The sequence below is a fragment of the Streptomyces sp. NPDC018000 genome, assembly GCF_044328025.1.
GTDB lineage: Bacteria > Actinomycetota > Actinomycetes > Streptomycetales > Streptomycetaceae > Streptomyces.
Map to the genome: position 1 here is coordinate 1 of NZ_JBIRGM010000023.1, position 57,671 is coordinate 57,671.

A 57,671-nucleotide genomic window follows, 5' to 3' on the forward strand; every position below is an offset into this window, starting at 1 on the left:
ACATTCCTGTCGGCCCTCCCACCCACGATCCCGGCAATCGTGAGGGACCAACGACCCCACCCCTACTCGAATCACGCCTTTCTCAGCAGAATCCTGAAGGCCAGGATTCCCTGCGAAGATCAAGGGATGGATGTGGAACTCGTTGCTGTCACCGTCGGCCACAAGCAGGTGATGACAAACCTCCTGCAGTTGTACTTGCACGATTTCTCCGGGATTCGACCGGCGGAGCTGTCCGCGCAGGGCACGTTCGACTATCCCTGGCTGAGTAGTGTCTCGTGATTCCGTTTGTGTCACTTCGAGTTGTTGCTGACCAGCTTCTTCATGGTGGTCTGGACGAGGCGGACCTTTGCGAGGACCTCGCCGGCGGTCGCGGTCCAGGTGAAGGGTTTCGCGTTCTCGTTCCAGGAGTCGATGTAGTCGCGGATCTGCTTGATCAGGACGTTGACGCTGGAGAAAGTGCCACGGCGAATCGATTGCCGGGTCAGGATCCCGAACCAGATCTCGACCTGGTTCAGCCAGGATGAGCCGACCGGGGTGAAGTGGAAATGGATGTGCGGGTTCTTCGACAGCCACGCCTTCACCTCCGGTGTGGTGTGCGTGGAGAGGTTGTCCAGGACGACATGGATGTCCTTCCCGGCGTGCGGTTTGACGGCCTTCTTCAGGAAGGCCAGGAAGTTCGCGGCGTTCCGGTTTGGCCTGCACTCGCCGAGCACTTCGCCGGTGGTGACGTTCAGGGCGGCGAACAGGTTCGTGGTGCCGTGCCGGACGTAGTCGTGGGTGCGTTTCTCGGTGGCCGCGAAGGCGACCGGCAGGAGGGGCTGGGTCCGGTCCAGCGCCTGGATCTGCGTCTTCTCGTCGATGGACAGCACCACCGCACCGCCCGGCGGGGCCAGGTAGAGACCGATCACGTCGGCGACCTTTTCCGCGAACGCCGGGTCCTTCGAAATCTTGAAGGTGCCACCGCGGTGTGGCTTGAGATTCTCCTCGCGCCAGATCCTCGCGATGTAGTGCCAGGACACCGAGATGCCCTCGCGCCGCTTCAGGTGATCGGCCAGGGTTCGCGTGGACCAGTGCGAAAGACCCGAATCGGCCGGAGGTGACATCTTTGTCAGCGCGATCACCCTTCCCCGCGTCCGCGGCGGCACCTGATCGCGCGGTCCTCCACGGCGCTTCTCCTCCAGGCCGGCCAGCCCGCGCGTGGCATAGCGGGCCTTGCAGCGGTCCACCGTCACCGGCACCACTCCGGCGAGTTCGGCAACATCCTTGCGACGCCGCCCCTCGGCGGACCACAACACAATCCGGGCCCGCAAGGCCACATCAGCAGACACATGACGCGAGCTCGCCAACTCCCGCAAATCATTCATCTGTTCAGAGGAGAGATCCATGCCGTGAACAACGAACCCATCGGCGCCAAGTAACTCAAACGGAATCACGAGACAGTAGCTACTTCAACGCCCCTGAGCGTGAGGCGTATCTGATTACCTCGGACGGCCGGCTTGCGGGCTTCGCCGTGATCCGGTGCGATGTCGAGGGCGATGAGGGGACCTGGAACGTCAGTGAGTTCTTCGTCGTTCGTGGCCATCGCCGCAGCGGTGTGGCGAGGGAAGCCGCAGGGCGGTTGTTCAGTCGGCATCCGGGAGTGTGGACGCTTTCCTACCTGCATTACAACAGCCCCGCCGCCCGATTGTGGCCAGCAGTGGTCGAAGGCGTCGCGGAGGGCCCTGTGATTCGCGTCGATCAGTATCCGCCCGCGGTTTCGGCTGCGACAGTCGGCCTGCGCTTTCACGTTCCGGGGGGAGGCGGGGCAGCGGACTCTACTTCAGGTCGTACGCGTAGGCCGTCAAGGTGTTCGGTGAGAAGCCCTGATCTGCCAAGTGGTCCAGGAACCGGCAGGCCGACCACACCGGCTCATCTTCGTCATCGACGAGTTGTACTCGGCGAACGATCCCGTCCTGATGCTCCTGAAGTACCCGCACCACAGCCTCCCCGGCCGCCACTCGGACGGCTCAACGAGGACGGCAAGCTCACCGCAACGCAGTCGGAACGACCCTCACCCGAAAGGTGTCCGGATAAGGAAATCCTCGGCCGCTACGCCTTCGCCCGGCCGGCCGGCCGGCCGGGCCTGCGGCAGCTGCGCGACCCAATCGCCCCGGACGAGGACGACGGCGAATAGCCTCGGGGCGAAGGCAGTCCGCCTTGGTCACCTTCTATGACTGCGACGGACCGTCTTGTCCTCGGGACTTGAGCCACTCTCGCGCGAGGAGTCCGTAGACGACGTCGTCGTCGCGTGATCCGTTGGGGAAGATCACGGCTTCGCGCAGCAAGCCCTCCTCGGTGAATCCCAGGCGGCGGGCTACGCTGCGACTGCGCGCGTTGTCGGTGCCGGTCCGCAGTTCGACACGGTCCAGGCCGATGTGGCCGAACGCCTGGTCCAGGACCGCCGTGGCGGCTCTGGTGACCAGCCCTCGGCCTTCGAACGCAGCGTCGATCCAATAGCCGATCTCGCCAGCCTTCATGGCCATGTCGTAGTTCAAGCTGACCGCCCCGACCAGTCGCCAGTCTCGGCCCGCCCGCACTGCGATATCAAGGGGCAACTGCGTTCCCTCAAGCCATGCGTGGCCTTGGCGCTCCAGGCGTGAGCGGGTCTCGTCGAGCGTTGTCGGGTTCTCCGCATCAAAGTCCGGGTCCCACTGCGCGAGGCGCTCGTAGTTGGCCATCAGCAGGGCGTGGTGAGCCTCCGCGATCGCGACCGTACGCGGTATCAGCGCCGCGTCGTCGCCGAGCGGCCACGTGAACATGGCAGGGGTAACCGTCGGCACTCGTTCTCCCGGGCTGGTGGCGGTGGTGCACAAGCCTCGATGGCCGACGCGGGGCGGTCAACTGGTTTTCGAAGCAGCGTGGTTACTCGCTCTCCTCTCCTCAAACGAACGAATGACGACAGGCGCAGCGGGCATCCAATGAACCCGGACTTTTCGGGGCCTGTTGGCGGTGCGGATCCAATCAGGTCCGATGGCGGCTGATGACAGGGTTTGCTGACAGCTAAGGGCTGTCCCGTAATCCCTGGTGGGCGCGCGACGACAGCTGCGGCACCTCGCCGTGTTGTCGGAACGCCCGAATACATCCAGTAGGCGAGGGGGACCCCCTGGACGGCGAGGAGGGTGAACAGGTCTGCGAGCCGACGCGGTTCGGTGCCCCGCAGCTGATGGCCGGCCGCGAGGCCGAGGACACCGACGAGCGGCCCACGGCCGGTAACGGGGGTCGTGGATGCTCCTATAGCTGTCAAGCAGCTGGAGCGACGTCGTTTTGGGTGATGTGTGCGGTCGGTGTGCTGGTCAGAGCGCGGTAGACCTCGCGGGCGACGAATCGCTTGAGGCAGCGCATGATGTCCCTCTTCGACAGTCCTTCCTTGGTGCGGCGCTCGACGTAGGCGCGTGTGCGTTCGTCGTAGCGCATGCGGACCAGCACGATGGTGTGCAGAGCGTTGTTCGCGGCCCGGTCACCGCACCGGTTGAGGCGGTGGCGGTGGGTGCGGCCGGAGGACGCGGGGATCGGCGCGACCCCGGCCAGATGCGCGAACGCGCCCTCCGAGCACATCCGTTCAGGGTTGTCCCCGGCCGAGGCCAGGAGCTGGCCGGCGGTCTCCGGACCGACGCCGAACAGCTCCAGCAATGCCGGGGCCGCCTGGGAGACGAGCGGGCCGATCTCAGCGTCGAGCTCGGCGATCTCGGTGTCCATCGCCTGGTGGCGGCGAGCCAGACGCCGCAGGGCCACACAGGTCGCGGCCAGCGGGCGGGACAGATCGTCACCGGGCCGCAGCCGGGCCAGGGTACGTATCAGCGCGGCCCGGTCCAGGCCCGCGACCTGCTCGCGCAGCATCGCGGGGGCCGAGACCAGCAGGCCGGTGGTGATCGAGAAGTGGGCGCCGGCCCGGCGGCAGGCGGCGATCACCCCGGCGTTGTAGAACTGCGAGTCGGCCCGCAGAATGCGCATGCCGGTGCAGCCGGCCTCTCTGGCGGTGCCCAGGGCCTTGCTCGCGCCGGCGTGCCGTTGACCGGCTGGGCCGTGCACGCCATCGCGTTGCACAAGCTGCTCGCCGCCACCCACCGCTTCCCTGTCAAGGCGGCGTGTTGAGTTTGGGCCACCCGGAAATCCGAGCTGCGCGGTCAACGGTTCACCGGTCCCTAAGGTGCCAGCGAGTTTGCGGCGGCCGGCGCCTGGGGCTCACTCGTGACCCGAGTCGGAGATTCTTGGGTAGTTTGCCCGACACCCAGGACTGCGGCCAGCGATGCCAAGACGAGCCGCGCACCGGTCGGAAGCGGGCTTGAACACCGATCGATCGACGTGGAGAACCACTGAGGAACGTTCAGCTCAGGTCACTGGAGCCGTCCCGAAATTCGGTGGATCCTCCGCTGCGGGCGAGAAATAATCCAGCGGGGAATCGGGGCGAGGGGTGCTTGTTTGGACGTGTTCGTGTGTGCCGGGTGCGGCACGGAGCTGACGGCGCCGGTGTCCCGAGTCGCCCTCCCAGTCCACACCCACTTCGGGGGGTGGGAGGAACTCCATCCTCCGCTGATGGATCCCTCCACGTACGCCGTCGACCCCCTGCCCACCGGACCACCCTGGCGGTTGTGGGATGAGGTCGGAGAGGACGCGGCTGCACGGCAGGGCGTGTACGCCCCGGTGTACTCCGTCTCCTTCGGCGCGCGGGACCGGATCGTCATCGCCCCGGGCGACTCCCGGTCCATGGTCCTGATCCCTGAGAAGTGCGAGGGCTACTGCCGGGGTGTGGACGGCCGGACGGGCCCCAACCTGGCGTGCGTGGGGTGCGGGCGGGCCGTGGCGACCCGCATTGACGACTGCGGATCGTGGCAGACGGTGTGGCTGGAGCCCGCCGCGGTCGTGCGCCACTCCTCGGGGCTGCCGGCCGGCCCGCCCCCCGACTGGGACGTCGTGGAGCGCGTCGAGCACCGCGTCCCACCCGTCGAACCCGACGGGTCGTGGAACCGTCGCTGGGAGGCGGCGGTCGGAGTCGTGCTGGCCCACCTCGTGGCGACCACCGAGGACAGCCCGGTGACCCTCTCCGCCGGCCCTGTCGCCGAGCTGCTCGGCCACGCCGTAGGCCGGTACCTCTCCACCGGGCCCGGGGCCCGGACCGTGGGGCTGGCCGGCCCTGGGATCCGTACACCCCGGCCCCGTCCCGACATCCTCCTCGTCCCCCGCCACCCCCTCACGGGCACACCCTGGCGCCCACCCGGCGACGAGCAGGCTGTGGTGCCGCTGGACAGCGGAGTCTGGGCGTACCTCGCCCACCCGGGCGAGACCTCGCCGATGCCCGCGACGGGCGTGCTGCCGGAGGGCGTGCTGCGCGACGACTACTCCCTGCCGCCGCACCCGTGGTACCCGCTGACGCCCAACCACCACGCCTTCGAGTACACCCTGGTCGGGCTGCCCGCCGTACGCGGCCTCAGGCTGCGCAGGTGTCGCGACGCGTCCCGTCAGACTTGAGTCGGAAGTTCGCCGGTAGTCTCCGTCTCGATCGATCGATGCCCGGGTCCGCTTCCGACCCGGGATGCGGCTCGTTTCGGCATCGCTGACCGCAGGGCCGGGGCGAGTTTGCCCGGTGAGCCGTGGGTTGAGATCACGTAGGCGGGCGATGCGGCCCTCGCGCGGGTCGGGCTGCCGGCCCGCCGCCCAGGCAGCTGCCCGCCGCTTCTCGAACTCGTCCTCGAGGTGGACCCAGGGCCGGTAGAGGGACGCGAGGGAGATGCCCGCCTCGCAGGCGAGCGTCTTGACGACTCAGGAGCCGCCGCGGGATCGACGTGCACCAGCTCGCCGGGGCGTTCGCGTCGTAGCGCCGTATGACGCGGCCGGTGGCGCGGTCCAGACGGTTCAGGCGGGCCAGGCGGTAGTGGGTCAGGACCCGGTGGACGGTCGCCGGGTTCAGGCCCAGCGAGAAGGCAATGCGGGCCGGCCCCCAGCGCCGCAGCACGCGGACCTTGGTGATCCGCCGCTCGGTACGGGTCGGGGTCCGTCGCGGACTGTGGTGCGGGCGCGAGGACCGGTCGGTCATGCCTGCCTCGCCCAACTCGCGGTAGCGGCCGGCCCACCGCTGAGCCGTCGTGGGCGATACCTGGAAACGTTCGTCAGCCCGGCCTGACCCGTACGGGGCCGGCCAGGCGGTCAGGCCTCCCGACGCGAGCGCCTGCGCGTTGGTGCCGGGGCTCCAACCGGATCACGGCCGGAGTAAACCGCTGATCTCCACCTCGGTGAGGGCACGGTCGAAGGTCATGACGTCCTTGATGCTGCCCGGGAAGTAATCGACCGGCCTCCTGCCGTAACGGGCGCGGCCGATGACGAAGGGCCCCTCGGACACGATCAGAATCCTGTCGCGGACCGAACCCTCCTGGACGCCGTTCACGAAGAGACGCAGCTCCCCGGCGAAGCTGTCGCAGACACCGGTCAGGTGGGTCCATTCACCGGCAACCGGCTCGGTCCTCGAAGTGACGCGCAGATCCGGGCGGGCGAAGGCCCAGCGGCCTTCGTCGGAGGAGTACTGGAGGTAGAAGCCGCTGGTCTCCTCACCGTCCTGGCTCACCGCGGTGACGAAGTGCGGGGGGATCACACCGAGCCGGACCCATGCGCTGACGGTGAAGCTGCCGCGCGCGGTGTCGATCACCGCGGAATCGGTGGCCACTTCACTGCTGAACCCGTTGAACTCGGCGCCCTCACCGTGGCTCGTACCCCACCTGACCGCCGTGGCCGTGGCGTGGTGGCGTCCGGTTACGTCCATCGCCCGTACTCCGGAACGTTCGTCGAGCCGCCAGGCCCCGACGGGGCGAGGCCCCGCGGGCACCGGCCCTGACCCAAACGTGGGGGACGGAGCCACGGGAGCCGCCACCTTCTCGTACGCTCCGGCAGAGCTGCCCGGAACCTGGGAGACGGCCAGAACCACCGCCTCTGCGATCCCGGCGGCGGCCGGGGCCGTCGCGTCGCGGCGTATGGACCGGCAGGGGTCACCCGGCGCCGGTGACTGCCCGCCGGACGCCACCGGCGAGGAGAGCTGCATCCCGCTGTACTGGTTGAAGATCTCCGCGAGGGTGGCCCGCTGCGTGGGCACGCCGGCCTGTCCGCCGGCGGCCGAGTGGTCGGCCGCCGGCGGACAGGCCCAGGGAGCGGTCGGGGCCACCCGCCGGAGGATCTGCTGCGGAGTGGGGCGGAGCGCCGGTTCCTTGGCCAGACAGTCGGCCAGCAGAGCACGCAGCGCGGGGTCCGGGACGGCCTCCAGGTCCGGGGCCTCGTACACGATGCGGTAGAGCATGACGGGCGCCGACCCCACGCCGAACGGGCCAACGCCGATGGCCGCGAAGGCCAGCACCGCGCCCAGCGAGAAGACATCGCTGGCCGCGGTGATCTCGCCGCCGTTGACCTGCTCGGGGGACATGAAGCCCGCCGAGCCAATGGGGACCCCGGTCCTGGTGAGGCGGGTGGCGTCGAATGCCCGGGCGATACCGAAGTCGATGACGCGCGGGCCGTCGTCGGCGAGCAGCACGTTGGAGGGCTTCAGATCGCGGTGCACCAGCCCGGCCCGGTGGATGGAAACCAGGGCTTCGGCCAGGCCTGCAGCCAGCGCGGCCACCGTCACCGGCGGCAGGGGCCCTTGGTCGACGATCGCCTGGTGGAGCGACAGACCGGCGATGTAGCTGGAAACCATCCAGGGCTGTTCGGCCTCCGTGTCGGCGTCGATCACCGGGGCGGTGAAGGCTCCCCCGACCACACGCGACGCCTGCACCTCGCTACGGAACCGGGCCCGGAACTCCGGCTCGTGCACCAGCGACGCGTGCACCATCTTGATCGCCACGGACCGCCCGCTCGGTGAACGCCCCAGGAAGACCCGCCCCATCCCGCCTTCACCCAGACGACCCACCACCCGGTAGTCACCCAGGAAGCTCGGATCCCCTTGCTTCAACGGCTGCACCACGACGAACCCCTCCCGTACACACTTACCGGACCGCCGCAGCTTACGGGGGTACAGGGGTGACAGCGGACAGCGCAAGATCCTGGCAGGCGGACGGTTCGGGTCTTACGACCTGGTCCGCGACAGAGGGCCGGAGGCAGCGCAGGTCATCGGTGCGAACTGACAGCATGGCCCCATGGATGCAGTGGATCTCGTTGAACTCGTTGTGCGTTGCGTCAGGGAGTCGGAGGCAGACATGCTGGTTGGTATCGACTCGGTCGCGGTTGAAGGTGACAGGGAGCGAGCGGCGAGTATCCGGAGGTGGTGCCAGCAGGGCCTGGTGGTCGTAGCGGAAGGTGCGTCTGGTCTGTCTGGCTACTGTGTAGTTGAGTACACATTCTTCGAACAGGGCTTCGTCACGATGCTGATGGTCGCACCATCCGCTCGCGGCAGAGGCGTTGGCCGTCGGTTGCTGGACGCCGTGGCGGCCTCGTGCGAAACCCAGAAGTTGTTCACCTCGACCAACGTCTCCAACCAGCCGATGCAGCGGCTGCTGCAACGAGCTGGGTGGAGGCCAGTCGGCCTTCTCCACGGCCTTGATGAGGGTGACCCCGAACTGTTCTACCTCTGCCAGACGAAGACCAGGACGATGCACCTGTGACCCGTGACGTGACGGCGACCGCACGGGTTCTTCGAGCGTGACCAAGAAGTGGGCCCGTGCGACCTTGACCCATCCTGCCTTCTGCGGCGTCTCCCGTACACATCTCGGCGATTCTCTCGAAGAGTTGGCTGCCCCGTGGCTCGCCCGGTGCGGTGCGAGTCGGAGCTCCGTGAGCGCCGTGGTGCCGAGCGGCAGCGAGAGGCGGATGCCGGGCACGACCAGACCGCGATGCGTACCGAGCGCATCGCCGAGCAGTTCCGACTCCATCCGAAGGCGACAGCCGAGGTCGACGAGGGATACCGGGGCCTGGCCAACGAGTTCCCCGACCAGGTCAGTGCCCCGCCGAAGAAGCCGAAAGACGACGCGCCGCTCGGCGACCAGTACGCCTGGCGGGAAATGCGGCGCAGGCAGCCCTCGAAGCGAATCTGCGTCGAGCACGCCAATGCCGAGCTGCGGCATTGGCGCCCGCTCCAGCGATACACCAGCCGACGCGAGGACTACACCGAGACCCACCATGCGATCGCTTCGCTGGTCTCGGATCGCTCAGCCCGCCGGCCAACCCGCCGCAAGCCGAGCACCGAACTCGTGCTCGCCCGGCAGAGCGCCTGCTGATCAACCACCAGCCGACTCGCCAGGCCAGCACGCCCGGACCTCGATCGCGGACCACCCTCTACGCCGGCGCCGAGGCCATGCGCAAGCAGTGGCCGAGCTCCAGGCTGCTCACCGTGAAGGGCGCCCGCCAACACGGCCTGTACGGCGAGTACGGCAACGCCTGCGTCGACAAGCGCGTCAACACCTACCTGCGCACGGGACGGCTCCCCGCGCACGACCTGACCTGCGAGGCGTAGCCCTGGCAGCGGCTGACAGCGGTACCTGGCCGACGCGGGCGGTGCCGACGTCGACCGGGGCGCACACACCGATACCGGCCCGAGAAATCAGCCCGCGCCACATTGGCTGCACCGTGCTGCATGTCACTTCGCCATGGTTTCGGGAGCAACGGACCGTGACCCACGTCAGTTCAAGGAAACCGAGGGCTGTTCAGCGCGAACCCGCGGGTCCAACGGTGTGCTTCAGGTCTGTGCAATCCGTGAGTTCGGTTGGAACACGAGGATATTGAGCGAGCCGGTGGGCTTCGGCCGTGACATCGGCGTCGACCTGCGCCGGTGTTCTGTCGCTGTATTCGAGGATGTCGTACTCGTCATCGAGTTCGGCGAGCCGTTCGGCCGGCGGCAGCTCGTGTCCGAAGCGCTGGTGGATCCGGAAGGCCAACTCTCGTGGGGTCAGCTCGCCGACGACCATCCGGGCAGCAAGTGCTCGTGCGGCGGCTTCCTGGCCGCCAACGCTGCCGGGTGGATGGAAAGCGAGGCCCAGTTCGTCGAGTGCTGGGGGGAGGAGGTCGGGAACGTCGTAATCCGCCTCCGCGCGTGTGCAAGCGGCAAGGATCCGTAGTGCAGGACCGTCGAGGCCGGCAACGAGTGCATCACAGGCGGCGTTGACGACGTCGGTGGCACGGATCTCGCCGATGCTCCAGAGAACGGCATGGTCCTGAAGCGCGCGGGCTGCTGATTCGGTCGACGGCATCTGTCCATGATCTCTTCACAGGGTGAACCAGGGCGAGCGGATTTCGTCACTGTGATGCCTGCTCAGCGGTCTCCCCCAGCAGTGCGCGCGCCGAGTCCGGGTAGCGGATGGCGGTCTTCTCGTCGATACCGAAGACGAGTGCGAGGTGGAGTGGGTCGGCGTCATGGGTGAGAGCCTCCTCGAGCTGGCGGTCGACACGGGGCCGTTCGAGGGTGGCGGTGAGGTTGCGGGTGTCCCGGGTGGTCCAGAGCTTGCCAGCCGGGCCGAGTTCGACGGCGGTCTTCTGAGTGATCAGCAGGTGAGGGTTGGCCGTGGTCGGCCAGCGGCTGCGACGGCAGTCAAGCCAGTCCAGGAGAGCGCGGCGCCGGAATCGGCGCCCCTGCTCCCGGGTGCGCGAGCACCCCGTCTCCGGTGGCGTGCTCTTCCCCGTTTCCCGGCGATAGCCCTCGCCGAGGGGTTGGCGTTGCGGGCTCGGGTCCCTAACGTATGAGCGAAACATGAGCCCAACTCACATTTAAGGATTCATGTGATGATAACAGTTCAACCTCCGCGCCACAGACCCAGATCCCTCACGGTGGTGTTACTGCTCCTCACCGTGATGGCCCTGGCACTCGGTTCGATGCCCAGCTCCGCGGCGGAGCCCGGCTGGTGGAATCCGACCGCGCGGCCCGCGCCCGACTCTCAGATCAACGTCACGGGCGAGCCCTTCAAGGGCACCGACGCCCAGGGGCGCGTCAGGGGCTTCGTCGACGTCCACGACCACATCATGTCCAACGAGGGCTTCGGCGGCCGGCTGATCTGCGGCAAGCCGTTTTCGGAGCAGGGTGTCGCCGATGCACTCAAGGACTGCCCCGAGCACTACCCGGACGGCTCGCTCGCCGTATTCGACTTCATCACCAAGGGCGGCGACGGCAAGCACGATCCCAACGGGTGGCCCACGTTCAAGGACTGGCCCGCCCACGACTCGCTGACCCACCAGCAGAACTACTACGCCTGGATCGAGCGGGCATGGCGCGGTGGCCAGCGGGTGCTGGTCAACGACCTGGTCACCAACGGCGTGATCTGCTCGGTCTACTTCTTCAAGGACCGCGGCTGCGACGAGATGACCGCCATCCGTCTTGAGGCGCAGAAGTCGTACGACATGCAGGCCTTCATCGACAGGATGTACGGCGGCCCGGGCAAGGGCTGGTTCCGGATCGTCACCGACAGCACGCAGGCCCGCGAGGTCATCGAGCAGGGCAAGCTGGCCGTCGTCCTGGGCGTCGAGACCTCCGAGCCGTTCGGCTGCAAGCAGATCCTGGACGTCGCGCAGTGCGGCAAGGAGGACATCGACCGCGGCCTGGACGAGCTGTATGAACTGGGCGTGCGCAGCATGTTCCTGTGCCACAAGTTCGACAACGCCCTGTGCGGGGTGCGCTTCGACTCCGGCGCCCTCGGAACGGCCATCAACGCGGGCCAGTTCCTATCGACCGGCACCTTCTGGAAGACGGAGACCTGCCGCGGCCCGCAGCACGACAACCCCATCGGTAACGCGAAGGCGCCTGAGGCGGAGAAGCAGCTGCCGGAGGGGGTGTCCGTCCCCACGTACACCTCGGACGCGCAGTGCAACACCCGTGGGCTGACCGACCTGGGTGAGTACGCGGTGCGCGGCATGATGAAACGCAACATGATGCTTGAGATCGACCACATGAGCGTCAAGGCCGCGGGTCAGGCCTTTGACATCCTGGAATCCGAGTCGTACCCGGGCATCATCTCCTCGCACAGCTGGATGGACCTGGGCTGGACCGAGCGGCTCTACAAGCTCGGCGGATTCGCCGGCCAGTACATGAGCGGCTCCGAGCAGTTCAGCGCGGGGGCCAAGCGCACGGACGCGCTGCGCGAGAAGTACGGGGTCGGCTACGGCTACGGCACCGACATGAACGGTGTCGGCGGCTGGCCGGGCCCGCGGGGCGAGGGCACCCCGAACCCGGTGAAATACCCGTTCCGCAGCACGGACGGCGGCTCGGTGATCGACAAACAGACCACCGGCGAGCGCACGTGGGACTTCAACACCACTGGCGGCGCGCACTACGGCATGGTCCCGGACTGGATCGAGGACATCCGGATCGTCGGCGGCCAGGAGGTCGTGGACGACCTCTTCGCGGGCGCCGAGTCCTACCTCCGCACCTGGGGGAACTCCGAGAAGCACAAGTCCGGGGGGAACCTGGCCTCGGGCGCGGCAGCCTCGGCGTCCTCGTCGGAGTGGTGGAACCCGTTCGTCAACTTCGCGCCCGGCCAGGCCGTGGACGGTGACACGGGCACCCGCTGGGCCAGCGAGTGGAACAACGACCAGTGGCTGCAAATCGACCTCGGATCCACGCACCCGGTCAAGCGCGTCACCCTCGACTGGGAGGCGGCGTACGCGAAGTCGTACCGTGTCGAGCTGTCGGAAGACGGCACGAACTGGAAGACGGCGTGGTCCACGGCCGCCGGTGACGGCGGCCTGGACACGGCGCGGTTCGCCGGAACCAGCGCGCGCTATGTACGGATCCAAGGGCTGGAGCGCGGCACCGAATGGGGCTACTCGCTCCGAGAGGTCGGCGTCTACAGCGGCTGACGGCACCAGTACGGCGGCGCCCAGGGCCGGGGCCGGCCGGATCAGCTCTCCTGATCCGGCCGGTCCCGGCCGGCTTCCCGGAGCGTTCGCCGCCCACGCCGCGCAGAGCGCAGGGACTCACGCGCCGCGAACTCGGTCACCGTCCATCCCCGAGAGACCGTCACGCCGGACAGCCGGAATCGGCGTCTCTCCTTCCGGACGTGCGAGGGCCCCACTGGAACGATCTTCGACAGCCCGCGTCAGGGGGTTGGCGTCGCGGGCTCGCTTGCCTAACGTATGAGCAGAACATGAGCCAAGCTCACATTTAAGGATTTGCGTGATCACTCACCACTCCGAAGCCCGCCTCTGGCTCCTGAGTACTCCCGGCACCTCCTACGCCTTCCAGCTGGACGCCGACGACGTCCCCCGGCACGTGCACTGGGGCCGGCCGCTGACCCTGGAGCAGGCCGTCGTGATCGCGGCCGACCTGCCCGCCGAGGACCCCGGGGGCGACGACCCCGGCGGTGAGGAGTACGCGGTCGAGGGCGGCCTGCGCTTCGGGACGCCGTCGCTGACCGTCCGGTTCGACGACGCCGTCCGAGGCTTCGAATGGCGGTTCGTCTCGCACACGGTCGAGGACGACCGGCTCACACTCTCCTTCACCGACCGTGTCCGCTCCCTTGCTCTCGACCTGCACTACCGGATCCGGGACGGCCATGACCAGATCGAGCGCTGGGCCGTCCTCACTGCCAAGGAGCCGGTGGACGTCCTGCGGTTCGACTCCGCCGCCTGGACGCTGCCCGCACGCGACGACTACCGGGTCAGCCATGTGGTGGGGGAATGGGGCCGGGAGTTCCAGCTCCAGCGCGACCGGGTGCCCGTCGGGGAGACCGTGTTCACCAGCCGCCTCGGCATCACGGGACAACACGCCGGACCCTGGCTGATGCTCGACGCGTATGACGCCGCCGAGGAGCACGGCGAGGTCTGGAGCGCGGCCCTGGCCTGGAGCGGCAGCCGCCGGATCACACTGCGCCGCGACCCCTGCGGCCGCGCTTCCTGGACAGGCGGGTTCGGCCACGAGGGTCTGGTCTGGAAGCTGCTCCCCGGCGAGCGTCTGGAGACCCCGGTCTTCACCGGGCTGTATGCCCCCGACGGCTTCGGCGGCACCAGCCGCCGCTGGCACGCCTACGTCGAGGACCAGGTGCTGCCCGCACGGCCGGCCGAACGCCCACTGATCTTCAACTCGTGGGAGGCGACCGAGTTCGACATCACCGAGCAGCAGCAGACCGAACTGGCCGAGCTGGCCGCGGGTCTCGGCGTCGAGGTCTTCGTCGTGGACGACGCCTGGTTCGGCGCCCGCACCAGCGACATGGCCGGGCTCGGCGACTGGTGGCCCAACCCCGACCGTTTCCCTGACGGCCTGGGCCCGCTCGCCGACCATGTCCGCGCGCTGGGCATGGGCTTCGGCCTGTGGGTCGAGCCCGAGGCGGTCAACCCCGACAGCGACCTCTTTCGTGCGCACCCTGACTGGATCCTCCGCCAGGACGGCCGTACCCGCACGCAGCGTCGCAACCAGCACGTGCTCAACTTCGCCCGCCGCGACGTCCGCGAATGGGCGGTCGAATGGCTGGTCAGGACCGTCACCGAGCTGGACGTCGTCTTCCTCAAATGGGACATGAACCGGCCCTTCAGTGAGGCAGGGCAGCCTGGGGCCACCGATCCCGACCGGGTCTGGATCGGGCACACGCGAGGCGTCTACGAGGTGATGGACCAGCTGCGCGCCGCGCGTCCCGGCCTGTACCTGGAGTCGTGCGCGGGCGGCGGCGGCCGGGCCGACCTGGGCGTGCTGGCCTACGCGGACCAGGTCTGGACGTCCGACAACACCGACGCCGCCGACCGGGTCGCGATCCAGCACGGACACTGCCAGCTGCTGCCCGCCCGGACCATGGGTGCCTGGGTCACCGACAGCCCGAACAGCTTCACCGCCCGCCCGACCTCGGTCCGGTACCGCTTCCACGTCTCGATGGCCGGGGCGATGGGCATCGGCGGCGACCTGCGGAACTGGAGCGAGGAGGATCTGGCGTGGTCCCGGATGCTGGTCGAGCAGTACAAGCGGATCCGGCCCGTGGTGCACGGCGGCGTCCAGTACCGCTTGGAGCACCACGCCGTGCAGTACCTCACCGAGGACGAGGTCGTCGTCTTCCAGTTCCAGCCGTCCGCACTGACCCGCACGGCCGCCCGTACCCGCCTGAAGGGCCTTGACCCCGACGCCCGCTACCGGGACGAGGCCACCGGCGCCGTGCACGAGGGCGCCGTCCTGCTCAGCCACGGTCTCCCGCCGCTGCTGTCCTTCGACTGGACGAGCGAGCTCATCCACCTCAAGAGAGTGCCCAGATGACCCTCGCCCCCGAACGGCCCGAGGCCCTCGCCGAGCCGACCCGCAAGGTCGGCTCCGGCTGGATCGCCCTGTATGTCCTGGCCAACATCGGGATGTTCGTCCCGATGCAGGCGCCGACCACGTTCCTGATGCCCGCGCAGATCGCGCAGATCGACCCGGCGGGGAAGGTCGGCAGTTACGCCTGGGTCAGCATGATGGGCGCGATCTCGGGAATCGTCATCGCGCCGCTGGCCGGCGCGCTCAGCGACCGCACCACCAGCCGGTTCGGCCGCCGCCGACCGTGGCTGATCGCGGGCTCGCTGGCCTGCATGGCGGCGCTGGCCTGCATCGGCGTCCAGACGACGGTCGCCGGAGTCGCGCTCGGCTCTCTCGTGCTGTCCGCCTCCTTCATGGTCATCGGTGCCGGGCTCTCCCCGGTGGTGCCCGACCAGGTCCCGGTCGGACAGCGCGGTGTGGTGCTGGGCTGGGCCATGGTCCCGCAGGCCGGCAGCATGATCGCGGGCGGGCTACTGCTCGGGCTTGTCACGGGCTTCCCCGCGCAGTACCTGCTGATGGCCTCGTTGCCGCTACTGATACTGCTGTTCGCGACCGCCATGAAGGACGCGCCGCTCCCCCGCCGGCACCGCGAGCCGTTCTCGCTGCGTACCTTTCTGGACGGCTACCGGATCAGCCCGCGCGAGCACCCCGGTTTCGTCTGGGCGATGAGTTCCCGGTTCATCATGGGGCTGGGCTACGGCCTGGGCACGCTCTACATGCCGTACTTCCTGGACGACGTCCTGCACTACGAGCGGTTGTTCCCCGGCCAGTCCACCGAGGACGCCCTGCTCATCGTGATCGGCGTCAACTGCCTGGCCACGATCTCGACGGTCGTCCTCAGCGGCTGGCTGTCCGACAAGCTGGGCAAGCGCCGCATGCTGGTCTTCCTCGGCGGCGTCACGATGGCCGTCGCCGCGATCCCACTCGCGCTGTCGCCCACGTGGACCATGACCCTGGTCGCAGCCGTCATCCTGGGCCTGGGCTACGGCGTGTACCTGGCCGTCGACACCGCCCTGGTCACCGAGGTGCTCCCTGCCTCGGCGGACCGCGGCAAGGACATGGCCCTGGCCAACCTGATGACTTCCCTGCCCTACGTTCTGGCTCCCCCGATCGCCTCGATCGTGCTCGGCAGTCTGGGGGGCTACCGCTCGCTCTTCCTCTGCTCCGCGGCCATGTCCGTGCTGGGCGCGGTATTGGTCTGGAAGGTCAAGAGCGTCCGATAGCGCTCAGGAGGACGGCGGCGCCCTCCGGCAGCACGTCGGTGATTCGCTCGCAGTGACCACGACAGCGCCCGAGCGGCCCCAGCCGTTCGCGCTTTCGGCCGCGGAACACGCCTTGACCACCACTCGTAACCAGTGCCGCATCAGGCAACGTTCGCCCTGCTCACGCCCTCGCGGAGGCGTTCGGCAGCGGCGGATACTTCGGGCAGAGCGAGTCGAAGCCGTCCGCAAGGGATGACGGGACAGCCCTTAGTTGCCAGGGGGCCGGATTCGATCGTTCAGATAGCTGTTAAGGACTCGTTTGCACTCGGCAATCAGCTGGGAGTCGCCCTGCGGATCGGTACGGAAGGCCAGTTTCAGCACGCTGTCCGCGCACTCCAGGGCCACCCGCACAGCAATCTCAAGTTCGGTGTTGCCCTGGACCCCGGTCAGGGTGGTGGTCAGTGTGCGCAGCCGTTCGGCGACCGCAGTGTTGTTGTCCAGGGCCGGCTCCAAGATGTGGTCCTGTCCCGCCGCGCCGAAGTCGACCACGCCGAAACCGGTGATCGTCCGGCGCATGGTGACGAATTCGTCGACGGTCACATCCACGATGCCCGAGATGTCTTCGGGCTTCCCGTACTCCAGCTGGGCCGCGACCCGCTCCAAGAAGGTCTCCAGATTGCGGGCGGCGAGCGCGCCGATCAGCCCCTCCCTGTCGGAGAAGAACTGGTAAAGGGTGCCGATGGGCACCTCGGCTCTGCGGGCCACCTCCTTGGTGGTCAGCGCGGCATAGCCGACCTCGTCCAGGAGTTCGGCGCAGGCGTCCAGCAGCCGTTCGAAGCGTTCGGCGCTGCGCTTCTGGACTGGCAGCCGACGCAGCGTCCCTGCGGTGCGATCTTGATTCACGCTTCCATCATCCCATCGGACAGACTAACGTGAGCCCTACTCATGTTTCAGGAGGTTGAGCGTGACACTGGACCATCTGTCCGCGGACTTCATCTGGGGCGCCTCGACGGCGTCGTATCAGATCGAGGGCGCCACCAAGGAGGGCGGCCGCGGACCGTCGGTATGGGACACCTTCACTGCCCGCCCCGGTACAGTCCGCGACGGGCACACCGGTGACGTGGCCTGCGACCACTACCACCGGTACGAGGAGGACCTCGCGCTGATGGCCGAGGCGGGCCTCACCGGCTACCGCTTCTCCATCGCCTGGCCCCGGATCCAGCCGACCGGTAAAGGTGAGGTCAACCCCCAGGGCCTGGACTTCTACGACCGGCTGGTCGACGGCCTGCTCGCACGCGGCATCGAACCTGTCCCGACCCTGTTCCACTGGGACCTCCCACAGGGCCTCGAGGACGGCGGCGGCTGGCTGAACCGCGACACCACGCACCGCTTCGCCGAGTACGCCGCCATCATGGCCGACAAGCTGGGCGACCGCGTCCAGAAGTGGATCACACTCAACGAGCCGTTCATCCACATGGTCTGGGGCTACGGCCTCGGCACCCACGCTCCGGGCCGCACCCTGTTCCTGAACTGCCTGCCGGTCGCCCACCATCAGCTGCTCGGCCACGGCCTGGCGCTGAGGGAGCTGCGGGCACGCGGCCTCCAGGTGATGATCGCCAACAACTGCACCCCGGTCTGGCCCGCCTCGGACGCTCCCGCCGACCGCGCCGCCGCGCAGGCCTATGACAACCTGCACAACCGCCTGTTCAACGACCCGATCCTCACGGGCACCTACCCCGACCTGTCGGCCTTCGGCGCGGACACCACCCTCGGCGGCTCCGTCCGGGACGGCGATCTCGAACTGATCTCGGCCCCCCTGGACGCGCTCGGCATCAACTACTACAACCCGACCCGGATCCAGGCGCCGACGTCCGAGGGGCTGCCGTTCGAAGAGGCCCCCATCGAGGGCTACCGCCGCACCGCCTTCGACTGGCCCGTCGTCCCCGACGGTCTACGGGAACTGCTCGTCGGTCTCAAGGAGCGCTACCCGGCACTCCCGCCGGTTTACATCACCGAGAACGGCTGCTCGGTCGAGGACGTCATCACCGCGGACGGCACCGTTCCCGACCTCGACCGCATCGACTACTTGGACACCCATCTCCAGGCCGTCGACGCCGCCGTGGCCCAGGGCGTGGACGTGCGCGGCTACTTCACCTGGACCCTGATGGACAACTTCGAGTGGGCCGAGGGCTTCCACCAGCGCTTCGGTCTCGTCTACGTCGACCACGACACCCAGGTCCGCACCCCGAAGGCGTCCTTCGCGTGGTACCGCGACCTCATCCGCGCTCAGCGCGGATGAGCCGCCCGCCGAACTCGCACGGATTCCGTACGCGCTCCGGCGGATCCCGGAGGCCAGGCGGCCCGAGCCACCGATCGGCAACTCGGGCCGGACCCGCGTCCCGGCGGCAAGGAAGAAGTCCATGGGGCAGCTTCCTCCCAGGGTAACGAGCTGCCAAGACCCAGGGCTCAGACGCAGGTTGTCAGGCGCGCGCGGCGTTCTTGGCGATGCTCGTGACGATCTGGTCGGAGAACGGCGCGGGTAGGTCGTGGCCCATCGCGTCGAGCGGTAGGTAGATCGAGTCGGCGAGCGCGGCGTGGGTCGCCTCGCCGCCGGCGATTTTGATCAGTGGATCTTCGGCACCGTGGATCACCAGCGCCGGGAGCCTCAACTGCTGGAGGCCTTTCCTGCGGTCAGGCGCGATCACGGCCGCGGTCACCTGGCGTGCTCCGCCGTCGGGGTGCTGCGCGCGGTCGTATGCCTGCGTCGCCAGCGCGAGGCGGCGCTCGCGCTCGCTGTCCGCATAGGTCTTCGAACCGATGGTCGCGTACAGGCCGGCGATCTGCGCGATGGCGGCCTCGCGATCCTGTGGAAGCGGTTTGGTCAGCTCCTGCAGCACATCGCCGTCGGCCATGCCGATGCTGATGTGCGGCGTGCTCATGATTGAGCACAGGCTGAGCACGCGCGGCGAGTGGTCAATCGCGAGCCGCTGGGCAACCATCCCGCCCATCGAAGCGCCGACGATGTGCGCCTGCTCAATTCCGAGATGGTCGAGCAGCTCGACCGTGTCGCCCGCGATGGCTTTCAGGAAGTACTGGCTCGGCGTGGTCTTCCATTCCGTCAGACCGCTGTCGCGATTGTCAGGACGAATCACCCGGTAGCCCCGCTCGCCGAGCCCATCGACGATCTCCTGCGGCCAATGGATCAGTTGCGAGCTGAGTCCCATGATCAGCAGCAGCGGCTCCCCCTCCGGGTCCCCCTCGTCACGGAAGCACATTCTCACCGTCGTCAGCTCAGCGAACTGATCGCGCTCATCGCTCATGGCATCCTCTCTGACAGCTGAAGCCCCCTGCCAGCCAAACAGCGTCAGCTCGACGCGGCGTAGACAGCTCCGCAACGCCAGGCCCCGGCGCCGTACCGGAAAGCAGAGTGGGGCGGGCCCGACGGCCCGCCCCAGAACAACGAGTCAGCGATCAAGAAGAAACGCCCCAGCTGGGCACCCGCTGGGCGCGGCGCTCGGTCAGCTCGTCCTTCCAGCCCTTCAGCGGGAGCCACGGGACGCCTCATCCAGCGAGCTGGGCACGCGTCCATGCGTCCTTGGGCGTGCGGGCGGCGTTGGTCCCTTCAGGTGACGGCAGTTCAGGCATGTGAGGTCAACGAACGACCGGGCCGGGTGTTACCTGTCAGCTGGTCAGGGTGTCGATGGACCGGCCCCAGCGGTTTCGCTCGCCGGGGCGGGGGTCGTACAGGGCCCGGCCGCCGGGGCGGGGTCGGACGCGACCGACAAGCTCCCGAACTCCTACTCCAGCATCCTCAAGGACGGGCACGCCAGAGACACCGGCAGGGCCCGGACCGGAGAACAGGTTGTCGGCCGTGGCGTTCGAATGGGGATCAGACCGTCAGCGGCGGCCGGTCGCGGCAGGCACCCGGCCCGGCACGGGAAGCACCTCCGGGCAGCGCTGCGCATCCGCATCCGCGCTCGTGTCCACGGGCGGTTCGCCGCTGCGGGATCCCACCCGCGCCGGCAGCCCCTGCGCGGTGAGCCGCTCGGCCACCCGGCGCCCGGCCCTTCCGGTGCCGTCGATCACCAGGGTCGTCTTCGTTCCTGCCCGCCGAGCGTTCTGCTGGATGGCGCGCGCGTCGGCGGACGCCAAGGGCGTCGCGGGTCTCCAGCATGCCGGACAGTCGCAAGGCCTTGAGGGACTCCCGCAGGGCGGCGTCCATGACGGTCATCGGGATTCGACCTCGGCTTCGTCGTGAACCTGGTCGTTGTGGTCATCGTCCGGCGTGTCGGGGGTCGCGACGGAGGCGCAGAGCCGGGCCGGACCATGAAGAAAGACCGCGGCTCCGGCGTCTGCGCTGATCTCGGGGTCGGTCTCGGTGCCGGCGATGAGGATGCCCTTGATGGTGCGGTAGGTCGGGGCGCCGACCGCGATGGCCCTGGCGCAAGCGACTTCCAGCCGCGTGTCGCCGTACGACGCCCCGGTGGTCGTAGTGACGTTCCATACCCTGGTTGCGCAGCAGCCTGAGGGTGCGCCACACCGAGGTGGCGGCTTCCCTGGGCGAGCGGCCCGGCGTCGTGAATGCCGCCGGGCGGTATCTGCCCGGACGTCGCCGCTCGTTCATGTCCCTGCGTTCGGAGTCGGGGTGGGGCTCCGCTCGACGACTCCTTCGGCCGGGATCCCACGCCAGCTCGTCCCAGGTGCGAGGTGCTCACCCTTCATGAGCAACGACAGTGCGCCGAGCCGGACGTCCTCGCCCACGAAGGAGTCGTAGAGCACCACCGAGCGTGTGCCGATGCTCGCGCCGTCTTCGACCGTGACCAGGGACATCTTCATGACGCGGTCTTCGAACAAGTGTGTTTGCAACGATACGCGCAGGCCGATCGCGGCGTTGTCCCCGATGTCCACGAGGTCGAACTCCGTGAGAAAGGTGGTGCCGATCCAGGTTCCTTTGCCGACGCGCGCCCCGAAGAGGCGAAGGATCACCGGCAGATACGGCGTCCCGATCAGGAAGCCCGCCCCGGCCGGTACCGCGGCCGCCTCGAAAAGGCCGGTGACGAACTCGGTACGACGCACGAACAGACTCCACAGAGGCTCGACCCGGGGGCGGTAGACGCCGATGACCAGGCGCTTGACCGCCGCACAGTACGTAATGACCACGAGGCTCGCGATCATTACGAGAACCGGCGTCGCAAGCACGGGCACCAGCAGGCCCGTTTGGCCGGTCAGCCCGGACAGTGCCAGAAGGTACAGATAGGCGCTCAGGCCCAGCACAGACGCAGGCATCGTCATGCGGAAGAACTCGATGCCCAGGCGTTGAAGCACCGCCTTTCGAGTCGGCCGGAACGTCAGTTCCTCGGGGAATGAGCCGCTGCTCTGCCGCACAGGCAGACGTATGGCGGGCGATCCCAGCCACGTAGTGCCGTCGGTTACATCACCCTGCGGCGGCACCGTACTCACTCCGACCAGGGACCCCGGTCCGGTCCGTGTTCCCGAGAGCAGGAGCGCGGAATTGCCGACGAACGCGCGCCGCCCGACCTCGGTGGGGCCGAACGCGACCTGGCCGGCCGCGAACGAGGCACCTCCGACGTTGGCCAGGTCCGCAACGAAGCTGCCTTCGTGGAGAGTGAGCAGGTCCGGGTCGATGTGCGAGACAGTTGAGACCTCCGCGCTCCGGCCGATCCGGGCGCCGAGCAGCTTCAGCCAGGGCACGGTGTAAAGAGTGGCGTACAGCGAGTTAGTGAAGGTGAGGCTGATCTCCAGTAGTTTGTCCGACACCCATTTGCGTACGCCGAGCGATGAGCGCACCGGATAAGTGCCGACCGGCGCTCTCGGCAGGGTCAGGCGCTTGCCGGCGGCGACCACGCAGCAGACGGTGAACACGAACAGCGGACCGGACAGCGCGGTGGCGACGATGCCGCCCTTGGTGCCCCAGCTCAGCGCCGCCCACCAGAACAGCACGATTTCTGGGAGGGCCGTTGCCAGTGCGGCGGTCTCCAGCAGCACCAGGCCGACGATCGCGGCAGTGAGATGTCGCGGTCGCCATCCGTCCGTGTCACTGGGGGCACGCAGCATGGTCTCGACGTCGGGGGCCAGAGCCTGCACCGGATGCGGTGGCGATCCGGCCCAGCGTGCACCGGCTGGAACCGCCTCGTCCTGGCCGATGACGGACTGTTCGCCGAGCCCGGAGCCGGCTCCCATTCGTGCGCCAGGTTCGAGGACGGCGTTGGCCCCCACGAAGGCGTGCGGCCCGATCTCGATCGGCGCGACCGTGACCCAGCCGTCCGACACCTGCCACGGATTTACGGAGACTCCATAGCCGATCGAGGTGTCGGCGCCGACGCGCAGCATGGCCGGCAGCGTGATCGTGCTGGTGGCGATGGTGGTACGTGGTCCGATGCGCGCCCCGAGCAGTCGCAGGTAGACGGCCATCATGGGGGAGCCGCTGAGCACCGGCAGCGGGGCGAAGCTGAGCAGCAGATTCACCGTCCAGAGTCGTAAGTAGACCCGGCCCCACAAGCGGTGGCGGCCCGGCCGGATACCCGCCGACAACGGTCGAACGAGGGCGACCGGTACGAGCCAGCGCACGCCCACATAGCTGAGATACGCACCGGCTGTCGTCTGCACCGACGCCCCGACCGAGATCTGGCCACCGTGTCGGCTGTACACATACGCCACAGGCAGGCCGAGCACAAGCAGCAGCAGGTAGATGGCGCCCACCTGCACAGCTCCGGCAGCGGCGATCCGACCGCTGCGATGGCGGATCGGCTCCGGGCGGGGTGGAGCAGCCTGCCGCCCCTTACTGGACGTGGCACTCAGCCGGACCGTGAGCCCGCGTACGGTCGGATACGTATAGAGGTCACGCAACGTGGTGCTCGCGCCGATGTCCCGGTCACGCAAGACCGATACGACCTTGGCCGCCAGGAGTGAATGACCTCCGAGGTCGGTGAAGAAGTCCGCCTCGACCGACAGCGCCTCGGGCTCAATCCCGAGTACTTCCGCCCAGGCGTCGCGTACCCGCGTCTCCAACTCGCCCTCAGCCGCGACCAGTCGGCCGCCGCTCACCAGCCTCCGGCCGGTCGGCGCGGGCAGCCGTTTACGGTCCACCTTGCCGCTGGCCATGAAGGGAAAACTGGGAAGGACGTCCAGAAAGGACGGCACCATGTACGCGGGCAGTCTGCGCCGCAAATGCTTGTGCAACCTGGCGACCAGGGCGTCCTCTTCTTCCACACGGCCCGAGGCGCGGACCACGTAGGCACACAGTTCACCGCTGCCCACGGCCGCGGTGGCGCCGCCCCTGCCGCGGTCCGGAGCGACTGTCAGCGCGGTGACTGCCTCAGCCACGCCAGGGTCTTCCAGCAGGACGCTGTCGATCTCGCCGAGATCCACCCGGTAACCCCGGATCTTCACCTCCTCGTCGGCCCGGCCCAGAAACTCGACCTCGCCGTCCGGGGTCACCCGGCCGAGGTCCCCGGTGCGGTAGAGCCTGCTGCCCCGCGGTGCCAGCGGGTGCTCGATGAACCGGACGGCCGTCAACTCCTGCCGTCCGATGTAGCCGCGGGCGACGCCGGGACCCCCGATACAGATCTCACCCACCTCGCCGTCGGGCACACGCCTCAATTGCTCGTCGAGGAGCACCACCGAACAGGTCGGCAGTGGCTTTCCGATCGTCACCACCCGGCCCGGCCTCAGTTCCGCCCAGGTCGCGGTCACGGTGGCCTCGGTGGGGCCGTAGGTGTTGAGCATGCGCCGTCCCGGTCTGCTCCACCGCTCGACAAGCTGAGCGGGACAGGCCTCACCGCCGACGACAACGGTGCGGATGTGCGGCAGCTCCCGTGGGATCGTCTCCAGCAGCGTCGGTACGCAGTACAGAATCGTGATCCGCCGGTCATCGAGGAAATCGCCGAGTTCCGCGCCAAAATACCCGGAACCAGCCGGACCTGCGACAAGAGTGGCACCGACCGACCACGTCGGCCAGATCTCCTCGATGGAGAAGTCGAAGGAGACGGTCATTCCCTGATACACGCGGTCGTCGTGCCGCACGTCGTAGACCCGGGGAACAACATCAAGAAAGTTGCAGATGCTCGACTGGGCGACCTCCACTCCCTTGGGCCTGCCACTCGACCCGGAGGTGTACATGATGTATGCGGCGGGGTCACCATCCCGCGTACCGGGCTCAGGCGGGTCCGGTAGCGGCCTGGCGGTGGGCATGACGGCCAGTTCACCGGTGTGCGCGTCCAACTCGACCACCCGGCACGTGAGACCGGACGAGGCCTGGGCGAGAGCGGACGTGGTAAGCAGCAGGTCCACATCTGCGTCTTTCGCGATGTACGCGAGCCGGTCCGGAGGCGATGCCGGATCGACCGGCACGAGCACCGCACCGGCCTTTCCCACCCCGAGCAGCGACACGTACACCTCCACGGACCGCGGCATCATGAGCGCGACCCGGGCGCCGCGGCCAACCCCCAGGCCACGGAGAAAGTGAGCGAGCTGGTTGGCACGTGCCTCGACCTCGGCATAGGCCAGTACGTGGTGGTCGCACTCAAGTGCCGTGGCCGACGGAGCACGGTCACAGGCGGATTCGAAGACGTGGTGCAGGCGCCGGTGCACCTCTCCCGGCGGCATCGCGCCCGGAACAGCGACCATCTTTGTGCATCCCGTCCTGTATCGATATCAATGTGCGGGCCAGGACCGCTGAGCCGGGAGCACCCGGTCCGTCCGTCCACTCCCCCCGATCGCAGTCACTTCACCCCTTGGACCGGTCGGCAAATGGGGGCGGGGTCGCGGGGCTGGGCAGCCTCGGAATCATCCAGCCCACGTCCCGCCAGGTACCGCAGGCACTGGGCGGGGTGAGTACGCCGTCTACGACGATAGACCTTGACGTTGGCCATGCTGTGTCATCACAGATGACGGTCGCTGTGTCGTTGACCTGAAGGAGGGACACGAGCCTGAGGGATTCTTCCGGTAGCCGGCCTGGCGGTGGCGGCTTGGGACACTATGGCTGGTGGTTCGTCACACGGCCCTGGCCGGGTAATTGGTCCGTGATCGGATGGGTGAGTCAGGGGCGAAGTTGCCGAGGAACTCCCGCCAGCACTTACGCGGGCGGATGAGGTAGTACAGCTTGCCGGTGGCCGGATCAAGGGCGGCGAGCATCTCGTCCGGCGGCAGGAACAACGACCACGACGACGCATCGTCCCGCCGAACGCGGTTGCACGATCAAGAGCGCGGCCATCGGTAACCTCGCCGCCAAAAACCTCGACCAACTGGCCACCGCCGTAAAGCGCAGCCTCAAGAAGATCCAGTACCGACCTCACCTGGTCGACGGCTGATGCCGGTGCCCTTGACCGCCTTGACGAACTCGGCATCGAACCGTTCCTTGCTCCTCGGTGTCCAGGATCTCCACGTGCTGGGGTCCAATCATGCTGTTGCCGAAGCGGTCTGACAGGGAGCCGATGTGGCAAGGCGGGATCACGGTGTTCTCCAGGCAGACGGCCGAAGCCGGCGCATCGTCCAGCACCCTCTCCGGATCGGGGAACGCCTTGGCACTGAGCGCGCGCATCGCACACGGGTCTGCCGCTCAACCGCCTCCGTGATGGTCGGGGCCGTCCGCCCGTATCGGTCATCCCCTGCGCGTACGGGCCGGACGCGGCGAAGACAGTCTCCGCCGATAACGGTTACTTCTCACGGGTCGGCCGCGGTCGGCGGACCGTACAGGGCCACTCCCCGCGATCGCTCCCCACATGCGCGGGTCGAGATCGGTGACTCAGGCGGGGCGCGGCGATGTCGCCGACGGTTGCGTCCGGTGCGGGCACCGGGGCAGGTGAGACACCCCGGTGCCGGCAGCCCACCTCTGTCGTGGTGGCGGCGCGTCTCAGCGGACGGTCACGTTGAAGACTGGCGAGGCCGTGGTGCCGCTGATGATGCGCAGGTCGTTCTTGCCCTTCAGCCCGAGCTTGACGCCGAGCGAGTAGGAGCCGTTCCGCGAGATGCTCGTAGACGCGGGCAGGCTGACCCACTTGCCGTGCTGCTTCTGCTGAAGGGTCACCTTGCTGCCCACCTTGAGACCGGTGGTCTGGCCCGTGACGTGGAACAGCTGCCAGGCGCGGATGGAGGACACCGACGGCTTGGCCGTGATGCCGGCCTTGGCGGGCACGGCCTTCTGCGCCACGACGGCCGGGGTTACGGTGTGCGCGGCCGGGGTTGCTGCCATCGCAGTGCCCGCGAGGGCGAGGGAGGCCGCGCCGAGGACACCGACGACGGCTAGGCGCAGGGAGCGCCGCTTCGAGACCATCACAGATCTGCCCCTTTCTATGGTGAGAACATCCTTTCGCGCCAAAGGGCACCTACGTGTCGATTGGCGTAGTCACTAGAAACGACGACACAGCGACGGCAGACGTTCATCGGGGCTTTGTCGCTGTCTTGTAACAGCCGAGCGGGGCCGGGAGCGATAGCCCTGGAACAACTCAGCGGCGATGTGGCGGCGGCCGGCACCCCACGACCTCCTCACGCCGGGCCCTGGGCGACCCAAGCAGCCCGCACGCCTCAAAACGGATAGCCCCGGGTCGGGCATGCTGCCTGTTGTGGACTTGGGGAGATCGAGCAACTCCCAGCCTCCATGCCAGAGGGGCGCGCATCCTGTGCGGTCGTGCCGATCGCTTGCCGGGAACGGCACGACCGCACAGGGCTGTCAGCCCGCCGGTGACGACACCATCGACGCGGACGACTTCCAGGGGTGACCGTGGAAGGCTCAGCTGTCGCCCGACACATGCCGATGCATACACATGTATGAGGCCCCGGCCTGGGCCGGGGCCGGGAGCGACACCTGCTAGGCTGTGAGTGACCTGGACCGTTTAATCGAGGAGTCGCAGACGTGGTGGGTGAAGACGACATCTCCGGGTGAGATCCGGAGTTGACCGGCCACCGGACGGCGCTCAGGAGCGCTGCTGGGGTGGCCCGTTTGTCGTACCCCTTTTTCCACACTGCCCAGGGCAGAGGTCTGTCTGCCCTCAATTCTCCGAGGTCGCCCCATGTCCGATGCCGCCATCGTCTGCTCGAACCTCTCCTTCACCTGGCCTGACGACACCCCGGTCTTCAACGACCTGTCCTTCACCGTGACCCCCGGCCGTACGGGCCTGGTCGCCCCCAACGGCTCCGGCAAGAGCACCTTGCTCAAGCTGATCGCCGGCGAACTCAAACCCGCCACCGGCTCGGTGTCGGTCAACGGGACGCTGGGCTATCTCCCGCAGAGCCTTCCCCTGACCGGCGACCTCACGGTCGCCGAGGTGCTCGGCGTCGCCGCGGTGATCCGCGCCCTGGACGCCGTCGAGTCCGGTGACGTGAGCGAGGAGCACTTCACCACCATCGGCGACGACTGGGACATCGAGGAGCGCACCCGCGCGCAGCTCGACCGTCTCGGACTGGCCGACCTTGCCCTGGACCGCAGCCTGAGCACGCTCAGTGGCGGCCAGGTCGTCTCCCTCGGCCTCGCCGCCCAGTTGCTCAAGCGCCCCGATGTGCTGCTGCTCGACGAGCCGACCAACAACCTCGACCTGGAGGCCCGGCACAAGCTCTACGACGTGCTGTCGGACTTCAACGGCTGTCTGCTGCTGGTCAGCCACGACCGCGCGCTGCTCGACCGCATGGAGCGCATCGCCGAACTCGGCAGCGACGAACTACGCTTCTACGGAGGCAACTTCACCGAGTACGAGGAGGCCGTCCGCGCGGAGCAGGAGGTCGCCGAGAAGAACATCCGCAACGCCGAGCAGGAGCTGAAGCGGGAGAAGCGGGAGATGCAGCAGGCCCGCGAACGCGCCGAGCGCCGCGCGAGCAACGCCGCCCGCAACCTCAAGAACGCCGGCCTGCCGCGCATCTTCGCCGGCAACATGAAGCGCGGCGCGCAGGAGTCTGCGGGCCGGGCCGGCCAGATGCACGCGGCCCGGGTCAGCGAGGCCAAGGCCCGGCTCGACGATGCCGGACGCGCGCTGCGCGAGGAACAGCGCATCACCCTGGAGTTGCCTGACACGCAGGTGCCCGCCGGGCGCAACCTCTTCCTCGGCAAGGGGATGCAGGTCCACCACGCCGGCAAGGCCGTGTTCGCCGACGGCGGCATCGACCTGACCATCCGCGGCCCCGAGCGCATCGCGCTGACCGGGCCCAACGGTGCGGGCAAGACCACCCTGCTGCGTCTGGTGACCGGCGATCTCGCCCCGGACAGCGGGGAGATCAAGCGCAACGACGGCCGGATCGCCTATCTCTCGCAGCGCCTGGACCTGCTGGACACGGACCGCACCGTGGCGGAGAACTTCGCCGCGTTCGCTCCCGAGCGGCCCGAGACGGAGCGGATGAACCTGCTCGCCCGCTTCCTCTTCCGGGGCGCGCGGGCGCACCTGCCGGTCGGGGTGCTCTCCGGTGGCGAGCGGCTGCGTGCCACCCTGGCCTGCGTGCTGTGCGCCGAACCGGCCCCCCATCTGCTCCTGCTCGACGAGCCGACCAACAACCTCGACCTGGTCAGCGCGGGCCAACTGGAGAGCGCGCTCAACTCCTACCAGGGCGCCTTCATGGTGGTCAGTCACGACGAGCGGTTCCTCGCCGAGATCGGGGTGAACCGCTGGCTGCGGGTGGCCGACGGAGCGGTCAAGGAGACCGGAGCCCCCGCAGTGTGAGTCGGCGGCGTGTGAAGTGGCCCGCGTCCGAGGCCGTGCGCCCGGCGGGCCGACCACCGATCACGTTGGACGGATCCCTGTGTCCCAGCCCGCTCTGCTCGCCCATGGCCTCGTCCGCAACCTCGGCGGCCGACGTGTCCTCGACGGCGTCTCCCTGACTGCCTCCCCCGGCCACCGCATCGGCCTGATCGGGGAGAACGGCGTCGGCAAGTCCACCCTGCTGCGGGTGCTGGCCGGCGTGGACGAACCCGACGCGGGAAGCGTCTCGCGGCCCGGCGACCTCGGTTTCCTGCACCAGGAGATGCCCTTCGACGCCGACTCGACCATCGCTGCGATGCTGGACGAGGCGCTGCGCGAGGCCCGTGACGACCTCGCGGAGCTCGAACGGCTCAGTGAGGAACTCGCTCGTGTCCCCGAGGACGCTCCTGGTCACCAGGAACTCCTCGACACCTACGGCAGGCGACTTGAGCAGGCCCAGGACCGGGAGTCCTGGGACGCGGACCGCCGCGCGGCCCTGGTGCTGGACGGGCTGGGCCTCGGCGCGCTCGGTCACGACCGTACGCTCGGCTCGTTGTCCGGAGGGCAGCGCGGCCGGCTCGCCCTGGCCGCGCTGCTCGTGCGGCGTCCGTCGGCGCTGCTGCTGGACGAGCCGACCAATCATCTCGACGACGGCGCCGCCGCCTTCCTGGAGGAGCAGATCCGCGGCCTGCCCGGAACCGTGGTGGCAGCCAGCCACGACCGGGCGTTCCTCGACGCCGTCTGCACCGACCTGGTCGACCTCGACCCGGCGGTGGACGGCCCGGTCCGCTACGGCGGCAACTACAGCGCCTACCTGAGCGAGAAGCGCGCAGAGCGGGAGCGCTGGGAACGGCGGTACGCCGAGGAACAGGAGGAGCTGGAGGAACTGCGCCGCGCGGTGGGCGTGACCGCGCACCTGGTCGCGCCGGACCGCGGACGGCGCGACAACGAGAAGATGGGCTACGGCCACCGGGCGGGCCGGGTGCAGAATCAGATCTCCCGCCGGGTACGCAACGCCGCACGGCGGCTGGAGGAACTGGAGCGCGCCCAGGTCGCCGAGCCGCCGCGCCCACTGCGGTTCGCGGCCGGGGCACTGGCCGCGCGGGCGGAGGAAGGCCCTCAGCCCCTGGTGTCCCTTCGGGACGTACGAGTGCCCGGCCGGCTTGCACTGGACACCCTGGAGGTGTCGGCGACCGACCGGCTGCTGATCACTGGCAGCAACGGAGCAGGCAAGTCGACGCTGCTCGCCGTGCTCGCCGGACGTTTCGCCGCCGAAGGCGAGGTGCGCAGACGGCACCGCCTGACGGTGGGGCTGCTCGCCCAGGACACCGTCTTCGACAGGCCCGACCGCACGGCCCGTGACACCTACGAGATGTCGCTGGGCCCGGCACGGGCCGAGAAGGTGCCGCTGAGCTCGCTCGGTCTGATGCACGCGGCGGACTTGGACAAACCCGTCGGCCGGCTGTCCGTCGGGCAGCGTCGGCGGCTCGCGCTGGCCCTCCTGGTGGCCCGACCGCCCCAGCTGCTGCTCCTCGACGAGCCCACCAACCATCTCTCCCCGCGCCTGTGCGACGAGCTGGAGGCCGCCCTGGGGACCGGTTCCGGCGCGATCGTACTCGCGAGCCACGACCGCTGGCTGCGCCGACGGTGGCAGGGCCGCGAGATCCGGCTGGCACCGGGACGCGGACATCGGGAGAACACAGCGGCGGCCTGTTCCCAGTCCTGACCCAGGCGCGTCACACTGGGTGTTGCGCGCCTCCCGGCAGGTCGAGCCCGTGGGGCACCTACGGGCGGGCCCGTGCGGCTCGCCCGTATGCCGTGCGTTCAGCGGTTCAGAAGGCGACACAGCCAGCGGAACCGGGCGTGACGGGCATCCCTCGCAATGTTGGTGTGAGGTGCCAGTTGATCGAAGCCGTGGAATCCGCCGGCCCAGACGTGCAGTTCGGCGTCACCGCCCGCTTGCCAGATACGCGTCGCGTACAGGACGTTCTCGTCGCGGAAGGTCTCCGCGGCACCGACGTCGACATAGGCGGGGGGCAGCCCCGAGAGGTCCGCCGCGCGGGCCGCAGCGGCGTACACGGAGACATGTGCGCTCCCCCGGGCCTCACCGAGGAGAGAGGCCCAGCCCAGATCGTTGGCGTGCCGATCCCATACTCCGCGGCCCGCCATCTGGTGGCCGGAAAGGCTGTCGTTACGGTCGTCGAGCATCGGACACATCATCAACTGACCTATTACCCGGGGACCTTGACGGTCTCGCGCCATCAGCGCGAGAGCGGCGGTAAGACCTCCGCCGGCACTACCACCCGCGATGACGATGCGCTGCGGATCCCCGCCGAGGGCTGCGGCATGGCGGGAGATCCACACCAGCCCGGCGTAACAGTCCTCGATCGACGCCGGGTACGGGAACTCCGGGGCCAGTCGGTAGTCGACGGAGACGACAACGAGTTCGAGGGGTTCGGCCCACTCCCGCAATATCGTCTCCATCCCGGTCCGGCTGGTTCCGCTGATCAGGCCTCCGCCGTGCATGTGGTAGATGACCGGTGCGCCTTGGTACAACCCGGCGGGCCGTGCGACGAGCAGTGACACGTCCGGCGCCCCGGCCGGGCCGGGCACGCGTCGTTCGTGGATTTCGAACCTGCCCCGGTCGCGCAGCTCGTCGAGTGTCGGGTCCGCTTTCGCGAGGTGCGTGCGCCATCGGGGAATCCGGTCGGCCGACGCGGGCGCGTTCTCGTGCGGGGGTCCCAGTTTCTCCAGGGTGGGGTTCAGTTCCGGGTCGAAGGGCACGGGCGGGACCGTGTGCTGACCTCGGTCACGTTGGTTGTTCATATGTCCTCCAGGACTACGGGGCGGTATCACGGGCGCCGGGGCGGGGCATGGACCACCGACGGCCGTTGTGCTGTGCATGATGCGGACGGCCGATGCCGGGACAAAAGCACGCGCCTCCGGCCGTCGTACCGATGCCCCGTTCCGCGCTTCAGCCGGTTGCCGCCCGACGAGACTCCGGCCGGCCCGGCCGTCCGATCTGCAGCAGTCGGTCCTCGGCGGGACTTATCGGCGGAAGAACGGTGAGGGGGCCGCTGGGAGGGGCGGGGGCTGCGTATCGGGCGTGCAGTTGGCCGCAGGCGGCATCGATGGACGAGCCGAGCTGGCGCCGTCTGGTGGCGTGGATGCCACGTTCACGCAAGCCTGCGACGAACTGACTGACATGTGTCTTCGAGGGCGCCTGGTAGGCGGGATGTGCCCCCAGGGCCTGGTTGTACCGGATCACGCTCACGTGGAAAAGTTCCGGCCGGGATCGCGACGCCACGAGTCGGGCAAGCTGATGCAAGTGGTCTTCGGTGTCGTTGACGCCGGCGATCAGCAGATACGCGAGGTAGATCTTGCGGCGTGCCGTGCCCGCGTGATCATCCAGAATCGCCAGGTTCTCGGCAAGGGGGAATCTTTTCTCCAGCGGTATCAGTTGCGCACGTTCGTCCGTGAACGGTGAATGCACGGACAGCGTGATCGTGACCTTTGGGTATTCCTTGGTAAGCCTGGACAGATTGGGCGCGAAGCCCACAGTGGAAACGGTGATACGGCGTTGCGACAGTTCCCCGTAACCGGTTTCCGAAAGCAGGCACAGTGCATCGAACACATGCGGGTTGGCCAGTGCCTCGCCCATGCCCATGAACGCCACGCTCTCCGGCAGGGATCTGTCCGGAAGCCGCCAATGCGGATGCATGACCTGCGCGTAGATCTCGTCGGCCGTCAGGTTCCTGGCGAGGCCGACGGCGGCCGTGGCGCAGAAAGTGCAGCCCAGTCCGCATCCGGCCTGTGACGAGACACAGAGAGAAGTCCATCCGGCCCTGTAGCGGGAGAGAACGGTCTCGAAACGGATTCCCGGATCCGACTCGAAGACGACCTTTTCGACCTGGTCCCCTGATTGGTGGGCGACCGGAACGATGGGAAGTATGCGCGGCCCGAACTTCTCGGTGAGTCCCGCCCTGAGTTCGGCGGGCAACTCGCGAACGGCGTCGAAGGTCTCGGCTTCCGCGCGGCGAAGGGCGCTCACGAACTGCCGATAGCGGAAGTCGGGCGCGCCCATCGATTCGAGATGCTCCCGAATGCGCGCGAGCCGGGTACCGGGGGGAGGGTTGGCGAGTGCGACGCGGGACCGTCGAGCCCGGTCACTCGATGTGTTCGCATGGTGCTGGTTCGTCATGAGGTGATGCTCACAATCTTCCACGTGATCTCTCTCCCGGAGGACCAGGCGAGGTGCTGACGAGAGGAAATCCTCGATAGGAATAGGCGCCGTCCGACGCATGATGACGGGAACACAAGACGGAACCGCACAGCGGAACCGCACATTGCACTCCTCGAACGACGTCAGCCATGCCGGTCCGATTCCGGACCGGAGGAATCACGGCTTGTAAGAATTTCTACGTCACTGAAAAGGAGCCAGTGCATGCTGTGAACGCGTCACGAGAGGAGGCTGATTCGGGGCACTCCGACAGGAGGAAAAGGAATGTGCGGCGCGCCGGCCAAAGGCGTGCCAAGGTACGCACTTCCAAGCGCGAAAATGCGTAACCATGCGCGTAATCCACATCCTGGCCATTGCCGACCGGAGTCAGTGGCACATGCCGATAGCGTCATGGACGCCCGGCGGCTACGGTCTGTCAACCTCGATAAGCATGCCGGTACTTTACCACGAAAGAAATCTCGGTCCAGCGAGTAACCCTGGGGCGATCACGGATGCGGCGGGAGCGGGGAGCCGGTGGCCAAACTACTGAGGCCGGGCACCGCGGGCAGCAACATCACCGCCGACCACATCACCGCGGCCCAACCGACCCTGGCCCAACTGCCGAAGAAGTACCGACGTGGACGCCAGACGCTGATCCGTACCAACTCCTCAGGCAAGACACATGAGTTAACATCCTGGCTCGCCAGCGGGGAAGGTCAAGAACACTGGCCGCGTCCCTACGCGAACCTTCGCCTCCGGCGACAGGTTCTGTCCGGCAGCAAGGTCGAACCGTCCGGCAACGACGGCTCTGACCGCTCCTACTGTTCGTCCGCCATGTCCGCGCGAGCCATCCCAACAGCTTTTCCGTGAACTTGATCAAGATTTGGCCCAGCCCCTACCCTGTCGCGCATGGGCACAGGGGGACAACTGATAGACGGACGCTTCCGACTGATCGAACAGTTGGGAAGTGGCGGAATGGGCACGGTCTGGCGGGCGAGCGACACCGTGCTGTACCGGGACGTCGCACTCAAGGCCGTGCGGTCGGACGCAGAGGCGTCGAATGTCTCGCGCGAGCGTGTTCTGCGCGAGGCACGGGCGCTGGCCCGGCTCAACCACCCCAACGTCGTGACCATCCATCACATCGTGGATGCGGATCCGCACCCGTGGCTGGTGATGGAGCTGGTTTCCGGCCGCTCCCTCCAGGAACGGCTCTCGGAGGGCCCGATGACGTGCGTAGAAGCGGCCCGCATGGGCCGACAACTGTTGTCCGCACTGAAGGCCGCCCATATGGCCGGCATACACCACCGGGACGTCAAACCCGCCAATATTCTGCTGCGCGTCGACGGAACAGCCGTGCTCACCGACTTCGGAATCGCAGGGCTGCGGGGCTCTACCTCGCTGACAGCGACCCATGAACTCGTCGGCTCACCCGAGTACATCGCTCCTGAGCGCATCCGCGGCCACGACGACGATCCCGCTTCCGACCTGTGGTCGCTCGGCCTGGTGCTGTACGTGAGCGTGGAGGGCGTCAGCCCGATGCGGCGTGCTACGACACTCGCTACCCTCGCCGCAGTGCTCGACGAACCAGTACCGTCGCCAGTGCGCTCCGGCCCACTTGCCCCCGTATTCCAGGCGCTGTTGGTACGGGACCCGGCGGCCCGCCCGAACGCGGAGCAGCTGGACGCATTGCTGGCGCAGGTGGAGTCCGCCTCGGCGCCCCACCCGGCGCAGCCGACGGTCACCGCTTCGGTGCCACCGTCTGTTCCTCTCGGGCATCCCCCCACTCAGCTGGACAGCCCAAGGCCCGCCACCGTGTCGGAGCGACAACGCAACCGAAAGCCGGCCGTCATCGCCGTGACCACCGCGATGTTGGCAGGCGCAGCGGCGACCGCGCTGGTGCTCATGCCTCGCGGTCCGGGAGACGGCGAGGCGAGCAGCAAAGTGGGTACTCCGCCGAGCACGGCGTCCTCACAATCCCCGACCACCGCACCGAGTTCCCCGCCCAGGCGGACTCCCGCCGCAACGGCGGACCGGACGGCAGATGCGACAGCACACGCAACGGCGGATCCGACAGCGGATCCGACAGCGGATCCGACGCAATCGGCCGCCCCGGTCGAACAGTCTCCCCTGTCCGGCGGCCGCTGGATCGCCCAGCTCCACTCCGAGCCCGTCAGCGCGGGCGTCGCCGCGCGTGATCAACGGCTCGCCACGGTTCGGCAGTCGGTGCCCGAAGCGGAGTTTCTCCGCAGCGACGACTATGCGTCGTTGCGTCCGGGCTACTGGGTGATCTATGCCCCGGGCCCTTTCACCGACGGGCGCTCCGCACTGGTCTTCTGCGCCGAACGAGGCAGAACCACGCCCAACGCTTGCATCGGCCGCTATCTGAGCACCAGTTCGGCCGACGACGACCTCCTGTGCCGCCCTCCGGTCGGCCGGCCGACCGGCCGCTGCTCGCGGCATTAGAGTGCCGAAAGCGGCTCCTCGACGACGCGGTCGGCAAACCGGGGCCGTTCGAAGCGACCACCCAGTCCGCCTTGTTGCCCGCCTTGGCCTGGGCCGAGGCGGCGTCGCCCATGGTGGTCTGCACGAACAGGACGAGGTGCGTTGGCGGCGGCCGGCGGAAGAGTCCGTCGTACGTCGGTCGCGCGGTCACCGGCGCCCCGTCCGCCGGCGCCCGCATCACCAGGTCCGCCCGCTGCACGCACCCGTCGCCGAGCCGGTGGGCTGCTTCGGTCTCCCAGCCCAGCCGGGGTGCCCGATGCCCGCGCGGTGCAGTTCAGCGGCCGTCGAGGTGACCGCTGTGGCGTGGTCTTCGCAGTGAGGAGCGGCGGGGGTGGAGGACCGCCGGGACCGTCAGGGCACCAGGAGGTGGTGGCGGGGTGGTGGGAGACAGGCGGGAGACCAGGGCCGTCACCGCGGTCTCGGCAATCGTTGCGGGGTGCAGGGTTACGGTGCTCACCGGCGGATCGTTCTCCGCATAGGCCTGGTCCTCGCTGACGCAGACGAGGAGGAGGTCGTCGGGTATCCGCAGGCCGTGGCGGGCCGCTGCGGCCAGGACCTGGCGGCCGCCGGGGTCGTAGACCGTGTAGACAGCGTCGCAGGCGCGGGCTGCGAAGACCGCGTCGAAGCCGTGGCCCGAGGTGTCGTACGGGTCGAAGGTGAGGACCAGTGGCGTCCGGCCGTGCTCGTGGCACCACTGCTCGTACGCGCGGGTCACGGCCCGGGTGTAGTGCTCGTCGCCGTGCCCGGCGTGCAGGACGATCCGCCGGGCGTCCGAGGCTGCCAGGTGACGGAGGACCTCGCGGGTGGTGGCGGTGTGGTCGTTGTCCACCCAGACGTCCTCGGGCCTCCGAGCAATGGGTCGGCCGTCGAAGACGAGCGGGATGCCCCGGGCGCGCAGCGCACGCAGCACCGGGTCGTCCTTGGGGCTGTCGAGGAGCAGCATGCCGTCCACGGTGAGGGTGTGCCAGGACGTCTCGGCCCCGCAGGTGGCGGGGAGGATGGTCAGGGCGTAGCCGTGGGCGTGCGCAGTGGCGGTGGCGGCGGTCAGGAGCCGGGCGAAGTACGGAACTTCAAGAAAGTTCCAGGCCGATCCGGCGTACGTCGTGACGGCCACGCCCAGGGTTCCCCCGGTCCGCGGGGTCCGCGGGGGCCTCCGGGCGCCGTAGCCGAGCGCGGTGGCCACCTCGCGGACCCGGCGACGCGTGGCGTCGGCAAGCCGACCGGTTCCGTTGAGAGCGTGCGAGACGGTGGCGGTGGAGACCTCCGCGGCGCGGGCGACATCGGCGAGGGTGGGTCCTGACATGGCGCCATCGTATGGATTGCGGTGCGGATTCCGTCGTCCGGGGCGGGTTCTGGTTACGGCGTTAATCAATGAGGGTCCGGCCACAACAACGCAGCTCAACTTCTGGAGTGGTCATGACTTCTTCTTTCGCCCGGCGGACCGTGCTCGCCGCGGGCGCGGCCGGACTGGTGGGTGCCGCGGCCGGCCCCGCAGCCGCCGCGCAACAGGGCGCCTCGCACTCGCACCGGAGTGCCGCGGCCCTGGTCGTCCACAACGCACAGGTGTTCACCGGGCTGCCCGGCGCCCGCCCCGTCGAGGCCGTGGCCGTCGGGCGTGACGGCCGGATTCTCGCCACCGGCCGGGGCAGCGAACTGCGCCGCCTCGCCGGACGGGACACCGAGTTCGTCGACGCGCGCGGGGCGACCGTGATGAGCGGCATCCACGACGGCCATGTGCACCCGCTCGGCGCGGGTGAGCGTTCACTGCGCCCCTCCCTGGAGGGCGCAGAGACGACCGCCGAGGAACTCCTCGCGATTCTCACGGGTTTCCTCAAGGACTCGCCCGGCCAGGAGCCCGACGGCTGGCTGGTGGTCTCGGACTGGAACCCGGTCGGGCTGCTGCCGCAGGGCACCCTGCCTCACCACTCCTTGCTCGATGCCCTCCCCACCCGCCGTCCGATCGCCCTCCTCGGGGGCGACGGCCACAACGCCTGGGTCAACGCCCGTGCCCTTCAGATCGCCGGCATCACCGCGGCGACCCCCGATCCGGTGGGCGGAAAGATCGTGAAGGGGCCGGACGGGAAGCCCAGCGGGGTACTCAAGGACGACGCCCAGGACCTGGTTACCCGCCACATCCCGGAGCCGAGCGAGGCCGAACTGGTCGCCGCCTGCTCCCGGGTCCTCGCCCAGGTAGCGGCCTCCGGGGTGACCACGATGATGGACGCGGCGGTCGGGCGGCGTGAGTTGACGACGTACCAGGCCCTTGCAAAAGCGGGCAAGTTGCTGCAGCGGATCGTCCCCGCGATCAGGATCGACTCGGACCTGGCGAAGGACCCGGCGGCGGCGCTCGCCCATGCGCGCGGGCTGCAGCGCGCTTTCCGGGACGTACCCGGGCTGCGGTTCGGGATGATCAAGGTGTTCCTCGACGGGGTGATCGAGTACCCGGCGCAGACCGCGGCGCTCCTGGAGCCCTATCTGGACGGTTCCGGACACCCGACGGACAACCGGGGTGAGCTGTATGTCTCCGGGCAGGATTACGGGCGGCTGACCGCGGCCTTCAACCGGGCCGACTGGCAGATGCACGCCCATGGGCTCGGCGACCGCGCGGTGCGCACGGCACTCGACGGGTACGCGTACGCCCGGCGCACGACCGGGCTGCGCGACGCCCGGAACACCATCGCACACCTCCAGTTGGTGGACCCGGCGGATCTGGGGCGGTTCGCCGCGCTGGGCGTGGTGGCCTGCATGCAGCTCCAGTGGGCGGCACAGGACACGTGGACGATGGACGCCCTGCTGCCGTACATCGGGCCCGAGCGGCACCGGTGGATGTACCCCGCCCGCTCCCTGGAGCGGCACGGGGCCCGGCTCTCGGGCGGCTCGGACTGGCCGGTGGACCCGCTCCAGGTGTGGAACCAGGTCCGCACGGCGATCGACCGCACGGGCGCGGAGGGCGACGGGCCGCTCTACCAGGAGCTGGAGGGACTGAGCCGTACGTCGGCGCTGCGCATGCACACGCACGGCACGGCATGGCAACTGCGCATGGACCACCTGACGGGAACGCTCCGGCGCGGTCTGGCCGCGGATCTGATCGTTCTCGACCGTGATGTGACGCGATGCCCGGTGTCGGACATCAGCGACACCCGTGTCGAGCTGACCCTGGTGGGCGGCCGGGTCGTCCACGACGCACGCACCTCGGCGGGCCGGGCCGCGGCCGCGCGACTCGACCGGGCCGCCGCCGCACCCCGCCCCTCGGCATACGCGGCGGTGCACGGCGGACGCCACCGGGCCTGCGGCTGCGACGGCGACCGGCCGTAGCGGTCCGGCCGCCGGGTGGCCGCGTCCAGCTCTGCGGGCCCGCTCCTGGGCCCGCTTACGGAAGGCGTCGAAGGCGGCCCCACCTCCCGGGACCGTGCCCTGACCTGAGGGTGCCAGTGCTGCGCCGTCAGGTCAGGGCCGGGGCGGGGCGGGGCGGGCTGCTCAGGTGTATGCCGTGCCGGGCCCGCACACGGTCCAACTCCCAAGCCGCGATGGCGGTGGTGGCGAGCGCGCCGTCCAGCGCCGGCTACAGGGGCGCGTCGTAACCGGTATCCACGACCGTCGCGGAGGCTGTCGGCTGTCACCGGGTCACCACTGCCAAGCCGGCCTCCGAGGCCGGAGGCACCTGGAGCCGATAAGCCTCGTGAGACAACTGGCGGTCGCCACCAGGCCGGCCCCCGCGGAGAACTGGAGACAGTGGAAGACGCGAACCCGCCAGTAGGCTGCCGCGCACTCCTATCATCGGCTGATGCGTGCCCACCATATTGACCGCCCAGCCGATCTCGACGTGGTCCGTGAGTCCTATGATCGCGTGGCCGACAACTACGCCCACATGGTGGTGACGACGGGAGTCGGCGACATCCGTAGCCATCCATGGCTCAAGGCATCAATTGACGCCTTCGCTGACACCGTGAGCGAGCTTGGGCCTGTCCTCGACGTCGGCTGCGGACCCGGAACGGTGACCGCCTACCTTGCCGAACGCGGACTCGACGTGTCCGGGGTAGATCTCTCCCCTCGCATGATCGAGAACGCGCGCCGTCTTCATCCGCAATGCCGCTTCAGCGTCGCCTCTGCCACCGACCTCGACCTTGGTGAAGCATCCCTTGGCGGCGTGCTCGGGTGGTGGTCACTGTTCAACCTCCCCCGTGACGTCCTTCCTCAGGTTCTCGCCCTGTTCGCTCGCGCCCTGAAGCCAGGCGGACACTTCATCACTGCAACACACGTCGGCGACGAAGACGCGTTGCGCACCGAGGCCTACGGAGGTGTACCCGTTCGTTGGACGACACACAAATGGCGGCCGGAACAACTCGTGGACCTGATCGAGCAGGCTGGACTGCGCCCGGTCGCCGAACTCAGGCTCCCTGCAGATGAGCAAAAAGGACCGGGTCTGGTCGTCATGGCCCAGCAGCCCGGCTGAGAATCAGGCGTCGGAAGCGGCACAGGGGCCCGTGCCGGGCAAAGGAATTCGCGACCTGTGAACATCCGAGCGTATGAGTCATTCGGCCGTTGCGGCTCGGCGGTCGATGAGCCCCGCGCGTACGGGAGGCAGAGCATCCGCAACGCGAGGGTGTGCGCCACCGGTCGGGGCGGCCGGTATGCGGGTGTTCAGGACTGTGTGTCGGCCTGGACCCTGGACCTGACCGCGTCCGCGATCGTGTTCCTGTACAGGCCAAGCTTGAGCTTGAGCACCTTCGCGCCGGAGCCGAGCGCGAAGTTGAGCGTGTCCGCGTTGGGCATATGGCCGCCGTCGACCAGCACATTCATCTCGTCGGTCTTGTCCACGGTCCCGGTGGTCGCGCCGCTCGGATTGAGGCTCAAGTGTGAGAGCACGACAAAGACCCGAGGCCTGCGGGCGAACGGCCCCTGTTCTCCTGACAGTCGCTCTCCTGCTTGGCGTTCACGTCCTGTTGATGCACCGCTGACGCCTTGCTGACGTCCTCGCGGCTCGTAGCCCGGCGCAGACGAGCCTGCCGCGGTGTGGGGTCAGCGCAGCCGGGAGAGCGGCTTTGTTCACGGCGACGTGACGACGTGCATGCCGGTGGTCCGGACGCCAGCTTTGTCATGTTTCGCCACGTCCCGAGCCGTGGCAGCGCGGCACGGCCCGCGCCGCACAGACTTCGCACCGACGGAGCAGTCACGGGCGCCGCAAGGGGCTTCCGTCCAGCTCGCTGAGTGCGTAGGTGCGTGTGCCGGACTCCGTGACGGTGCCGGCGGGGACGTCGGCGAGCAGTCCGCGTCGCCGCTTCGAGATGAACGAGCGAGAGGGATCTCATCGCGGCGGGCGAATGCCGTTTACATGCCACACCCACAGGTGACTCATATGCCATATTACGGACACACTCCCGACGAAAGGCATGTCATGAAGTTCGCAGTCATCGGCGGTACCGGGCTGATCGGGTCACAGGTCGTCAAGAATCTGAACGCCGCCGGGCACCAGGCTGTGCCGCACTCGCAGTCCACCGGAGTCGACGTCATCAGCGGCCAGGGGCTGGACGAGGCGGTGGCGGAAGCCGACGTCGTCGTCAACCTGACAAACTCCCCGACCTTCGACGAAGCCTCCCCGGCCTTCTTCCAGACCTCGATGGACAACCTTCTGGCCGCGGCCCACAAGGGCGGCGTCGGCCACTTCGTCATCCTCTCGATCGTCGGCACGGACCAGGTGCCGGAGTTGGACTATTACCGGGCCAAGGCGCTCCAGGAGGCCATCCTCGCGGCCGGGTCGATCCCCTACTCGATCGTCCGGGCAACGCAGTTCATGGAGTTCATGGACGCCATCCTGTCCTGGACCGCCGACGGCGACGCCGTCCGGTTGCCCGCCACACCGATCCAGCCGATCGCCTCCAAGGACGTGGCCAACGCGGTGGCGGAAGTCGCCGCGGGCGCCCCACTGAACGGCATCCGCAACATCGCCGGCCCCGAAATCTTCCCCCTGGACGAGCTGGGCCGGACCACCCTGTCCCGCAAGCGCGACAACCGTACCGTCGTCACCGACCCCACCGCCGGCATGTTCGCCGTCGTCAAGGGAGACGTCCTCACCGACAAGAACGCTGTCCTCGCCCCCACCCGCTACACCGACTGGCTCTCCTGACTCTCTCACGCCCTTTCGGGCACGCAGACCACAGACAGCCAGGCTCTGGCCCGTCGTGGGTGATGACAAGAACTCAGCACCAGCGGCCCGCCGCCTTGTCAGGAGCAGCCGGGAACGGTCCGGCGGGCAGCTGTGCAGTCAGGGATTCGACCAGCCGTTGCGAGTCGCGGTCCGGCTGGACGGGCCGGCAGTCGTCGATGAGCTGCCAGAAGGTGTTCTCGTCCATCACGCCGGACGACACGGACAGCGGTCGGCGGCCCAGGTGACCACCACCCGGCTCCGCAACACCCGGAACGTTCCGGTCAGCTGCTCCCGGCCCGTGCGGACCAGTGGGGCGTGAGCGGGACTCCGAAGTACCTCAGTTTCTCCAGGACGTATTCCCTGGTCGCCTCGGTCATGCAGGGGTATGCCGCGTCGAGCACGTCCAGGTCGTCGAGCAGGGGCTCCAGCACCTGGAACCAGAACGCGTCGTTCAGTGTCTTGTCCGTGCTGCGCAGGCCGAGATCGACGCATTCGAAGCAGCGGCGCAGGAGATCCTCGTGTGTGGACGGACGCCGCAGCGCGGGAATCACCAGGGGGTCGGCGAACCCGTTCCTCAGGAGCGGGTAGAGAAGCACTTCACCGCTCGTGCTCCCCTCTTCCGACAGAACCCGGATCGGCTCCGCCGTCTCGGGCACTCTGTCCAGGAGGATCTCCTGCACATTCGAACGCGTCATGGCGCACTCCTGCATCCACTCTCCTTCTCGATAGAACTGGCGGCGCGAGTGCAACGCGCCGGACCGCGTACGGATGTCCCTGCCGGGCGATGTTGCAAGAAGGACCGCCTATAAGACAACTGGGCTGTAGCAGAAGGGTGTTTCGGTACGTCGGATGAGGTGGGGAAAGCGTTCTGCTCAGGATCGCGGAGGAGTCGTGGGCGGCGGGCTGGTCAGGTGAGGCGGTCGACTTCGTCGAGCAGGTAGCGGCGCTCGACCTGGTTGTCGGTCAGGGCGGCTGCCTCGCGGTACAGCCTTGTCGCACCGACCGCGTCGCCGCTCATCTGCACCAGGTGGGCACGCACCGCGCGTTCCCGTTGCCGAGTGAGAGGGGCCTGATCCAGTCCGTGGCGCTGGTTGAGGTCGTCGAGTAGCGCCAGCCCTCGAGCCGGTCCGTAGGCTTGGGCGACGGCAACCACCCGGCTCAGCCGCACCGGCGCAATTGGGGTGAGCCGTTCCAGCCACAGGTACAGCATCGCGATCTGCGGCCAGTCCGTCCGTTCCGGCGTCGTGGCCGCCGCGTGCAGGGCCGCGATCGCCGCCTGCAGCTGGTACGGGCCCGTCTCGCACCGATTCCAGACTCCGTCGATCAACTGGGTGCCTTCACGGATCAGATCGCGGTTCCACCGTGTGCGGTCCTGCGCGTCCAGCGGTACCAGCTCGCCGGCTTCGCCGGTGCGGGCCGCGCGCCGTGACTCGGTGAGCAGCATCAGCGCCAGCAGGCCGGTCACCTCGGCGTCGTCCGGCATGGCGGCGCCAAGCATCCGGGTCAGTCGGATCGCCTCACCGGTCAGGTCGATGCGGGCGAGTTCGTCACCGGCGGAGGCGTGGATTCTCCGGCACGCCCTGGACCTGCCACGTCCGGCTTGCCGTCAGCAGGGTCTCCTGTACCGCGTCCTCGGCGATGTCGAAGCGGCCGAAGCGTCGCACCAATGCGCCGAGCACCTGCGGTGCTTCGGCGCGCAGCAGGTGCTCGACATCCAGGGGCATGTCCGGCCCGTCGTTCACCGGTCGCTGTGGCGCGCCGCCCGCGCCGGGCCTCGTGCGGGACTGCCGGTCATGACGCGAAGTCTTCGCCCATGATCGGCCGGATCTCGATCGGCTCGCCCAGCACCGCCACGATCCGCGAGGCGATCTCCACGGCCCGCTCCCGGCCGGCCACGTCGATGACCGCAAAGCTGGCCAGCACCTCTTTCAGCTCGGCGAACGGTCCGTCGGTCGCCGTCACGCCGTGCGGGGCCGGGTAGACCGTGGTACTGACGGCCGGGTGCCCCAGGCCCTCAGTAGCAACCAACTCGCCGGTTTCGATCAGTTCCTTCTCGAATCTCTGGTAAGCGGCGAACGCGGCCAGCGCCTCCTCCGTCGGAGCGTCGGCGGTCGCGGCGTCCCACGCGGCAGCCGAGGTGTAGCCGAGCAGCAGATACTTCACGGTGCTCACTCTCCGATCATGCATGGTGATAGTAGGGCAGGTCAGCGCGCGCGACGCAGCCAGAGCGCGAGGATCGCCGTCCAGGTGGAGGCGACCAGGCCGGCGGTCATGACTTCCTTCTTGGTGGGTTCCGCTGGCTACGTCGTGGCCGGGGCCGGTTACTCGACATCCCTTCGGCGTGATCCACATCACACGTGTGGGGTGTCAGGAACGGGCTTCCGGCTTCGAGGTAGCCGCAAGAACCCACCAAGGAGGACGAGATGTCTGAGCCCCAGCCGAGCGCCGAACTGAAAGCCCTGGACCGCCTGGTCGGCACCTGGACTGTGACCGGCAGAGCCGAAGGAACCGTGCGGTACGAGTGGATGCCCGGCCGGTTCTTCCTGAGTCAGCACGTCGAACTCACCCAGTTCGGTAAGCCGGTCACCGGCCTGGAGGTCATCGGAAACCTTCGCCCGTTCGGCGAGCCGACCGGCGCTGACGTGGTGTCGCGGTACTACGACTCGATGGGCAACACCTTCGACTACGTCTACGAACTGACCGGTGACAAGCTCACCATCTGGGCCGGCGCGAAGGGAAGCCCGGCCTACTTCGAGGGCACCTTCAACGCCGACGGCACCACCATGACCGGCGACTGGGTCTACCCCGGCGGGGGCGGATATGCATCGACCATGACCCTCCAGCATCGGCCATGACCCTCCAGTCCGGCGAGTGCGAAGCGTGACACCGTTCACCCATGCTGTTCGGCCGGGCGAACCATGGCCGCTGGATTGACGGTCCGGTCGAATTCTTCGGCGGAGACGTAGCCGGAGGCCAGTGCGGCCTCGCGCAGGGTGGTGCCTTCGTCGTTGGCCTTGTGGGCGATGGCCGAGGCTCTGTCGTAGCCGGTGACTGGTGAGAGCGCGGTGACGAGCATCAGTGACCGGTCGACGTACGTGTCGATCTGGTCGCGGTCGAGTTGGGTGCCCTCTATGCAGTACTGGCGCATCTTGGTGCAGGCGTCGGCAAGGATGGTGGTCGCGTGCAGGAAGTTGCTGATGATGATCGGGCGCATGGCGTTGAGTTCGAAGTTGCCCTGTGAGCCGGCGAAGGCGATGGCCGTGTCCTCGGAGAGCACCTGGATGCAGACCATGACCATGGCCTCGCACTGGGTGGGGTTGACCTTGCCCGGCATGATCGAGGATCCCGGCTCGTTGGCCGGGAGGATCAGCTCCCCGAGGCCGCAGCGGGGCCCCGAGGCCAGCCAGCGGATGTCGTTGGCGATCTTCATCAGCGGCACGGCCAGCGCTCGCAGCCCGGCCGAGGCGCCGGCCATGGCATCCAGGCCACCCTGGGCGGCGAACTTGTTGGCGGCGGTGATGAACGGGTAGCCGGTCGCGGAGGCGATTTCGGCGGCGACCTGCTCGCCGAACCGGGGTGGGGCGTTCAATCCCGTGCCGACCGCGGTGCCGCCCGCAGCGAGCTCGTACAGGCCCTGCGCGGAGGCGGTGACCCGGTCGATGGCCTGGGTCAGCTGGTGCGCGTAGCCGGACCATTCCTGCCCGACGGTGAGCGGGACGGCGTCCTCCAGGTGGGTGCGGCCGATCTTGACCACGTCGCGCCACCGCTCTGCCTTGGCCTCGATCGCCTCCTGAAGGGCCCGCGCACTGGGCAGCAGACGTTCGTGGATGGCCTTGAGCGCTGCGATGTGCATGGCGGTGGGGAAGGTGTCGTTGGAGGACTGCCCCATGTTGACGTGGTCGTTGGGGTGGATGGGCGTCTGGCTGCCCAGTTCGCCGCCCACCAGTTGAATGGCTCGGTTACTGATCACCTCGTTGGTGTTCATGTTGGACTGGGTTCCGGACCCGGTCTGCCACACGTACAGCGGAAAGTGGTCATCGAGCTTGCCCGCGATGACCTCGTCCGCCACCCGCTCGATCAGGTCGGCCTTCCAGGCCGGCAGCCGCCCGGCCCGCCCGTTGACGATCGCGGCGGCCTTCTTGACGTAGCCGTAGGCGTGATAGACGGCCTTGGGCATCCGGTCGTCCCCGATGGAGAAGTGGATCAGCGAGCGCTCGGTCTGTGCGCCCCAGTAGCGGTCGGCGGGAACATCGATGGCACCCATCGGGTCGGTCTCGCGCCGGGTGCCGGTCGCGTGCAGGCCGACAGGGACGTCGAGGATCTTGGGGGCGTTGCCGTCCCTGCCCTCGTCGGCCTCGCTCACACCCGAGCGCCGCGGGGTCATGATGACGCTCCGTCGGTGTAGACGGGCTGCCACATGGCTTGGCGGACCGCCTGGCCGGGATCGGCGGGTTCGCTGGTGGCGGCGCCCTCGCTGACCGCCGCGCTGACCACGGCCGCCGCGGTGATCACGGAGGACTCCCGCAGGTTCGCCACCGGCGGCAGCAGGGAGGCGCCCGGCGCGGAGACGTCGACCTGGTCGGCCACTGCCTGCGCGGCCGCGAGCAGCATGCCCGCGGTCACGTGCGATGCCCCGGAGACGATCGTGCCCAGACCCAGGCCTGGGTACAGCAGCGCATTGTTGGCCTGAGCAATCTGGTAGGTCACACCGCCGAAGTCCACGGGCGGGACGGGGATGCCGACGGCGACCAGGGCCTTGCCCTTGGACCAGGCAATGACGTCGGCGGGCATCGCCTCGATGCGCGAGGTGGGGTTGGAGATCGGAAAGATGACCGGCCGCTCGGTGCCGGCGGCCGTGGCCTCGACGACCTCGCGGGTGAACGCCCCGTGTGCGGTGGAGGTGCCCAGCAGGATGGTCGGCTTGACCCGGCGCACGGTCTCCAGCAGAGAGATCGCGCCGCCGTCGCTCGCCCAGTCGGCGACCTCCGCCGGGTTGCGTGCGTAGGGCTGCTGGTAGTCACGCAGATCGGTCATGTCACGGGTGAGCAGGCCCTGCTTGTCGATCAGCCACACCTGTGCGGTGGCCTGCTGCGGGCTCGCGCCGTCACGGATCATGGCGTCGCGCAGCTGGTCGGCGATGCCGACCCCGGCGGTGCCGGCGCCGAAGACCACGAGCCTCTGGTCCCGCATCGGCACACCGCCGGCCTTGACCGCCGACAGCGCTGCGGCCAGGGTGATCGCACCGGTGCCCTGCATGTCGTCGTTGAAGATCCGGTAGGTGCCGCCGTAGGTCTCCAGGATCCGCCGGGCGTTGCTGGGGCCGAAGTCCTCGAAGTGCAGCAGCGCGCCGGGAAACATCGACGACACGGTCATCAGGTACTTCTCGATGAACGCGTCGTAGTCGGCGCCGCGCACCCGGGGATGCCGGTTGCCCAGGTACAGCGGGTCCTTCAGCAATGATTCACGGTCCGTGCCCACGTCCAGCGACACGGGTATGACGCGGCGTGGGTCGATGCCGGCTGCCGCGGTGTACACGGCCAGCTTGCCGACCGAGATCTGGATCCCGCCCACGCCCCAGTCACCGATACCCAGGATCTCCTCCGCATCGGTGCACACGATCAGGTCCACGTCCTCGGGTCCGAGCTGGAGCGTGGCGAAGGCCCTCTCGATCTCATCCGGCCGGTCGATCGACAAGAAGACGCCGCGCGGACGGCGGTACTCGTGGGAGTACTTCTCGATCGCCTCGCCGACCGTGGGGTCGTACACGATCGGCAGCAACTCCACCAGGTGCTCGGTCAGCACCTTGTAGTACAAGATCTCGTTGCGGTCGTGCAATTGCTCCAGGTACACGTTCTTGGCCAGTTCGCCGCCCTGAGCCTGCAACTGCTGGTAGGCGCGCTGCGCCTGCTGCTCCAGCGTCAGTGCCCCGGACGGCAGGCGCCCGGTCAGGCCCAGCTCATCCCGCTCCGCCTGCGTGAACGCCACCCCGCGGTTGAGCAGCGGATCCACCAGAACGCTCGGAGGGGCAGGAGTCCGCACAGTGCTCTTGGTCATGATGCTTCCCCTTGTGCGTAGGCATGCGTACCCGGGCGAACCCGGGCGAGAGCTGTCAACGTCACCCGCCCGCACTCCTACCGTGCGCACACAGCTCCCACCGCCGCCCGTTGATCTTGAGCCGGTCGGGGTTCTCGGCCGGCTCCGTTCCGGCCGAGAACCCCGACCTCGGGCGCGCGTTGCCTTCCGCGCGCCCGAGGGGGTGGAGCGAGATTCACGCACCCGGCTTGACCCTCACGTTGCGTGAGGCTGGAAGGTGGGGTGCATGAGCGACTACTACAACGCGTTTGAGATGAGTCCCGTGCCCGCTCCCGGCCCGGATGCGGTTCCGCCGGAGCAGTTCCGTGGCATCTATGGAATGCCCGCGTTCGTGACGATCCCCACGAGCGACTTGGCGGCGTCGGCGGACTTCTGGATTCGTGGGCTCGGGTTCTTCGAGCTGTTCAGCATCCCCGGCACTCTTGTGCATCTGCGCCGGTGGGCGTTCCAGGACGTACTCCTCGTCACGGCGGCGAGCGTTCCGGAGCAGCCACCAGCGATGAGCTTCAGTTTCTCGGGCGTGCTCAGCCAGGTCGATCCCCTTGTCGAGGCCTGTCGTTCGTTGCGCCCGAACTCGGTCGATGGTCCACGGGATACTCCCTGGAACACCCGCGATGTGGAGGTGATCACCCCCGAGAACGCACGGATCGTTTTCACCGCGGCGAAGCCCTTTGATCCGGCCAGTCAGGAGGCGCGGAACCTTGAAGCCATCGGGATCACCCCACCGGCCGTCGGTCTCGGCGACAATGAGGAGCATGCCTGATGCCACTGACGCCGATGGCCTGACCGTGGGTCAGGTCTCGACGCGTCTGGGCGTGACAGTCCGCGCGCTGCACCACTGGGATGAGATCGGTCTGGCGCGACCGTCGCTTCGCACGGCTGCCAAATACCGGCTCTACACCGCTGGTGATCTGGAGCGCCTGCACCGCATCGTCGCCTACCGTGAGATCGGTCTCGGCCTGGACAGGATTCGGACCATCTTGGACGACTCGACCGCAGACGTGCCCGGCGCGTTGCGCGCGCAGCGCAACCAGGTTGCTGAACGGATCGAACGCCTCCAGCAGCTCAGCGCCGGACTGGATCGGATGATCGACGCCCACGAGCGCGGCCTGCTGCTCACCATCGAGCAGCAGGCCGCGATCTTCGGCCCCCAGTGGAACCCGGACTGGCCCGCCCAAGCCCGTCAGCGCTACGGAGACACGACGCAATGGCGGCAGTACGCCGAACGCTCAGCCTCTCGTGGTCCGGAGGAATGGCAGGCCATCGCCGACGTCATTGCCAACCTTGACCGCGCCCTCGGGGATGCGATGGACGCCGGCGTCACACCTGGTAGCCCAGAAGCGAATCAACTCGTCGAGTCGCACCGCGAAGCTTTTGCTTCGTACTTTCCCCTCACCAGGCAGATGCAGGTCTGCCTCGGCCGCATGTATGAGGCCGATCCGGCATTTGCTGCCCACTACGACGGCATCCGCGCCGGCCTTGCCACGTGGTTCCGTCGCATTATCGACGCCAGCGCGCGCGCCCACAGCATCGACCCGGACACCGCGACCTGGCAGTAGAGCGCGGGGATCGAGATTGCGGATCGAGGTGACTCGGCGGCCTGGGCGCCGGCGGCCGAGCGCACACGGTGAGGTCGAGGGAGGTCGCGGCCCGGCCTACGCCGCACAGAACTCGTTGCCTTCCGGATCCTGCATGATCCACCAGTGCCCGGCAGGCCCCTTGTCGACCTCGCGGACGCAGGTGGCCCCCAGGGCTTCCAGCCGGGCCACCAGCTTGTCGAGGCCGCCGGGCTCACTGTGGACGTCGAGGTGCAGGCGGTTCTTGCCCGCCTTGCCCTCGGGCACGTCCTGGAAGAGCAGTCGTCGGCCGCGGCCGACGCCGCTGGTCTCGTCGAAAGGGTCCTCGGGGTGGCGGATCGCGGCATAGCCGCGGAAGGTCTTGCGACCACGGTGCTCGACGACCGCCTCCTCGCCGATGTGGCCGGCGGTCAGCAACTGCTCGATGAGAGCGCTGGGGTCTTCCACCTCGTACTCCAGGGCCGCAGCCCAGAAGTCCGCGAGGGCGGGTGCATTCGTGCTGTCGATGACCAGCTTCCAACTCAATGGCATGTAACTAGTTATATTGGTTACACAGGCTTCTTCGCAACCAAGTGTGCGAACTGCTGTCGGTTTTGCCGCGTTGAAGAGGGTTGTAGCGCGCGGGAGTGGGTGCTGTCGGTGGGTTCGGGGGGCGGCGGTGGTTGCACGGCCCGCTGGCCTCCGGCAGTGTCACAGAACGCGCTCGCGTCCGACGTCTGGCGGAGCCTCAACGGTCGCCATTGGTCTTCCAACTCCTTTGATTGTGTACCTTGTTGATGCCGAGGAGGAGCAACGTGGCTTGCGGGGGACCTCATGGAATTGGACAGCGCCGCGCCGAGCGACGCCGCTGTGGCGCGAATCATGGACGTCGGGGGGCAGCCGGCTGGGGCCGGATTTCTCACCCGGCGGAACGAGGTGGTCACCTGTGCGCATGTGGTGGCCATGGCGCTCGGCCTGCGCCGTGATGTGACCGATCGACCCACCGGACAACTATGGGTGGATTTCCCGCTGACCGAACCAAGTCTGCGGGTGGAGGCGCGGATCGAGTCCTGGACGCCGGTCGGTGCCGACGGAAGCGGAGACATCGCCGTACTGCGGCTGCTCACCGACGCCCCGCCCAAAGCGCGGGTCGCGCGCCTGGTGGAGAACGTCGCCGGTGCCGATCGTCGTGTCCGTACGTTCGGCTTCCCGGACGGGTACGCCGACGGTACGTGGAGCGTCGGCTGGCTGCGTGGCCGGCAGGGCACCGGATGGCTCCAGTACGACACCGATCCGGCCAGCCAGCATCGCGTGGAGCGCGGCTTCTCCGGCGCACCGGTCTGGGACGTCGACGAGGGCGGCGTGGTCGGCATGGTCGTGGCCGTCGACAGCGGACCGAGCGTCCGGACCGCGTATCTGATCCCGACGGAGAAGCTCCGCGAAAGCTGGTCCTCGCTGGCTGACGCGTCCCTGACGGCATGCCCGTTCCGGTCCCTGGAATCCTTCCAGGAGCGGGATGCCCGGCTGTTCCACGGCCGGGACGAACCGGCCCGCCAAATCGTCGACCTGCTCGGACACGCTCCGGTGACCAGCCTGGTCGGCCCGTCGGGGAGCGGAAAATCCTCGCTGCTGTACGCGGGGGTACTGCCGCGGCTGCGGGAGCGCGCGCCCGATCTCGAGGTGGTGAGCTTCCGGCCCGGGCAGCTGGGCAGAACACCGCTGACCGCGCTGGCGCTCGCGCTGCTCCCCCTGTTGGAAGCCGATCTGACCGAGACCGCTCGTCTCGCCGAGCTTCCCGGGCTGACCGAGTTGCTGCGGCAGGGACAGATGCCGGCGATCGTCGACCGGGTGCTGGCGCGGCAGGGGAAACAGCGGCTACTCGTAATCGCCGACCAGTTCGAAGAGGCGCTCCTCGACTTCGGACAGGCAGACCTCGATCCGCTCGCGGGCGCGCTGGCATATTCCTTGCAGACCGACTCCCGCCTGCGGGTTCTGATCAGCTTGCGTGCAGACTTCCTCACCTCCGCCCTGAACCACCCGATGCTGGTCCCGCTGCTCGGCGGAGACCGTCTGTTCACGGTCGGCGCGATGTCGGACAGTGAACTGCGCGCCGCAGTGGTGCGTCCGCTGGAGACCTCAGGGGTGGTGTACGAACCCGGCCTGGTCGACCGGATCCTGAGCGATCTCGGGACCGATCCCGGACGGCTTCCACTGTTGGAGTTCACCCTGACGAAACTGTGGGAACGCCAGCAGCGCGGGGTCATCAACCACGCCGCGTACGAGGCGCTGGGGCGTGTCAACGACGCACTGGTCAATCACGCCGAGCAGGTGTGGACCAGCGGCCTCACGGAGGAGGAGCACAGCGGGGCGAGGGCGCTGCTTGTTCAGCTGGTGCACCCGGCCGACGGGCGTGCGCCCACCCGCCGCACAGTGGCCCGCTCGGAGCTGCCGCCCGACCAGTGGCGGATCGCCCAGCGACTGATGAGTACGCGTCTGGTGGTGCCCGGCGAGGAATTCCGCCCGGGCGGCGGACCGCCGGAGGAGACGGTCGAGCTTGCGCACGAGACGTTGCTGACGCAGTGGCGCCGGCTCCGGGAGTTCGTCGAGGCCGACCACGAGTTCCGCAGCTGGCAGGAGAGCGTCCGGCGGCGGATCGTACGGTGGGAGTCCCGTAAACGTGGCAGACCCGGTCTCCTGAGCCGAGCAGAACTGAGCAGCGCGGAGCTGCGTGAGGCACGTACGTGGCGAAGCAGGCGGGAACATGAACTGAGCCCGGCGGAGAAGGCGTTCATCGAAGCCGCCGCCCGGTGGGCACGCCGTCGGCTGCTCGCTCTCACGGCGATGGTGACGTCGGTCGCTCTCCTCGCGGGCCTGTTCTTCTGGATGTACCGGAAAAACACTCACGAAGATGCGGCCGGCCAGGCTTCCCGTGTGCTGGCCCAGCAGTCACGCGACGCCCAGGAGAGCACCACCAGCGGGGGTTCCTACACGGCGCTGCTCCTGGCACTGCGCGCCTACCGCACCCAGGACACAGCGGAGACGAGGGCGCTGGTCGGCGATATGTACGGGCGCTACGGCTTCGCCGACCTGGTCGTCCCCAGATACATGTCCACGGCTTCGCTTCTGACCGACTTGACCGGCAGTCCGCCGGCACCGTCCGCCACCGACACCGCGGGGCGGGTCATCGTGTCAACAGCCGCCGACGGCGAAGTAGTGGTCTGGCGCAGCGACGGCTCGGGGGTGACCCGCCTGCCCACCGGCAGGAACGCCGACATCACGGCGGTCAGTCAGGACGGCTCCCTGGTGGCCATGGCCCAGCCCTTGTCCTTGGCCGCAGGCCAAGCACCGGATGTACGAGGGAAACCGGCCCTTGTGTACGACACAACAACCCGGAAGGTCATAGAACTCGAGCGCCCTCAGGAAGGGGACGCATTCCCGGAATTCGACGACGATGGCCTTCCCCCTGAGCTGAAGCTGGCCGACTTCTCGGACATACAGGGCTTTCGAATGCCGACTCAGTATGTGCGGTTCGCCTTCGCGCCCGGGAACAAACTACTGATCGGCCAGACGGGCTTCTACGGCAAAGGGGGCCGCTTTGTCATATGGGACCTGACCGACGGCCGGATCCAAAAGATTTTGCCGGGCCCCAGAGAGTCCGTCACCGGCATATGGGTGCACTCGGACGGCAAGAGCCTCGTCACGCTGAGCCAGGACTACAAGCCGAACGACGCTACGACGCACGGCGCCGTGAAGCTCTGGGATCTCGGCAAGGCGGCGCCGAAGCAGCAGTCCGTGTTCACGTGGACAAACGCGTCCGGCGTCACGGCAACGGACGTAAGCCCGGATCTCACCCGCTTGGCAATCGTCGAAGGACGAACGGACGGCTTGAAGGTGACCACGACTGTGACTGTCCACGAGTTGCCGAGCGGGAAACGCGTGAGCCGGGAGCGGCTTCAGACCGAGGAAGTGCCGGACGGTGTCGCCGTGGCCGCCGCAGGTGGACCCGTACGCACGTACAGCCTGGCTCCCTGGGCGGCCCGGCCCGTCGGCGATCCGGTGCCCCGGATCGGGGGCTCGTGGCAGAAGGTGGACCTGCTGGGCGCAAAGGACGGCGAGTCGCCCGCGTTGCTCTTCGATCCCGGGCTGATCGCCCTCGTCGGACCCGACGAGGGCGCCGACGCATGGAGCAGGCTCCCGCAGCCGGTGGACACACCTGGTGCTTCGGCGTCGCCGTCACAACCTGCGGCGGGGATGCGGCCCAAGGAACAGATGAGGCACTTGTGCCGAATTCTGGGCGATGAGACGCTCCCGCCCGCCGCAGAGGGAAAGTTGCCGCCCGGGGCGTATCGGGGGGCGTTGTGCTCGTAACCACAATGAGGGGGAACGCATGGCCGAGGGAACACAGCTCATCTGGGTGCCGCTGGACGGGGAGGGCCACGATGGGCAGGTGCTGGTGGAGGTCGGGGCGCAGACGTCCGGCATCGTGAGGGCCGCTCGTCCGGGCGAGATCGCGGGGACGGCTGCGCGGACGCTGGCCAACAGCTTCGACCAGGTCCGTGCTGCGGCCGAGTCGCTGCTGGACAGGCTGACCACGCTTTCCAGCCCGCCGGACACGGTCGAGGTCGAACTCGGGGTGAAGATCAACGCCGAAGCCGGTGCGGTCATCGCCAAGACGGCGGCCGAGGGCAATTTCACCGTAAGGCTGACGTGGCAGAAACCTGGTGAGACCGGCTGACCGGGTGCGTCGGGACGCCCCTCGGGGCCGGGTGCGCCGAGCTGGGCCCATGCGGTGTCTCGGAGCAGCGACGGCGCGTCCTTCTTGACTGCGGGCGGGCAACCGTTGCCGCAGGTGGGAGGCCGCGTCAGTCGCGGCTGCGGCCTGGCGCGCGGGGTCATTGTCGCCTTGGTGTGCGGTTCTTGGCCCAGGTCGCGGCGGGGGCCGATCCGCAGGACGCCGGCCAGACGCTGGTGCATCGACCGGAGGACCCGACGATGGGCCGCGAGGGTGCCCTTGCGGGCCCTGGGCCACGGTGTCGTCGATTGGAGCGGCACGGAGGGGCGCAGTATGGAAGGGCGCGAGCACGACATGGGGGGTGACCTGGCAGGAGTCCGGCGGTGGCACGTGGACGGTTGCGGATCTACCTCGGGGCCGCCCCCGGGGTCGGGAAGACGTACGCCATGCTCACGGAAGGACAGCGGCTGCGTTCGCTGGGCGCGGATGTCGTCGTGGGCTTCGTCGAGCCGCATGGGCGTCGACCGACCGCAGCCATGGCCGACGGTCTGGAGACGATTCCCCGGCGCACCCTGACCCACCGCGGTGCGGCCTTCACCGAGATGGATCTCGACGCGGTGCGGGCCCGCCGTCCTCAGGTCGCGCTGGTCGACGAGTTGGCCCACTCCAACATTCCGGGGTCCCGCAACGCCAAGCGCTGGCAGGATGTCGAGGACCTCCTGGACGCCGGTATCGACGTCGTCACCACGCTCAACGTCCAGCACCTGGAGTCCCTGAACGACGTGGTCCGCCAGATCACCGGGGTCAGGCAGCGTGAGACCCTGCCCGACGAGGTGGCGCGTCGCGCCGGCCAGATCGAGCTGGTCGACCTCCCGCCCGAGGTGCTGCGCCGCCGCATGGTGCACGGCGACGTCTACCCACCGGACCGCATCGAATCCGCCCTCACCCACTACTTCCGGGTCGGCAACCTCACCGCACTGCGCGAACTCGCCCTGCTGTGGCTCGCCGATCGGGTGGAGGAGGGGCTGCAGCGCTACCGGGCCGAACACGGCATCTCCGCACCCTGGGAGACCCGTGAGCGGATCCTGGTGTCCCTGAGCGGTGGCCCGGAGGGCGAGACCCTCATCCGACGCGCCGCGCGGATGAGTGCTCGCACGCCCGGCACCGAGTTGCTGGCCCTCCATGTAGTCCCGGAGGACGGACTCGTCGGCCTCGACCCGGCGGCACTGGACACACAGCGCACCCTCTTGGAGTCGCTCGGCGGCAATTACCACCAGACCACGGGCGACGATGTTGTCGCTGCCCTGCTCCAGTTCGCCGAGGCGGAAAACGTCACTCAGATCGTGCTGGGCGCGAGTCGCCACGGCCGGCTCGCCTCCTTCCTGAGAGCAGGTGTGGGAGAGCGGACCATCAAGGGATCCGGCCCCATCGACGTGCACATCGTCACGCATGAGCAGGCAGCCGGCATCGCTGTGCCGAGGCTTCCGCATCCGAGCCGTGGCATGGGCCCGAGGCGGTACTGGGCCGCGTTGGGCGGTGCTGTGGTGCTACTGCCCGTACTGACGCTCCTGCTGACCGCGCTGCGAGGCCACCTCGGCTTCTCCAGCGACTTGGTGATCTATCTGCTCGCCGTCGTCGTGGTCGCCCTGATCGGCGGTCTCCTCCCCGCTCTCTTCGCCGCCTTCGCCGCGGCGCTGCTCGCCGACTACTACGTCGCGGCGCCGGTGCACTCACTGGCCATGGAGCGCCCCGACGAGATCACCGCGTTTGTGGTCTTCATCGCCACGGCCGTCCTCGTCGGCACTGCCGCGGGCACGGCAGCTCAGCGGACGCACGAGGCCGTGCGCGCGACATCGGAGGCGAGGGCGTTGAGCCGCCTGGCCGCCGCCATGATGCGTGGCCAGGATCTGCCGGCACTCATGGAGCAGATCCGGGAGTACTTCGGCCTGGCCGCTGTCAGCCTGCTCGAAAGGAACGCGGAAGCATCTCCGGCGCCCCACTGGTACGTGGTCGCCAGCGCAGGGGAACGGCCGCCGGAAAGGCCCTACGAGGCGGATGTGGAGAGCCCGGTCGACGACGATCTCACGCTGGCCGCTCGCGGCGCAGGACTGAGTACGGAGGACCAGCGCGTTCTTGCAGCGTGTGCTGCCGAGTTGGGGCTGGCCCATGTCCGGGGGCGGATCGCCGGGCGTTCCGGCGGTAAGGACGCCCTCGCCGAAGCCGAACGCACCCGGGCGTCCCTGCTTCTCGCGGCAGGCCGCGATCTGCGTGCTCCGCTGCACACCGCCGAAAAGGCGCTCCTGCGTTTGCGGAGGGGACGTGCCAGGAGGCCGGCTCCGGAAGAGGCTCAGTTGCTGGATGCCGCCTGCACGGCCGTGCACCGCGCGGAGCAGCTGGTCACCGATCTCGGTGATCTGAGCCGCCTGCACGCCGGGGCACTCGATCTCTACCTTCGTCCGGTCGACCTCAACGAGGTGCTGGGCGCCGCCTTGGACGACCTTGGACCCGGCGGCCACTCCATCGTTCTGCGTCTGCCGGAGCAGCTGCCCGACGTGATTGCCGACGCCGCCCTCCTCACCCGCGTCCTGACCGCCCTCGGGGCCGACGCACTGCGTCACAGCCCGCCGGACCGGCCGCCCGTATTCAACGCCGAGCTCCGGGGTGACCACCTCGAGATCCGGGTGGAGGACGGGATGCCCGAGCGGGGCCCGGAATCGAGCACAACCATCTCCCGAGCGCCGGGGACAAGGGTCGACAGTCTGGCTCTGCGGCTGTCGCGCGACCTGGCCGAGGCCATGGACGGGGCCCTGGAGACCACCACCGAGGAGGCCGGGGCCGCTTTCTCGGTGACGCTCACTCTTCCGAGCGCTGCGCCCGGCGGCAGCGCGACATCCGGCAGCGCCGGGTGAGTCCCTGCGGGCCGCCGTCACCCGCTCGGCCCACGGAACGTCAGCGCGCTCCCGAAGTCAGCTGATGTAGCGTCAGAAATGAATCATCGCACCATATTCCAGCCGGGGCGAACAGTCCCGCCCCTGATGCCTCTGCGAGGTGCCCCACGCATGTCGGATACCGCGTTCATCGGGCTCACGGTTGTGGTCTTCGCCCTTATCGGCCTGACGGCCAAGGGGGTCGGACGCCTGTGAGCCTGGAGAACATCGTCGGCCTGATCGTGGCCGCGTGCCTCATGATCTACCTGGTCATCTGCCTGATCTTCCCCGAGAAGTTCTAGGAGAGATTCCGGATGAATGACACCCTCGCGGGCTGGCTCCAGGTGCTTGCCCTGGTGGTCGCGCTGGGTCTCTCGTTTCGCCCGCTCGGCGGCTACATGGCCCGCGTC

General features: G+C 68.5%; 46 protein-coding genes and 5 pseudogenes (1 of these 51 running past the window's edge). 25 read left to right on the plus strand and 26 right to left on the minus strand.

Annotation, left to right across the window (positions count from 1 at the left end):
• Positions 1 to 279, plus strand: a 279-nt coding sequence (locus ACH4EW_RS28335; RefSeq protein ID WP_398261684.1) for a hypothetical protein, incomplete at its 5' end; no start/stop codon positions are given.
• Between the two features lie 11 nt (positions 280 to 290).
• Here the strand turns inward: ACH4EW_RS28335 and ACH4EW_RS28340 are convergent.
• Entirely contained in the window at positions 291 to 1,328 is a 1,038-nt protein-coding gene (locus ACH4EW_RS28340; protein WP_398261686.1) for an IS630 family transposase, read from the minus strand.
• 110 nt (positions 1,329 to 1,438) lie between these two features.
• On the opposite strand from ACH4EW_RS28340, the pseudogene ACH4EW_RS28345 reads away from it, so the two are divergent.
• Positions 1,439 to 1,615 (plus strand): annotated as a pseudogene (locus ACH4EW_RS28345) (GNAT family N-acetyltransferase); the annotation flags it as partial.
• A 199-nt stretch (positions 1,616 to 1,814) separates the two neighbouring features.
• Here the strand turns inward: ACH4EW_RS28345 and ACH4EW_RS28350 are convergent.
• The 3 genes from ACH4EW_RS28350 to ACH4EW_RS28360 form a co-directional block, all read right to left on the minus strand.
• The gene (locus ACH4EW_RS28350; protein WP_398261688.1) at positions 1,815 to 1,976 is read right to left on the minus strand and encodes a hypothetical protein; all 162 of its coding nucleotides are present in this window, start codon (positions 1,974 to 1,976) and stop codon (positions 1,815 to 1,817) included.
• Positions 1,977 to 2,207: 231 nt separating this feature from the next.
• Positions 2,208 to 2,798: a GNAT family N-acetyltransferase gene (locus tag ACH4EW_RS28355; protein ID WP_398261691.1), complete on the minus strand. Its 591-nt coding sequence runs from the start codon at positions 2,796 to 2,798 to the stop codon at positions 2,208 to 2,210.
• Positions 2,799 to 3,279: 481 nt separating this feature from the next.
• Complete coding sequence (locus ACH4EW_RS28360) at positions 3,280 to 3,990, minus strand: transposase (RefSeq protein WP_398261693.1); 711 nt, start codon at positions 3,988 to 3,990, stop codon at positions 3,280 to 3,282.
• 582 nt (positions 3,991 to 4,572) lie between these two features.
• On the opposite strand from ACH4EW_RS28360, the gene ACH4EW_RS28365 reads away from it, so the two are divergent.
• Positions 4,573 to 5,505: a hypothetical protein gene (locus tag ACH4EW_RS28365; RefSeq protein WP_398261695.1), complete on the plus strand. Its 933-nt coding sequence runs from the start codon at positions 4,573 to 4,575 to the stop codon at positions 5,503 to 5,505.
• Between the two features lie 308 nt (positions 5,506 to 5,813).
• Here ACH4EW_RS28365 and ACH4EW_RS28370 read toward each other — a convergent pair.
• A pseudogene (locus ACH4EW_RS28370) lies at positions 5,814 to 6,151 on the minus strand (helix-turn-helix domain-containing protein); the annotation flags it as partial.
• Positions 6,152 to 6,232: 81 nt separating this feature from the next.
• On the minus strand, positions 6,233 to 7,978 hold the full coding sequence (locus tag ACH4EW_RS28375; protein ID WP_398261697.1) for a LamG-like jellyroll fold domain-containing protein: 1,746 nt from the start codon (positions 7,976 to 7,978) through the stop codon (positions 6,233 to 6,235).
• A gap of 172 nt (positions 7,979 to 8,150) precedes the next feature.
• On the opposite strand from ACH4EW_RS28375, the gene ACH4EW_RS28380 reads away from it, so the two are divergent.
• From ACH4EW_RS28380 to ACH4EW_RS28390, 3 genes are all read left to right on the plus strand, one after another.
• Positions 8,151 to 8,615: a GNAT family N-acetyltransferase gene (locus ACH4EW_RS28380; RefSeq protein ID WP_398261699.1), complete on the plus strand. Its 465-nt coding sequence runs from the start codon at positions 8,151 to 8,153 to the stop codon at positions 8,613 to 8,615.
• 135 nt (positions 8,616 to 8,750) lie between these two features.
• Positions 8,751 to 9,227, plus strand: a complete 477-nt coding sequence (locus tag ACH4EW_RS28385) for a transposase (protein WP_398261787.1) — start codon at positions 8,751 to 8,753, stop codon at positions 9,225 to 9,227.
• Entirely contained in the window at positions 9,227 to 9,463 is a 237-nt protein-coding gene (locus ACH4EW_RS28390; RefSeq protein WP_398261783.1) for an alpha/beta hydrolase, read from the plus strand. The genes ACH4EW_RS28385 and ACH4EW_RS28390 overlap by 1 nt, the downstream gene beginning before the upstream one ends.
• Before the next feature lie 190 nt (positions 9,464 to 9,653).
• On the opposite strand, the gene ACH4EW_RS28395 is transcribed toward ACH4EW_RS28390, so the two are convergent.
• Together ACH4EW_RS28395 and ACH4EW_RS28400 are read right to left on the minus strand one after the other, a co-directional pair.
• Complete coding sequence (locus ACH4EW_RS28395; protein WP_398261701.1) at positions 9,654 to 10,196, minus strand: hypothetical protein; 543 nt, start codon at positions 10,194 to 10,196, stop codon at positions 9,654 to 9,656.
• 46 nt (positions 10,197 to 10,242) lie between these two features.
• Positions 10,243 to 10,695: a hypothetical protein gene (locus ACH4EW_RS28400; protein ID WP_398261703.1), complete on the minus strand. Its 453-nt coding sequence runs from the start codon at positions 10,693 to 10,695 to the stop codon at positions 10,243 to 10,245.
• 30 nt (positions 10,696 to 10,725) lie between these two features.
• On the opposite strand from ACH4EW_RS28400, the gene ACH4EW_RS28405 reads away from it, so the two are divergent.
• The 3 genes from ACH4EW_RS28405 to ACH4EW_RS28415 all read left to right on the plus strand — a co-directional run bounded on the left by ACH4EW_RS28405 (position 10,726) and on the right by ACH4EW_RS28415 (position 16,428).
• Positions 10,726 to 12,792, plus strand: coding sequence for a discoidin domain-containing protein (locus tag ACH4EW_RS28405; protein ID WP_398261785.1), 2,067 nt, complete (start codon positions 10,726 to 10,728; stop codon positions 12,790 to 12,792).
• A gap of 316 nt (positions 12,793 to 13,108) precedes the next feature.
• On the plus strand, positions 13,109 to 15,169 hold the full coding sequence (locus ACH4EW_RS28410; protein WP_398261704.1) for an alpha-galactosidase: 2,061 nt from the start codon (positions 13,109 to 13,111) through the stop codon (positions 15,167 to 15,169).
• Positions 15,166 to 16,428 (plus strand): MFS transporter, encoded by a 1,263-nt coding sequence (locus ACH4EW_RS28415; RefSeq protein ID WP_398261706.1) that lies wholly within the window; start codon positions 15,166 to 15,168, stop codon positions 16,426 to 16,428. The genes ACH4EW_RS28410 and ACH4EW_RS28415 overlap by 4 nt, the downstream gene beginning before the upstream one ends.
• Before the next feature lie 246 nt (positions 16,429 to 16,674).
• On the opposite strand, the gene ACH4EW_RS28420 is transcribed toward ACH4EW_RS28415, so the two are convergent.
• Entirely contained in the window at positions 16,675 to 17,310 is a 636-nt protein-coding gene (locus tag ACH4EW_RS28420; protein WP_398261708.1) for a TetR/AcrR family transcriptional regulator, read from the minus strand.
• 61 nt (positions 17,311 to 17,371) lie between these two features.
• Between ACH4EW_RS28420 and ACH4EW_RS28425 the strand changes: the two genes are divergently transcribed.
• Positions 17,372 to 18,706 (plus strand): GH1 family beta-glucosidase, encoded by a 1,335-nt coding sequence (locus ACH4EW_RS28425; RefSeq protein ID WP_398261710.1) that lies wholly within the window; start codon positions 17,372 to 17,374, stop codon positions 18,704 to 18,706.
• Between the two features lie 181 nt (positions 18,707 to 18,887).
• Here ACH4EW_RS28425 and ACH4EW_RS28430 read toward each other — a convergent pair whose 3' ends face one another.
• From ACH4EW_RS28430 to ACH4EW_RS28455, 6 genes and pseudogenes are all read right to left on the minus strand, one after another.
• Complete coding sequence (locus ACH4EW_RS28430) at positions 18,888 to 19,727, minus strand: alpha/beta fold hydrolase (protein ID WP_398261712.1); 840 nt, start codon at positions 19,725 to 19,727, stop codon at positions 18,888 to 18,890.
• A gap of 577 nt (positions 19,728 to 20,304) precedes the next feature.
• Positions 20,305 to 20,559: a hypothetical protein gene (locus tag ACH4EW_RS28435; RefSeq protein ID WP_398261714.1), complete on the minus strand. Its 255-nt coding sequence runs from the start codon at positions 20,557 to 20,559 to the stop codon at positions 20,305 to 20,307.
• Between the two features lie 75 nt (positions 20,560 to 20,634).
• A pseudogene (locus tag ACH4EW_RS28440) lies at positions 20,635 to 20,880 on the minus strand (IS21 family transposase); the annotation flags it as partial.
• 147 nt (positions 20,881 to 21,027) lie between these two features.
• Positions 21,028 to 25,053, minus strand: coding sequence for a Pls/PosA family non-ribosomal peptide synthetase (locus ACH4EW_RS28445; RefSeq protein WP_398261716.1), 4,026 nt, complete (start codon positions 25,051 to 25,053; stop codon positions 21,028 to 21,030).
• 366 nt (positions 25,054 to 25,419) lie between these two features.
• The gene (locus tag ACH4EW_RS28450; RefSeq protein ID WP_398261718.1) at positions 25,420 to 25,581 is read right to left on the minus strand and encodes a hypothetical protein; all 162 of its coding nucleotides are present in this window, start codon (positions 25,579 to 25,581) and stop codon (positions 25,420 to 25,422) included.
• 697 nt (positions 25,582 to 26,278) lie between these two features.
• Entirely contained in the window at positions 26,279 to 26,698 is a 420-nt protein-coding gene (locus ACH4EW_RS28455; RefSeq protein ID WP_398261720.1) for a hypothetical protein, read from the minus strand.
• A 736-nt stretch (positions 26,699 to 27,434) separates the two neighbouring features.
• On the opposite strand from ACH4EW_RS28455, the gene abc-f reads away from it, so the two are divergent.
• Together abc-f and ACH4EW_RS28465 are read left to right on the plus strand one after the other, a co-directional pair.
• The gene (gene abc-f, locus ACH4EW_RS28460; protein ID WP_398261722.1) at positions 27,435 to 29,069 is read left to right on the plus strand and encodes a ribosomal protection-like ABC-F family protein; all 1,635 of its coding nucleotides are present in this window, start codon (positions 27,435 to 27,437) and stop codon (positions 29,067 to 29,069) included.
• 79 nt (positions 29,070 to 29,148) lie between these two features.
• A complete protein-coding gene (locus ACH4EW_RS28465; protein ID WP_398261725.1) occupies positions 29,149 to 30,813 on the plus strand; it encodes an ABC-F family ATP-binding cassette domain-containing protein in 1,665 nt (554 codons plus the stop codon).
• A gap of 98 nt (positions 30,814 to 30,911) precedes the next feature.
• Here the strand turns inward: ACH4EW_RS28465 and ACH4EW_RS28470 are convergent, their stop codons facing one another.
• Together ACH4EW_RS28470 and ACH4EW_RS28475 are read right to left on the minus strand one after the other, a co-directional pair.
• Positions 30,912 to 31,913, minus strand: coding sequence for an alpha/beta hydrolase (locus ACH4EW_RS28470; protein ID WP_398261727.1), 1,002 nt, complete (start codon positions 31,911 to 31,913; stop codon positions 30,912 to 30,914).
• Positions 31,914 to 32,061: 148 nt separating this feature from the next.
• The gene (locus ACH4EW_RS28475) at positions 32,062 to 33,171 is read right to left on the minus strand and encodes a radical SAM protein (protein ID WP_398261729.1); all 1,110 of its coding nucleotides are present in this window, start codon (positions 33,169 to 33,171) and stop codon (positions 32,062 to 32,064) included.
• 639 nt (positions 33,172 to 33,810) lie between these two features.
• On the opposite strand from ACH4EW_RS28475, the pseudogene ACH4EW_RS28480 reads away from it, so the two are divergent.
• Positions 33,811 to 34,011 (plus strand): annotated as a pseudogene (locus ACH4EW_RS28480) (IS1380 family transposase); the annotation flags it as partial.
• A 204-nt stretch (positions 34,012 to 34,215) separates the two neighbouring features.
• Positions 34,216 to 35,769, plus strand: coding sequence for a protein kinase (locus ACH4EW_RS28485; protein WP_398261731.1), 1,554 nt, complete (start codon positions 34,216 to 34,218; stop codon positions 35,767 to 35,769).
• Positions 35,770 to 36,082: 313 nt separating this feature from the next.
• Here ACH4EW_RS28485 and ACH4EW_RS28490 read toward each other — a convergent pair whose 3' ends face one another.
• Positions 36,083 to 37,111 (minus strand): LacI family DNA-binding transcriptional regulator, encoded by a 1,029-nt coding sequence (locus tag ACH4EW_RS28490; protein ID WP_398261733.1) that lies wholly within the window; start codon positions 37,109 to 37,111, stop codon positions 36,083 to 36,085.
• A 113-nt stretch (positions 37,112 to 37,224) separates the two neighbouring features.
• Here ACH4EW_RS28490 and ACH4EW_RS28495 point away from each other — a divergent pair, with 113 nt between their 5' ends.
• Both ACH4EW_RS28495 and ACH4EW_RS28500 read left to right on the plus strand, forming a co-directional pair.
• A complete protein-coding gene (locus ACH4EW_RS28495) occupies positions 37,225 to 39,123 on the plus strand; it encodes an amidohydrolase (RefSeq protein WP_398261734.1) in 1,899 nt (632 codons plus the stop codon).
• Positions 39,124 to 39,592: 469 nt separating this feature from the next.
• The gene (locus tag ACH4EW_RS28500) at positions 39,593 to 40,261 is read left to right on the plus strand and encodes a methyltransferase domain-containing protein (protein WP_398261736.1); all 669 of its coding nucleotides are present in this window, start codon (positions 39,593 to 39,595) and stop codon (positions 40,259 to 40,261) included.
• A gap of 188 nt (positions 40,262 to 40,449) precedes the next feature.
• On the opposite strand, the gene ACH4EW_RS28505 is transcribed toward ACH4EW_RS28500, so the two are convergent.
• Entirely contained in the window at positions 40,450 to 40,674 is a 225-nt protein-coding gene (locus ACH4EW_RS28505) for a hypothetical protein (RefSeq protein WP_398261738.1), read from the minus strand.
• 529 nt (positions 40,675 to 41,203) lie between these two features.
• Here ACH4EW_RS28505 and ACH4EW_RS28510 point away from each other — a divergent pair.
• Complete coding sequence (locus tag ACH4EW_RS28510; RefSeq protein ID WP_398261740.1) at positions 41,204 to 41,932, plus strand: SDR family oxidoreductase; 729 nt, start codon at positions 41,204 to 41,206, stop codon at positions 41,930 to 41,932.
• Between the two features lie 73 nt (positions 41,933 to 42,005).
• Here the strand turns inward: ACH4EW_RS28510 and ACH4EW_RS28515 are convergent, their stop codons facing one another.
• The 4 genes and pseudogenes from ACH4EW_RS28515 to ACH4EW_RS28530 all read right to left on the minus strand — a co-directional run bounded on the left by ACH4EW_RS28515 (position 42,006) and on the right by ACH4EW_RS28530 (position 44,125).
• Entirely contained in the window at positions 42,006 to 42,158 is a 153-nt protein-coding gene (locus tag ACH4EW_RS28515; RefSeq protein WP_398261742.1) for a hypothetical protein, read from the minus strand.
• Between the two features lie 76 nt (positions 42,159 to 42,234).
• Complete coding sequence (locus tag ACH4EW_RS28520) at positions 42,235 to 42,648, minus strand: hypothetical protein (RefSeq protein WP_398261744.1); 414 nt, start codon at positions 42,646 to 42,648, stop codon at positions 42,235 to 42,237.
• 212 nt (positions 42,649 to 42,860) lie between these two features.
• Positions 42,861 to 43,677, minus strand: a pseudogene (locus tag ACH4EW_RS28525) (DUF6596 domain-containing protein).
• Between the two features lie 67 nt (positions 43,678 to 43,744).
• The gene (locus tag ACH4EW_RS28530; protein WP_398261746.1) at positions 43,745 to 44,125 is read right to left on the minus strand and encodes a YciI family protein; all 381 of its coding nucleotides are present in this window, start codon (positions 44,123 to 44,125) and stop codon (positions 43,745 to 43,747) included.
• A 251-nt stretch (positions 44,126 to 44,376) separates the two neighbouring features.
• Between ACH4EW_RS28530 and ACH4EW_RS28535 the strand changes: the two genes are divergently transcribed.
• Positions 44,377 to 44,808: a hypothetical protein gene (locus tag ACH4EW_RS28535; RefSeq protein WP_398261748.1), complete on the plus strand. Its 432-nt coding sequence runs from the start codon at positions 44,377 to 44,379 to the stop codon at positions 44,806 to 44,808.
• Positions 44,809 to 44,843: 35 nt separating this feature from the next.
• Here ACH4EW_RS28535 and fumC read toward each other — a convergent pair whose 3' ends face one another.
• Positions 44,844 to 46,337: a class II fumarate hydratase gene (gene fumC / locus ACH4EW_RS28540; RefSeq protein WP_398261750.1), complete on the minus strand. Its 1,494-nt coding sequence runs from the start codon at positions 46,335 to 46,337 to the stop codon at positions 44,844 to 44,846.
• The gene (locus ACH4EW_RS28545; RefSeq protein ID WP_398261752.1) at positions 46,334 to 48,007 is read right to left on the minus strand and encodes an NAD-dependent malic enzyme; all 1,674 of its coding nucleotides are present in this window, start codon (positions 48,005 to 48,007) and stop codon (positions 46,334 to 46,336) included. Before ACH4EW_RS28545 ends, fumC begins: the two co-directional genes overlap by 4 nt.
• Before the next feature lie 265 nt (positions 48,008 to 48,272).
• Here ACH4EW_RS28545 and ACH4EW_RS28550 point away from each other — a divergent pair, with 265 nt between their 5' ends.
• Together ACH4EW_RS28550 and ACH4EW_RS28555 are read left to right on the plus strand one after the other, a co-directional pair.
• Complete coding sequence (locus tag ACH4EW_RS28550) at positions 48,273 to 48,809, plus strand: VOC family protein (protein WP_398261754.1); 537 nt, start codon at positions 48,273 to 48,275, stop codon at positions 48,807 to 48,809.
• Positions 48,802 to 49,605, plus strand: coding sequence for a MerR family transcriptional regulator (locus ACH4EW_RS28555; RefSeq protein WP_398261756.1), 804 nt, complete (start codon positions 48,802 to 48,804; stop codon positions 49,603 to 49,605). Before ACH4EW_RS28550 ends, ACH4EW_RS28555 begins: the two co-directional genes overlap by 8 nt.
• A gap of 96 nt (positions 49,606 to 49,701) precedes the next feature.
• Here the strand turns inward: ACH4EW_RS28555 and ACH4EW_RS28560 are convergent, their stop codons facing one another.
• The gene (locus ACH4EW_RS28560) at positions 49,702 to 50,154 is read right to left on the minus strand and encodes a VOC family protein (protein ID WP_398261758.1); all 453 of its coding nucleotides are present in this window, start codon (positions 50,152 to 50,154) and stop codon (positions 49,702 to 49,704) included.
• 282 nt (positions 50,155 to 50,436) lie between these two features.
• On the opposite strand from ACH4EW_RS28560, the gene ACH4EW_RS28565 reads away from it, so the two are divergent.
• The 5 genes from ACH4EW_RS28565 to kdpA form a co-directional block, all read left to right on the plus strand.
• Positions 50,437 to 53,970 carry a trypsin-like peptidase domain-containing protein gene (locus tag ACH4EW_RS28565; RefSeq protein WP_398261760.1) on the plus strand — a complete coding sequence of 1,178 codons (3,534 nt, stop codon included), beginning with the start codon at positions 50,437 to 50,439 and terminating at the stop codon, positions 53,968 to 53,970.
• A 19-nt stretch (positions 53,971 to 53,989) separates the two neighbouring features.
• The gene (locus ACH4EW_RS28570; protein ID WP_398261763.1) at positions 53,990 to 54,337 is read left to right on the plus strand and encodes a CU044_2847 family protein; all 348 of its coding nucleotides are present in this window, start codon (positions 53,990 to 53,992) and stop codon (positions 54,335 to 54,337) included.
• A gap of 380 nt (positions 54,338 to 54,717) precedes the next feature.
• Positions 54,718 to 57,243 carry a DUF4118 domain-containing protein gene (locus ACH4EW_RS28575; protein WP_398261765.1) on the plus strand — a complete coding sequence of 842 codons (2,526 nt, stop codon included), beginning with the start codon at positions 54,718 to 54,720 and terminating at the stop codon, positions 57,241 to 57,243.
• A gap of 230 nt (positions 57,244 to 57,473) precedes the next feature.
• On the plus strand, positions 57,474 to 57,563 hold the full coding sequence (gene kdpF / locus ACH4EW_RS28580) for a K(+)-transporting ATPase subunit F (protein WP_398261767.1): 90 nt from the start codon (positions 57,474 to 57,476) through the stop codon (positions 57,561 to 57,563).
• Between the two features lie 12 nt (positions 57,564 to 57,575).
• On the plus strand, positions 57,576 to 57,671 hold the start of the coding sequence (gene kdpA / locus ACH4EW_RS28585) for a potassium-transporting ATPase subunit KdpA (protein ID WP_398261769.1). It continues 1,569 nt past the right edge of the window; only the first 96 of its 1,665 coding nucleotides appear in the window; the start codon lies at positions 57,576 to 57,578; its stop codon lies beyond the right edge, outside the window.

Coding starts and splice junctions, on each gene's coding strand:
- ACH4EW_RS28395 (WP_398261701.1), bottom strand. CDS start 10,196: ATGCCGTCGACCGAATCAGCAGCCCGCGCGCTTCAGGACCATGCCGTT.
- ACH4EW_RS28430 (WP_398261712.1), bottom strand. CDS start 19,727: ATGAGCGATGAGCGCGATCAGTTCGCTGAGCTGACGACGGTGAGAATG.
- ACH4EW_RS28380 (WP_398261699.1), top strand. CDS start 8,151: ATGGATGCAGTGGATCTCGTTGAACTCGTTGTGCGTTGCGTCAGGGAG.
- ACH4EW_RS28495 (WP_398261734.1), top strand. CDS start 37,225: ATGACTTCTTCTTTCGCCCGGCGGACCGTGCTCGCCGCGGGCGCGGCC.
- abc-f (WP_398261722.1), top strand. CDS start 27,435: ATGTCCGATGCCGCCATCGTCTGCTCGAACCTCTCCTTCACCTGGCCT.
- ACH4EW_RS28510 (WP_398261740.1), top strand. CDS start 41,204: ATGAAGTTCGCAGTCATCGGCGGTACCGGGCTGATCGGGTCACAGGTC.
- ACH4EW_RS28545 (WP_398261752.1), bottom strand. CDS start 48,007: ATGACCAAGAGCACTGTGCGGACTCCTGCCCCTCCGAGCGTTCTGGTG.
- fumC (WP_398261750.1), bottom strand. CDS start 46,337: ATGACCCCGCGGCGCTCGGGTGTGAGCGAGGCCGACGAGGGCAGGGAC.
- ACH4EW_RS28570 (WP_398261763.1), top strand. CDS start 53,990: ATGGCCGAGGGAACACAGCTCATCTGGGTGCCGCTGGACGGGGAGGGC.
- ACH4EW_RS28485 (WP_398261731.1), top strand. CDS start 34,216: ATGGGCACAGGGGGACAACTGATAGACGGACGCTTCCGACTGATCGAA.
- ACH4EW_RS28445 (WP_398261716.1), bottom strand. CDS start 25,053: ATGGTCGCTGTTCCGGGCGCGATGCCGCCGGGAGAGGTGCACCGGCGC.
- ACH4EW_RS28535 (WP_398261748.1), top strand. CDS start 44,377: ATGTCTGAGCCCCAGCCGAGCGCCGAACTGAAAGCCCTGGACCGCCTG.
- ACH4EW_RS28455 (WP_398261720.1), bottom strand. CDS start 26,698: ATGGTCTCGAAGCGGCGCTCCCTGCGCCTAGCCGTCGTCGGTGTCCTC.
- ACH4EW_RS28520 (WP_398261744.1), bottom strand. CDS start 42,648: ATGACGCGTTCGAATGTGCAGGAGATCCTCCTGGACAGAGTGCCCGAG.
- ACH4EW_RS28360 (WP_398261693.1), bottom strand. CDS start 3,990: ATGCGCATTCTGCGGGCCGACTCGCAGTTCTACAACGCCGGGGTGATC.
- ACH4EW_RS28365 (WP_398261695.1), top strand. CDS start 4,573: ATGGATCCCTCCACGTACGCCGTCGACCCCCTGCCCACCGGACCACCC.
- ACH4EW_RS28405 (WP_398261785.1), top strand. CDS start 10,726: ATGATAACAGTTCAACCTCCGCGCCACAGACCCAGATCCCTCACGGTG.
- ACH4EW_RS28555 (WP_398261756.1), top strand. CDS start 48,802: ATGCCTGATGCCACTGACGCCGATGGCCTGACCGTGGGTCAGGTCTCG.
- ACH4EW_RS28515 (WP_398261742.1), bottom strand. CDS start 42,158: ATGGACGAGAACACCTTCTGGCAGCTCATCGACGACTGCCGGCCCGTC.
- ACH4EW_RS28475 (WP_398261729.1), bottom strand. CDS start 33,171: ATGGGCGCGCCCGACTTCCGCTATCGGCAGTTCGTGAGCGCCCTTCGC.
- ACH4EW_RS28400 (WP_398261703.1), bottom strand. CDS start 10,695: ATGTTTCGCTCATACGTTAGGGACCCGAGCCCGCAACGCCAACCCCTC.
- ACH4EW_RS28560 (WP_398261758.1), bottom strand. CDS start 50,154: ATGCCATTGAGTTGGAAGCTGGTCATCGACAGCACGAATGCACCCGCC.
- ACH4EW_RS28355 (WP_398261691.1), bottom strand. CDS start 2,798: ATGTTCACGTGGCCGCTCGGCGACGACGCGGCGCTGATACCGCGTACG.
- ACH4EW_RS28470 (WP_398261727.1), bottom strand. CDS start 31,913: ATGAACAACCAACGTGACCGAGGTCAGCACACGGTCCCGCCCGTGCCC.
- ACH4EW_RS28500 (WP_398261736.1), top strand. CDS start 39,593: ATGCGTGCCCACCATATTGACCGCCCAGCCGATCTCGACGTGGTCCGT.
- ACH4EW_RS28565 (WP_398261760.1), top strand. CDS start 50,437: ATGGAATTGGACAGCGCCGCGCCGAGCGACGCCGCTGTGGCGCGAATC.
- ACH4EW_RS28415 (WP_398261706.1), top strand. CDS start 15,166: ATGACCCTCGCCCCCGAACGGCCCGAGGCCCTCGCCGAGCCGACCCGC.
- ACH4EW_RS28490 (WP_398261733.1), bottom strand. CDS start 37,111: ATGTCAGGACCCACCCTCGCCGATGTCGCCCGCGCCGCGGAGGTCTCC.
- ACH4EW_RS28550 (WP_398261754.1), top strand. CDS start 48,273: ATGAGCGACTACTACAACGCGTTTGAGATGAGTCCCGTGCCCGCTCCC.